Origin of the sequence: Arthrobacter sp. S41 (assembly GCF_004320535.1) — a bacterium.
GTDB lineage: Bacteria > Actinomycetota > Actinomycetes > Actinomycetales > Micrococcaceae > Glutamicibacter.
This window is the reverse complement of the sequence record NZ_SIHY01000002.1, coordinates 517,707-575,377: the sequence shown is the minus strand read 5'-3', so window position 1 is coordinate 575,377 and position 57,671 is coordinate 517,707. Positions and strand designations below refer to the sequence as shown.

General features: G+C 55.4%; 55 protein-coding genes, 2 tRNA genes and 3 riboswitches. Of the genes, 33 read left to right on the top strand and 24 right to left on the bottom strand.

From position 1 onward, the window contains the following. Positions 1-28: 28 nt before the first annotated feature. Positions 29-223 carry a hypothetical protein gene (locus EYR88_RS13930; protein ID WP_131090349.1) on the bottom strand — a complete coding sequence of 65 codons (195 nt, stop codon included), beginning with the start codon at positions 221-223 and terminating at the stop codon, positions 29-31. A gap of 332 nt (positions 224-555) precedes the next feature. Here EYR88_RS13930 and EYR88_RS13925 point away from each other — a divergent pair, with 332 nt between their 5' ends. Continuing rightward, entirely contained in the window at positions 556-1,128 is a 573-nt protein-coding gene (locus tag EYR88_RS13925; RefSeq protein ID WP_165477380.1) for a S8 family serine peptidase, read from the top strand. A gap of 21 nt (positions 1,129-1,149) precedes the next feature. Here EYR88_RS13925 and EYR88_RS13920 read toward each other — a convergent pair whose 3' ends face one another. The 4 genes from EYR88_RS13920 to EYR88_RS16075 form a co-directional block, all read right to left on the bottom strand. Further along, entirely contained in the window at positions 1,150-1,758 is a 609-nt protein-coding gene (locus tag EYR88_RS13920; protein WP_131090347.1) for a hypothetical protein, read from the bottom strand. Further along, positions 1,755-2,312, bottom strand: a complete 558-nt coding sequence (locus tag EYR88_RS13915; protein WP_131090346.1) for a hypothetical protein — start codon at positions 2,310-2,312, stop codon at positions 1,755-1,757. Before EYR88_RS13915 ends, EYR88_RS13920 begins: the two co-directional genes overlap by 4 nt. A gap of 73 nt (positions 2,313-2,385) precedes the next feature. Then, a complete protein-coding gene (locus EYR88_RS13910) occupies positions 2,386-3,288 on the bottom strand; it encodes a hypothetical protein (protein WP_131090345.1) in 903 nt (300 codons plus the stop codon). Between the two features lie 213 nt (positions 3,289-3,501). Beyond that, complete coding sequence (locus tag EYR88_RS16075; protein ID WP_165477379.1) at positions 3,502-3,957, bottom strand: CHAP domain-containing protein; 456 nt, start codon at positions 3,955-3,957, stop codon at positions 3,502-3,504. Positions 3,958-3,981: 24 nt separating this feature from the next. On the opposite strand from EYR88_RS16075, the gene EYR88_RS13905 reads away from it, so the two are divergent. The 4 genes from EYR88_RS13905 (at position 3,982) to EYR88_RS13890 (ending at position 8,537) form a co-directional block, all read left to right on the top strand. Then, entirely contained in the window at positions 3,982-4,545 is a 564-nt protein-coding gene (locus EYR88_RS13905; RefSeq protein WP_165477378.1) for a helicase associated domain-containing protein, read from the top strand. A gap of 399 nt (positions 4,546-4,944) precedes the next feature. Continuing rightward, positions 4,945-5,895, top strand: a complete 951-nt coding sequence (locus tag EYR88_RS13900; RefSeq protein ID WP_131090343.1) for a DUF808 domain-containing protein — start codon at positions 4,945-4,947, stop codon at positions 5,893-5,895. Positions 5,896-5,961: 66 nt separating this feature from the next. Further along, positions 5,962-7,608 carry an N-6 DNA methylase gene (locus tag EYR88_RS13895; RefSeq protein ID WP_131090388.1) on the top strand — a complete coding sequence of 549 codons (1,647 nt, stop codon included), beginning with the start codon at positions 5,962-5,964 and terminating at the stop codon, positions 7,606-7,608. A gap of 2 nt (positions 7,609-7,610) precedes the next feature. Further along, positions 7,611-8,537: a hypothetical protein gene (locus tag EYR88_RS13890; protein WP_242632592.1), complete on the top strand. Its 927-nt coding sequence runs from the start codon at positions 7,611-7,613 to the stop codon at positions 8,535-8,537. On the opposite strand, the gene EYR88_RS13885 is transcribed toward EYR88_RS13890, so the two are convergent. Further along, positions 8,431-9,057 (bottom strand): GNAT family N-acetyltransferase, encoded by a 627-nt coding sequence (locus EYR88_RS13885; RefSeq protein WP_165477377.1) that lies wholly within the window; start codon positions 9,055-9,057, stop codon positions 8,431-8,433. The genes EYR88_RS13890 and EYR88_RS13885 overlap by 107 nt on opposite strands. Positions 9,058-9,411: 354 nt before the next feature. On the opposite strand from EYR88_RS13885, the gene EYR88_RS13880 reads away from it, so the two are divergent. Next, positions 9,412-9,485 (top strand) — tRNA-Val (locus EYR88_RS13880). A gap of 64 nt (positions 9,486-9,549) precedes the next feature. Here EYR88_RS13880 and EYR88_RS13875 read toward each other — a convergent pair. After that, positions 9,550-10,596 carry an LLM class flavin-dependent oxidoreductase gene (locus tag EYR88_RS13875; RefSeq protein ID WP_131090340.1) on the bottom strand — a complete coding sequence of 349 codons (1,047 nt, stop codon included), beginning with the start codon at positions 10,594-10,596 and terminating at the stop codon, positions 9,550-9,552. Positions 10,597-10,797: 201 nt separating this feature from the next. On the opposite strand from EYR88_RS13875, the gene EYR88_RS13870 reads away from it, so the two are divergent. Then, positions 10,798-12,468 carry a threonine/serine exporter family protein gene (locus EYR88_RS13870; protein WP_131090339.1) on the top strand — a complete coding sequence of 557 codons (1,671 nt, stop codon included), beginning with the start codon at positions 10,798-10,800 and terminating at the stop codon, positions 12,466-12,468. Here the strand turns inward: EYR88_RS13870 and EYR88_RS13865 are convergent. Continuing rightward, positions 12,465-13,238 carry a uracil-DNA glycosylase gene (locus EYR88_RS13865; protein WP_242632591.1) on the bottom strand — a complete coding sequence of 258 codons (774 nt, stop codon included), beginning with the start codon at positions 13,236-13,238 and terminating at the stop codon, positions 12,465-12,467. The genes EYR88_RS13870 and EYR88_RS13865 overlap by 4 nt on opposite strands. A 156-nt stretch (positions 13,239-13,394) precedes the next feature. Here EYR88_RS13865 and EYR88_RS13860 point away from each other — a divergent pair, with 156 nt between their 5' ends. The 3 genes from EYR88_RS13860 (at position 13,395) to groL (ending at position 16,260) form a co-directional block, all read left to right on the top strand. After that, the gene (locus EYR88_RS13860; RefSeq protein WP_131090338.1) at positions 13,395-13,685 is read left to right on the top strand and encodes a DUF3263 domain-containing protein; all 291 of its coding nucleotides are present in this window, start codon (positions 13,395-13,397) and stop codon (positions 13,683-13,685) included. Positions 13,686-13,727: 42 nt separating this feature from the next. Then, positions 13,728-14,327: a LytR C-terminal domain-containing protein gene (locus EYR88_RS13855; protein WP_131090337.1), complete on the top strand. Its 600-nt coding sequence runs from the start codon at positions 13,728-13,730 to the stop codon at positions 14,325-14,327. A 295-nt stretch (positions 14,328-14,622) separates the two neighbouring features. After that, positions 14,623-16,260, top strand: a complete 1,638-nt coding sequence (gene groL, locus EYR88_RS13850; protein WP_131090336.1) for a chaperonin GroEL — start codon at positions 14,623-14,625, stop codon at positions 16,258-16,260. Positions 16,261-16,358: 98 nt separating this feature from the next. Here groL and EYR88_RS13845 read toward each other — a convergent pair whose 3' ends face one another. The 5 genes from EYR88_RS13845 to EYR88_RS13825 all read right to left on the bottom strand — a co-directional run bounded on the left by EYR88_RS13845 (position 16,359) and on the right by EYR88_RS13825 (position 20,263). Beyond that, positions 16,359-17,249 carry a DUF4031 domain-containing protein gene (locus EYR88_RS13845; RefSeq protein ID WP_131090335.1) on the bottom strand — a complete coding sequence of 297 codons (891 nt, stop codon included), beginning with the start codon at positions 17,247-17,249 and terminating at the stop codon, positions 16,359-16,361. Positions 17,250-17,292: 43 nt separating this feature from the next. Continuing rightward, on the bottom strand, positions 17,293-17,583 hold the full coding sequence (locus tag EYR88_RS13840; RefSeq protein WP_131090334.1) for a WXG100 family type VII secretion target: 291 nt from the start codon (positions 17,581-17,583) through the stop codon (positions 17,293-17,295). A gap of 116 nt (positions 17,584-17,699) precedes the next feature. Next, a complete protein-coding gene (locus EYR88_RS13835) occupies positions 17,700-19,202 on the bottom strand; it encodes a HAMP domain-containing sensor histidine kinase (protein ID WP_242632590.1) in 1,503 nt (500 codons plus the stop codon). A 76-nt stretch (positions 19,203-19,278) separates the two neighbouring features. Continuing rightward, on the bottom strand, positions 19,279-19,986 hold the full coding sequence (locus EYR88_RS13830) for a response regulator transcription factor (protein ID WP_131090332.1): 708 nt from the start codon (positions 19,984-19,986) through the stop codon (positions 19,279-19,281). 58 nt (positions 19,987-20,044) lie between these two features. Then, entirely contained in the window at positions 20,045-20,263 is a 219-nt protein-coding gene (locus EYR88_RS13825) for a hypothetical protein (RefSeq protein ID WP_131090331.1), read from the bottom strand. Between the two features lie 251 nt (positions 20,264-20,514). On the opposite strand from EYR88_RS13825, the gene EYR88_RS13820 reads away from it, so the two are divergent. Both EYR88_RS13820 and EYR88_RS13815 read left to right on the top strand, forming a co-directional pair. Beyond that, positions 20,515-20,898, top strand: coding sequence for a cold shock domain-containing protein (locus EYR88_RS13820; protein WP_131090330.1), 384 nt, complete (start codon positions 20,515-20,517; stop codon positions 20,896-20,898). Between the two features lie 3 nt (positions 20,899-20,901). Then, positions 20,902-21,507, top strand: coding sequence for a DUF3027 domain-containing protein (locus tag EYR88_RS13815; RefSeq protein WP_131090329.1), 606 nt, complete (start codon positions 20,902-20,904; stop codon positions 21,505-21,507). Between the two features lie 78 nt (positions 21,508-21,585). On the opposite strand, the gene serC is transcribed toward EYR88_RS13815, so the two are convergent. After that, on the bottom strand, positions 21,586-22,707 hold the full coding sequence (serC, locus tag EYR88_RS13810; RefSeq protein WP_131090328.1) for a phosphoserine transaminase: 1,122 nt from the start codon (positions 22,705-22,707) through the stop codon (positions 21,586-21,588). Between the two features lie 260 nt (positions 22,708-22,967). Here serC and EYR88_RS13805 point away from each other — a divergent pair, with 260 nt between their 5' ends. The 4 genes from EYR88_RS13805 to EYR88_RS13790 all read left to right on the top strand — a co-directional run bounded on the left by EYR88_RS13805 (position 22,968) and on the right by EYR88_RS13790 (position 26,916). Beyond that, positions 22,968-23,663, top strand: a complete 696-nt coding sequence (locus tag EYR88_RS13805) for a metal-dependent transcriptional regulator (RefSeq protein ID WP_131090327.1) — start codon at positions 22,968-22,970, stop codon at positions 23,661-23,663. Positions 23,664-23,770: 107 nt separating this feature from the next. Beyond that, a riboswitch (cyclic di-AMP (ydaO/yuaA leader) is annotated at positions 23,771-23,924 on the top strand. A 4-nt stretch (positions 23,925-23,928) separates the two neighbouring features. Then, complete coding sequence (locus EYR88_RS16295; protein ID WP_242632589.1) at positions 23,929-24,975, top strand: M23 family metallopeptidase; 1,047 nt, start codon at positions 23,929-23,931, stop codon at positions 24,973-24,975. Between the two features lie 124 nt (positions 24,976-25,099). Further along, positions 25,100-25,269: riboswitch (cyclic di-AMP (ydaO/yuaA leader) on the top strand. Between the two features lie 3 nt (positions 25,270-25,272). After that, entirely contained in the window at positions 25,273-26,193 is a 921-nt protein-coding gene (locus EYR88_RS13795) for a C40 family peptidase (RefSeq protein WP_131090326.1), read from the top strand. 228 nt (positions 26,194-26,421) lie between these two features. Continuing rightward, positions 26,422-26,916 carry an HNH endonuclease gene (locus EYR88_RS13790; protein WP_131090325.1) on the top strand — a complete coding sequence of 165 codons (495 nt, stop codon included), beginning with the start codon at positions 26,422-26,424 and terminating at the stop codon, positions 26,914-26,916. A gap of 43 nt (positions 26,917-26,959) precedes the next feature. Here EYR88_RS13790 and EYR88_RS13785 read toward each other — a convergent pair whose 3' ends face one another. Further along, positions 26,960-27,370, bottom strand: a complete 411-nt coding sequence (locus EYR88_RS13785) for an NUDIX domain-containing protein (protein ID WP_131090324.1) — start codon at positions 27,368-27,370, stop codon at positions 26,960-26,962. Positions 27,371-27,556: 186 nt separating this feature from the next. On the opposite strand from EYR88_RS13785, the gene EYR88_RS13780 reads away from it, so the two are divergent. Further along, positions 27,557-28,786: an ROK family transcriptional regulator gene (locus tag EYR88_RS13780; RefSeq protein ID WP_131090323.1), complete on the top strand. Its 1,230-nt coding sequence runs from the start codon at positions 27,557-27,559 to the stop codon at positions 28,784-28,786. A gap of 118 nt (positions 28,787-28,904) precedes the next feature. Here EYR88_RS13780 and EYR88_RS13775 read toward each other — a convergent pair. Continuing rightward, positions 28,905-28,978: transfer RNA gene (locus tag EYR88_RS13775), tRNA-Arg, on the bottom strand. Between the two features lie 65 nt (positions 28,979-29,043). Beyond that, a complete protein-coding gene (locus EYR88_RS13770; RefSeq protein WP_131090322.1) occupies positions 29,044-29,706 on the bottom strand; it encodes a hypothetical protein in 663 nt (220 codons plus the stop codon). A gap of 84 nt (positions 29,707-29,790) precedes the next feature. On the opposite strand from EYR88_RS13770, the gene pcrA reads away from it, so the two are divergent. The 3 genes from pcrA to sucD all read left to right on the top strand — a co-directional run bounded on the left by pcrA (position 29,791) and on the right by sucD (position 34,499). After that, positions 29,791-32,166 carry a DNA helicase PcrA gene (gene pcrA, locus EYR88_RS13765; RefSeq protein WP_131090321.1) on the top strand — a complete coding sequence of 792 codons (2,376 nt, stop codon included), beginning with the start codon at positions 29,791-29,793 and terminating at the stop codon, positions 32,164-32,166. A 241-nt stretch (positions 32,167-32,407) separates the two neighbouring features. Further along, on the top strand, positions 32,408-33,580 hold the full coding sequence (gene sucC / locus EYR88_RS13760) for an ADP-forming succinate--CoA ligase subunit beta (RefSeq protein WP_131090320.1): 1,173 nt from the start codon (positions 32,408-32,410) through the stop codon (positions 33,578-33,580). Between the two features lie 16 nt (positions 33,581-33,596). Continuing rightward, on the top strand, positions 33,597-34,499 hold the full coding sequence (gene sucD, locus EYR88_RS13755) for a succinate--CoA ligase subunit alpha (RefSeq protein WP_131090319.1): 903 nt from the start codon (positions 33,597-33,599) through the stop codon (positions 34,497-34,499). A gap of 192 nt (positions 34,500-34,691) precedes the next feature. On the opposite strand, the gene EYR88_RS13750 is transcribed toward sucD, so the two are convergent. The 3 genes from EYR88_RS13750 to EYR88_RS13740 form a co-directional block, all read right to left on the bottom strand. Beyond that, complete coding sequence (locus tag EYR88_RS13750) at positions 34,692-36,242, bottom strand: MFS transporter (RefSeq protein WP_131090318.1); 1,551 nt, start codon at positions 36,240-36,242, stop codon at positions 34,692-34,694. 540 nt (positions 36,243-36,782) lie between these two features. Beyond that, on the bottom strand, positions 36,783-37,073 hold the full coding sequence (locus tag EYR88_RS13745; protein WP_131090317.1) for a hypothetical protein: 291 nt from the start codon (positions 37,071-37,073) through the stop codon (positions 36,783-36,785). A gap of 162 nt (positions 37,074-37,235) precedes the next feature. Beyond that, the gene (locus tag EYR88_RS13740; protein ID WP_131090316.1) at positions 37,236-40,583 is read right to left on the bottom strand and encodes a DEAD/DEAH box helicase; all 3,348 of its coding nucleotides are present in this window, start codon (positions 40,581-40,583) and stop codon (positions 37,236-37,238) included. A gap of 86 nt (positions 40,584-40,669) precedes the next feature. Between EYR88_RS13740 and EYR88_RS13735 the strand changes: the two genes are divergently transcribed. Then, positions 40,670-41,848, top strand: a complete 1,179-nt coding sequence (locus tag EYR88_RS13735) for an LOG family protein (protein ID WP_131090315.1) — start codon at positions 40,670-40,672, stop codon at positions 41,846-41,848. 19 nt (positions 41,849-41,867) lie between these two features. On the opposite strand, the gene EYR88_RS13730 is transcribed toward EYR88_RS13735, so the two are convergent. The 3 genes from EYR88_RS13730 to EYR88_RS13720 all read right to left on the bottom strand — a co-directional run bounded on the left by EYR88_RS13730 (position 41,868) and on the right by EYR88_RS13720 (position 44,055). Continuing rightward, positions 41,868-42,971, bottom strand: a complete 1,104-nt coding sequence (locus EYR88_RS13730) for a VIT1/CCC1 transporter family protein (protein WP_131090314.1) — start codon at positions 42,969-42,971, stop codon at positions 41,868-41,870. A 31-nt stretch (positions 42,972-43,002) separates the two neighbouring features. Further along, the gene (locus EYR88_RS13725; RefSeq protein ID WP_131090313.1) at positions 43,003-43,269 is read right to left on the bottom strand and encodes a hypothetical protein; all 267 of its coding nucleotides are present in this window, start codon (positions 43,267-43,269) and stop codon (positions 43,003-43,005) included. Positions 43,270-43,282: 13 nt separating this feature from the next. Beyond that, positions 43,283-43,396, bottom strand: a riboswitch (SAM riboswitch). A 44-nt stretch (positions 43,397-43,440) separates the two neighbouring features. Further along, positions 43,441-44,055 (bottom strand): DinB family protein, encoded by a 615-nt coding sequence (locus EYR88_RS13720; protein WP_131090312.1) that lies wholly within the window; start codon positions 44,053-44,055, stop codon positions 43,441-43,443. A 173-nt stretch (positions 44,056-44,228) separates the two neighbouring features. On the opposite strand from EYR88_RS13720, the gene EYR88_RS13715 reads away from it, so the two are divergent. The 4 genes from EYR88_RS13715 to EYR88_RS13700 all read left to right on the top strand — a co-directional run bounded on the left by EYR88_RS13715 (position 44,229) and on the right by EYR88_RS13700 (position 48,160). Then, complete coding sequence (locus EYR88_RS13715) at positions 44,229-44,792, top strand: helix-turn-helix domain-containing protein (protein WP_131090311.1); 564 nt, start codon at positions 44,229-44,231, stop codon at positions 44,790-44,792. Positions 44,793-44,886: 94 nt separating this feature from the next. Then, positions 44,887-45,303 (top strand): hypothetical protein, encoded by a 417-nt coding sequence (locus tag EYR88_RS13710; RefSeq protein WP_131090310.1) that lies wholly within the window; start codon positions 44,887-44,889, stop codon positions 45,301-45,303. A gap of 227 nt (positions 45,304-45,530) precedes the next feature. After that, a complete protein-coding gene (speB, locus tag EYR88_RS13705; protein ID WP_131090309.1) occupies positions 45,531-46,517 on the top strand; it encodes an agmatinase in 987 nt (328 codons plus the stop codon). Beyond that, on the top strand, positions 46,517-48,160 hold the full coding sequence (locus EYR88_RS13700) for a thiamine pyrophosphate-binding protein (protein WP_131090308.1): 1,644 nt from the start codon (positions 46,517-46,519) through the stop codon (positions 48,158-48,160). The genes speB and EYR88_RS13700 overlap by 1 nt, the downstream gene beginning before the upstream one ends. Positions 48,161-48,279: 119 nt before the next feature. Here the strand turns inward: EYR88_RS13700 and EYR88_RS13695 are convergent, their stop codons facing one another. Continuing rightward, positions 48,280-49,146, bottom strand: coding sequence for an inositol monophosphatase family protein (locus tag EYR88_RS13695; protein WP_131090307.1), 867 nt, complete (start codon positions 49,144-49,146; stop codon positions 48,280-48,282). 80 nt (positions 49,147-49,226) lie between these two features. Here EYR88_RS13695 and EYR88_RS13690 point away from each other — a divergent pair, with 80 nt between their 5' ends. From EYR88_RS13690 to EYR88_RS13655, 8 genes are all read left to right on the top strand, one after another. Further along, entirely contained in the window at positions 49,227-49,946 is a 720-nt protein-coding gene (locus EYR88_RS13690; protein ID WP_165477376.1) for a GntR family transcriptional regulator, read from the top strand. Between the two features lie 108 nt (positions 49,947-50,054). Next, entirely contained in the window at positions 50,055-51,200 is a 1,146-nt protein-coding gene (locus EYR88_RS13685; protein WP_242632587.1) for a CoA transferase, read from the top strand. A gap of 15 nt (positions 51,201-51,215) precedes the next feature. Beyond that, the gene (locus tag EYR88_RS13680) at positions 51,216-52,394 is read left to right on the top strand and encodes an acyl-CoA dehydrogenase family protein (protein ID WP_131090304.1); all 1,179 of its coding nucleotides are present in this window, start codon (positions 51,216-51,218) and stop codon (positions 52,392-52,394) included. A gap of 36 nt (positions 52,395-52,430) precedes the next feature. Continuing rightward, positions 52,431-53,888: an aldehyde dehydrogenase family protein gene (locus EYR88_RS13675; RefSeq protein ID WP_131090303.1), complete on the top strand. Its 1,458-nt coding sequence runs from the start codon at positions 52,431-52,433 to the stop codon at positions 53,886-53,888. A 35-nt stretch (positions 53,889-53,923) separates the two neighbouring features. Beyond that, the gene (locus tag EYR88_RS13670; RefSeq protein WP_131090302.1) at positions 53,924-54,781 is read left to right on the top strand and encodes a 3-hydroxyacyl-CoA dehydrogenase family protein; all 858 of its coding nucleotides are present in this window, start codon (positions 53,924-53,926) and stop codon (positions 54,779-54,781) included. A gap of 116 nt (positions 54,782-54,897) precedes the next feature. Then, entirely contained in the window at positions 54,898-55,971 is a 1,074-nt protein-coding gene (locus EYR88_RS13665) for a phosphatase domain-containing protein (protein ID WP_131090301.1), read from the top strand. 15 nt (positions 55,972-55,986) lie between these two features. Continuing rightward, on the top strand, positions 55,987-56,454 hold the full coding sequence (locus tag EYR88_RS13660) for an acyl-CoA thioesterase (RefSeq protein ID WP_131090300.1): 468 nt from the start codon (positions 55,987-55,989) through the stop codon (positions 56,452-56,454). 63 nt (positions 56,455-56,517) lie between these two features. After that, positions 56,518-57,372: a siderophore-interacting protein gene (locus EYR88_RS13655; protein WP_131090299.1), complete on the top strand. Its 855-nt coding sequence runs from the start codon at positions 56,518-56,520 to the stop codon at positions 57,370-57,372. The last annotated feature ends 299 nt before the right edge of the window (positions 57,373-57,671 follow it).

The window sequence follows — 57,671 nt, the reverse complement described above, 5'->3', positions numbered from 1 at the left end:
TCTTGCAACCTAGAAGGAAGCTGCAAGGCTATAGGTGTTCCAGCGCCTCATCAAGCGAATCGTGGATGGAGGATATATCGCCAGTTAGGTCAATTAGTCTCACGCGGATCGGATACTCACCAAGGGTGAAGTTGAGATTTCTACCCAGCCCGTCCTCGGTGTGAACGGCAAGCAGAACACCTTTCGGTGCCCAGCTCAGGTTCTTTCGCAGCTGAGCTGTCACACAGTACGAATACAACTGGTCCGGGTTTCGTTTCAGCACCCACCCAATCGCGTGCATTAGAGTTCTAACAGTGCCACTTTCACCGACACACCTTGTAAAAACGGTGAACTTGAAACACACGACCAACCGACTCTGACCAGACGTTACACGATGGTTGCACCCGAACAGGTAGATTATTGCATTCGATGATGAAGAAAAACGCTGCCATATCAGTTGCGCTGCTGAGTGCCAGCTTCATGCTTACAGGATGCCAGCGGCCTCCCGCGCACATAGACATTGCGCTGATTGACAGCGGACAAACTGCACTCGCGCAATTTTCCAAGTATGACATCGTGAACCACGGAGCAAACACACCCTCCGAGCACGGCACCATGATGATGTCCTCCATCTTGGGTGTAAATTCAGACTCCCAACTGGACCCTGCGTCCCTAACGATGCACTCATATGACATTGGCGACGCTCCAAGCGCCTCAGACATAGCCAATGCTATTGAAGCCGCCGTTGCGGACAACGCGCGAATCATCAACATCAGCCTTGGTGTCAGGCGTCCACACGCTGAAATTGAGAAAGCCCTGAAATCGGCCAAGGATGCCGGAGCATTCGTTGTCGCCGCAACTGGCAACGTGAGATCTCTGGCCCCCGATTACCCGGCACGCTATGACACAGCGCTTTCAGTTGCAGCAACTGACGCCAACGGCGAATGCTGGACGGAAAACCCCTGCGACAAAGCTGACCTCACAGAGGCAGGAGTGGACATTCCAGTGTCCAAATCCAACGGCAAGGTAGTTGAAGAATCAGGATCTTCCATTGCAGCTTCTGAAACGACCAGAAAGATAGTTGAAGGAATACTTTCTGGACGCATTAAGGATGCAAGCAAATTCGAGTCCAGCCAGCTGGACGGCTAAGCCGCAACACATGGGAGCGGGCTACCGCTGAAGAAAAACTTGTAGCCCGCTTCCTCGTGTGAACCCCAGCTTTTCGTATCGCGCCGCCATGGTTTCATCCGCAGCTACAGAGGCCACTACGGATTTAGCCGGCAAGCCCAATAGAGCTGAGCGAAGATCTGCTAGCACCCCTGAGCTTGAACCTGGCATTTGAGCAAGAGAAGAAAGAATGTAGAGGTCACCTTCGGGTAGTCCGCGGATGTCCAGAGCGACTTCTCCCTGTCGTGCCACAATTGCCATGCCGGCAGCCAACCAGATCATCAGCAAGGCGCTGATGCCGAATCCGGCAATTTGAACCCAGGCACTCCCAATGTGCAGGTAGCGGACGGCTAGAGCCAGTAAAGCTGGAACGCACAACGCTACAAGGAACAAGCACAAGCGCAGCAGAGTCTGCACCGGCCTGTTACGAAGCAGCACGAAAACACCCAAACGGTTGCCAGTTAGGTGCACGTGACGGGCTCCCGCGGAAACCACTGAGAGCAGTTGCGCAAGGAAAATAACTGCGGCACCAGCCGTGCCCTTGCCGAAGGCACGACTGGTGATGCAAGCAGCTTGGAAAGTGTCTCGGATTGACCCGACAATACTCGTCAATCGATTGGGTCTGGTTCGCAACCTGGCCGTCCCTGCATCGCAAAAGCCTTCTCATACAGAGTGGCGCTCTCATCCGGCCAGCCTGGATCTCGCGGAACGACACCGGTAGCAGCCCAGAGCGTCTCCCTTAGCCACTGTGCGAATCCAGCTACACGGAAGTTGCCTACAGCGCCTGCATCCCCTTCAGCATGCTCAAGCAAGACAATTGCTCGCCTCATCCCACCGAGCTCGTCCTGAATGACGTTCCACAACTCTTCATCCTTAGTGAACACAACGTCGTAGCTGTCTTCATCTTCTTCGGGAGGCCATTCCATCATTTCGCGTTCAACCGGCAATGACCGGGAAGCAAGGAGCTCTGGGTCGGAAATATCGTAGGCTGCAACTACACGTGCCGAGTCTACGTATTCATCGATGAGGTTGCCGGCGAACCTGGAGTAGTCGAAGGTCTTGCCACCTAACGAGGTGAGAAGTGCTGCAGCTTCCGACACGCGTGGAGCAGCGCCAACCCCGTAGTGTGCACGAGCAGCCTGCAAGAGTTCTTGGTAGTCAGTCATAGTTCCATAATTCAAACACGATTGGTGCCGCCAACAGTAGCTAGCGACACCAATACCTCGTGCAGATTATTTCTTAGGTCATGCTTCCGTAGAAGAGGTGAACGCTAGGTGTCCGATTGTTGGGATGGTAGTGCCACATGTATCCCTTCTTGCCTCCACCACTGATTTCAGGGCCAACAGCCGATTTGCCGTTCTTAATAGAGACAGCTAAGGATTTCGCCTTGCTCTTGGACAAAGCCCAAACGTCATTTCCCTTACCCTTCTTGCCACGAGTTACAGCCTGGGCCTTTGTAAGCCCCTTCGCGCTGATGAACACTTTATTGCTCTTAAGCGTCGCTGGGTAGTAATCGCGCTTCTTCGACTTACTCTTCCTGCTGTTCTCCTTGATGATCTTGGAAATAGCCTTCCCTGCTTCAAGAGCAAGGGCTCCGCCAATCACAATCGCGGCACCGACAGCAAGGTAGTAAAGTGCAGTGCTGATGGAGATTGCGCCAAAAGCAAGAGGTATCACGAAAGCAACTGAAGAAGATGCTTCAGCTGAGTCGTGCTCGTAGATTTCGCCAGTCTTCGGGTTCGTTAGGGTGAAAACTGTGCGCTCAACAGTAGACTCCTGAATGTCGATGTCGTAGGTTTCGGTGACGATTTCACCGTCAATCTTGTCGGTGAAGGTTACTTCGCCACTGGCTTTTCCAGCGTCGAGTTCAAGGGCGAACTCGAATGGATCGTTGGCAGCAGCTGCTTCTGCCTCAATTTCGATTCCCGCGGTGCTGACGTCAACTTGTTCAAGCTCTAAGCCTTCTTCGGCCAGACCTTCTTCGACGATTTCTTCAGAGCTGTATCCAGCATATTGCGCCTGGAGCTCTTGGGTGGTGGAAGCTGTCGGGGCGGCTGCCTCAGTTGCGGGTTCTGGCGGGGATTGTACAGATCCGAGCGAAAGTGCGGATGCAACCGCTATAGCGGTAACTATTTTGATCATGGTCTTCTTTCGAAGTCGGTGCGGATGTGACCATAACCAATGAACCATATCTGAGCAGACACTAAATCATCCTTAAGAGTTATTTAGACTCGATTCACCCTCCGCCTGCGTTACTCTGCACGTATCCAGCTTGCGCGTAAATGAAGAAGCCGAATAAGTGGGAACAAGAAAGAACCCGATGTTACGAACATCGGGTTCTTGTCTCAGAGAGAACTACTTGCGCCAGTATCCCAGGAAACCGCGAGCATCGAACCCGTTGAGAGTCACATAGCGTTGATCCCACCAATTCTGCTGCATGGTTTTTCCGTTGTATCGCACGCCCACATGACCGTAGCTAGACACGATATTTTTGTACGGACCCCAAACTAGGATGTCTCCATCCCTGAAATCCCTGTCCGTGTGCCACTCAAATCCTGCGGCCTTGAGCTTGTTTCCAGCTGTGCCACCTGACTTGTAAGCGATTGCATGTCCCCAATGGTTGGTTCTTAGGCCACGCACTTGCAGCAAGTACTGGGAAACCAGGCTGACGCATTCCCCTCTGCCTGTTCCGTCAGCGTTCACAAGCGAAGTTCCGGCAACCTTGTTGTAGAACTTTGCAATCGATGTTGCTGCCTTTGGTGCGCTGCCGCACTTTTTGGCTACAACTGGATTGTTGCTGCCTGCCGCCATGTCCACATCGGCCGAGTAGGTTCCGTGCGTGGTTTTGTACCAAAGGCTGTCCCAGTCGCCTCTGATTCCAGGGATGCCCTGGGGTATGCTCGGGCACGGCGAACTGCCGAAGAAGCTGGCACAAATGTACGATTTGCCGGTCGAGGCCCGGACCGTCCGTCCACAAGATGGAGGTCAAGGCTCGCTGAGGTCAAGCAGTTTGTAGCCGACTACGGCAAGCTGCCTGAATCTAATGGCGACAAAACCGAGGCGTCCTTGCATGGGTGGCTTCTGGAGCAGCGGCGTTCCTATAGGCGACAGCAGATGTCCTACCCGAAGATCGTTCTGCTGGAAGAACTGACCGGATGGAACTGCGACAGGCACCAAGAAAGCCTTGATCGGCAGTGGGAAGACAAGCTCGCCCAGCTGGAAACCTACGTCAACCAGCATGGCGGGATGCCCCGGTATAGGACTTTCGCGTCCGAAGACGAGCGAGCGCTTGGCGTCTGGTTGCATAAGCAACACCAGCGTCGTGCAGAGGGGAAGATCGCCGGGTGGCGGCACGTCGCGCTAGATGGAGTAGTGCCTGGCTGGCGTAGCCGAGCTTAGGCGCCCCGGATCTCTACACCCCTCGGACAGGGTGACTTTTACTTGCCCTTTTCAAAAGGCGGCTGCGGGAAAAACCGGGAATCTAGGGGAAGTATTAGTCACCCAACAAGACTCCTTACTCCCCAGTAGCGCCCATGTACACGCGAAATTATCAGTGTTTTGCGAAAGTGCCTTGTAAACTGAAGGTCACCGGTTCGAATCCGGTAGGGGGCTCCACTAGATCCTCGGATTGGCGGCAGATTTGCTGGTGATTCCGAGGATTTTCTGTATCGGGCTATCACTGCTCCTCGCGTCGAGCCTGCAGAAGGCAAATCGCTGTCGCCGGTAGAATTATTGCAAGACCACAATCCATGAGCCGGGGCCAACGGGCCAAGTGCTCAGCTTTTGAAGGAGCCAAAAATGGCCGGAGGCCTTGTAGCACTGTTGGACGACGTAGCTGCGTTGGTGAAAGTCACTGCGGCGTCCATGGATGACATCGCGCTCGGCGCCGCAAAAGCCAGCACCAAGGCCATGGGTGTGGTGGTTGATGACGCGGCGGTCACCCCACAGTATGTGGAAGGCCTGTCTCCCAAACGCGAGCTACCCATCATCTGGAAAATTGCGGTGGGTTCCATCCGCAACAAGTTGCTGTTCATTCTGCCTGTCGCACTTTTGCTTTCGTACTTTGCACCGTGGGCATTGACCCCCATCCTGATGCTCGGCGGCACCTACCTCGTATTCGAAGGTGCAGAGAAACTTCTTGAAGCCCTTGGCTGGATCAAGCACCACGGTTCAGGCGAAGAAGGCAAAGAACGCGATGAAAAAAGCATTATCAGTTCGGCAGTACGCACCGACCTGGTGCTCTCCGCCGAAATCTTGGTGATCTCGCTGAACGAAGTAGCTCACGAGCCAATCCTCACCCGAGCACTGATCCTGATCACCGTGGCCGTGCTGATGACCGTGGTGGTCTACGGAGCGGTCGGGCTCATTGTGAAGATGGATGACATCGGCCTGCATATGGCTGCTAAGTCTCGCAAGCTCACCCAGAAAATCGGCCGCAGCCTGGTCAAGGGGATGCCTATTGTCATGTCCGTGCTGGGCAAGGTCGGCGTGGTCGCGATGCTTTGGGTCGGTGGACACCTGATTCTTGTTGGCATGGATGAGCTTGGCTTGCATGCGCCCTACGGCTTTGTGCACCACCTCGAAGAGCAGGTGCATCATGCAACCGGTGCTGCCGGTGCGGTGCTTGGCTGGTGCGTTAATACTGCGCTGTGCTGCGTGGCTGGCTTTATTTTGGGCAGCATCGTCACGGTTATCGTTCTGGGATTCGGAAAGCTTAAAAACAAGGGTAAGACCGAAGCCGCCCACTAGGGCTAGAAATCTCGGTCATTTGCGTCCAGCCAAACTGTCTGGCCGCCATGGAAAGATCAATGCGTGTTGAGTAAAGAAGCAAAAGAACAGGCCACCGCCCGCCATGCGCGCGGTGCCTACTTCACCCCGGAACCTTTGGCTGCATTTATGGCGCACTGGGCGCTAGAGGGCCACGGGACCAGAATTCTGGAGCCCTCCTGCGGCGAGGCGCAATTCCTTGAAACGGCCCACAAAGAACTGGCCGGTACCGGGGCATCGGCGCAGCTCGTAGGTTATGAACTGCACGAACCAACCGTTAAACAGGCTCGGGTACGTCTTGGGGCGCAGGGGATCAATGCCCAGATCGCACAGGCGAACTTTTTTGAGCTAGCTGGCACCAGCGACTTTGACGTGGTGATCGGCAACCCGCCGTACGTCAGATACCAACTGCACCGCGGAGTAGACCGCCAGCGTTCCAGAGCTGCGGCCAAAGAAGCCGGAGTGGAACTGAACGAACTGGCCAGCATCTGGGCGGCCTTTGTGGTTCATGCAACCAGCTTCTTGGCTCAGGGTGGCCGGATGGCGTTTGTGTTGCCTGCTGAGCTGATGTTTGTGAACTATGCCGGGTCGGTGCGCCAGATGTTGCTCGAACGTTTTGCCAACGTACATTTGGTGGTTTTTGAGCAGCGCCTTTTTGCTGACGCGCAAGAAGAAGTAGTGCTGCTGCTGGCCGAGGGGTATCAGCAAGGACCCACAGCTCACTTCAACCTGCATCAATTCCGCAACGCTGAAGACCTGGCGCAGTTGGGCGCCGGAACCCAGCATGCCCCGGTACAAAAAGCGGAGCGCTGGACCGGCTCATTGGTGGGCATCGAAGCCCAATCAATCCTTTCCTCCGCTTTGGCCCACGGGCATTTGTCCACGCTCAAGGCGTGGGGCGAAACCTCACTGGGAGCGGTAACCGGCAATAACAAATGGTTTACCCTGAGCCGTGAACGAGTCCAAGAACTAGGTTTGGCTGAGCAGGATTTGATTCGTATCTCCCCACCAGGTTCCAGGCACTTACGTGGCCTAGAACTTGACGAGGCGATGTGGCAGCGCTTGGGCGAACACGGTTCGGCAACCTATCTCTTTAGGCCGGCAGCTAACCCGAGCACCGCTGGTGAAAGCTTTATCGCCAGTGGTGAATTGGAGGCGGTGGACCAAGCTTACAAATGCCGGGTGCGCTCGCCGTGGTGGCGGGTTCCAGTGCTTTCGGTTCCTGACCTGTTCATGACGTACATGAATGCTGATACACCACGGCTGACAACCAACCAAGCCGGAGTGCACCACATCAACTCAATCCACGGCGTATACCTCGGCGCCGATGTGCGTGAGTTGGGCCGTGAGCTCTTGCCGTTGGCATCGCTAAATACACTGACCATGTTGGGTGCAGAAATCATCGGGCGTTCCTACGGTGGTGGCATTTTGAAGGTTGAACCGCGAGAAGCCGACGTGCTTCCGGTTCCTTCAATCACCATGGTGCAGGCCCACACACACGAATTGCGATCCATCAAAGATACGGTTCGCCAGCTGCTGGCCCAAGGCCACAAACAAGAAGCAACAGACCTGGTTGACCAGATCGTGCTAGGAAGCATGCTTGAGCTGGATAAGGACGCAGTTCAAGCGCTGCGTGCCGCAAGGCAGCACATGCTGGAGCGACGCAAGGCAAGAAGCAAAGCGGTGAAGGGATAAACGTGGCTAATCCGACGGTCGAAAAGACCCTGGCATTTGCGGAGTTTGATACAACGCTGATGTCGGCGGCAAAAGATTCACCGTGGTTGAATAACGGGGCAGTCACCGAAGAATTCAACCCGTCCTACGCCGTACTTGAAAAGCTTTTGAGCATTCCGGTACGGACCAAAGCGGTAACCCGTTCGGGCCGCTTCGCCCAAGGCGTTGACGCCTGGTTGGCGCATGAATTACGTCGCGCCGGATTTGACGCGGACCTCGTCTGGCCGCGGCCCGAAGCACCACGAGTCCTCTCCAGCGATATCTTGGACCTACTTCGCAAGCTGCCTGAACGCCTAGCCGATGAAGTCCACGAATCGATCATGAACGGCAAAGCCGGAAGTACCGACGCGAGAATTTTAGGTCGCGCCTATATGAAGCAGACCGACGTGGTGATGACCCATTGGTCCACCGGACCGGAACTGCTGCTGAGCACCAAGGCCATGACCTCCTCCTTCGGCAAGAACCTATCTAACCGGTATGAGGAAGCCTATGGTGACGCTGCGAATCTACGGGCCCGTTATCCGTTGGCGGCTGTAGGGTTCTTCTTTGTGCAACGGGCAACCATCCTCGAAAGTGAACCGGCAGCCTTCCGTCGAACCGTGGATATGATTCGAAAGCTGCGCGACTTTGGCGACGGCTTTGGGTACACCGCCACCGGCTTGTTGCTGGTGGACTGGGACGATGAGGCACAAGACCCCGAAGTTCGTTGTGTGCACCCGGCGGTGCCCCAAGACATTGCAGCACCACAGTTCCTGAACGCCATGGTGGACGCGGTACTCAAAGTTACACCCATCGACCTGCATGAAGCAGCTCGCGCTCGCCGAGCGGGTGAAGTGGCTCCGCTACCAGGGCACGAATGGGTGGATGAGCAACAAGACGCACTGTTCTAGGCCTCGGGGTGTAGCTGAGAATACGTGCCTCACGCTCGGCGGCCTGAGGCAAAGAGTCCACCCACCCGCGCGCAGCTTGCGGTGCCCGGTAGATGAATTTCAGTCGGCCGTCTTGCTCAAAACTACGCTCGCGTTCCCATAAGTCGGAACGCTCATAAAAGGCCCACGAAGCCGGGTTCTGCGCATCGATGACACTGATGGGCGTTTTCCCAGAACGCACCGCAAATTCAAGACGCAGGTTGGTGACATGCTGGCGAATTCCTCTGCGACGGTATTCGGGCCGCACTGCCATACAGCCGAGCTCTACCGCGTCCATGACCTCGGTGGGAGCCAGGATGGAGTCGTGAACTAACCCTGCAGCGATCAAGGTGCCTTGATCGCGCACGGTAACCAGTAGTTCCAGACGATCAAATTTCTGTTGCCAGCGCTGGTCAATGACCGGGTACAGCAGTGCCAGCTCGGCGAGTTGCGCCGAATCGAGGCGCAACGGTGACAAAGAGAAGTTCAGATTTTCAAACACTGGGTGTGGTCCTAGAAGAAAAGAACGAACGAAAAGAAGGCTTTGGCTCAGCGGTCAGTAACCGCTGTGCCGATTCGTTGGCCTTGATAGGACCGACGCCGGTGGCTTCCGGCAACTTCCCTGTGGGGTCCAGTTTGCGCTCGATGAGCTAGGAAAATTATGCGGTCTGAACTGTGCCGTTCACAAGTGCTTTTTGGTACTTTTTTGGTGAAGAGAAAAGAAACGATCTGATGAGTGTTTTTGCTGTGCTTCGTAGCTTGTGATTGGCGCCCGGTGTTGGTGCGCGATTTGGTGCAGGGGTATGAAAAGGCTAAGATCGTTGAGGTGCTTGACCCCGTGGTCAGAGCGCAATATGGATCTTTAGCTCAGTTGGTTAGAGCGTTCGCCTCACACGCGAAAGGTCGCTGGTTCGAGTCCAGTAAGATCCACGAAAAAAGCCACCGGTGACGGTGGCTTTTTTGCTGTTCTAGCAGTTGGTGGCGAGGCCCGGGATTAGGCGCTCAGTAATTCATGAACCCGTGGTTTTACTTCTTGGCCCAGGAGCTTGATGCTGTGCATCATCGTTTCATGCGGCAAGGTGCCGGCGGAGTACTTAATGTCTGCGCGCGAGAGTCCCAGAAGTTTTGTTGCCGAGGCGATCTTTGCGGCCACGGTTTCTCCGCTTCCGGCCATCATGGCACCACGTGGGCCCATCGCTGCCTGGAGGGTCATCTTGCTTGCCGGTGGCCATCCGCGCTCGGAGCCCAAGCGGTTCATGGTGCGCTGGTAATGCGGCCAGAGTGTTTCAAGTGCTTCTTCATCACTGTCGGCAACAAGTCCGTGGAAATGTGCCGCCACTGGTTGCTCGCTATGGCCGTATTCCTTTAGCGCACGATGGTACAGATCAACCAGCCCGGTAAATGCCGCAGGCTGTCCACCGATGATTGCCAAGAATAGCGGTAGGCCATGGCGTGCGGCTCGAACCACCGATTGTGGAGAGCCACCCACACCAACCCAGGTAGTCAGAGGCTTATCTTCCAACAGTGGGTAGACCTGAGTATTGCGCAGAGCGGCGCGATGTTGGCCATGCCAAACCACTGGGTTGCCGTGGCGCAATTTGGCCATGAGATCCAGCTTCTCTTCGAAGAGCTTCTCGTAGTCGTCGAGGTTCAGCCCAAACAGTGGGAAGGATTCAACAAAGGAACCGCGTCCGGCAATGAGCTCGCTGCGTGAATTGGAAATGGCATCAAGGGTGGCAAAACGTTCATAAACTCTGACCGGGTCATCGCTGGAAAGTACGGTCACCGCGGTTCCTAGCTTGATCCGTTCGGTGGTGCTGGCCAGTGCGGCCAGGACGATTTCTGGTGAGGAAACCGCGTAGTCGTCACGGTGGTGTTCGCCAACGCCGAAGAAGTCTAGGTTGGCGGCCTCAGCTGCTTGTCCTTCAGCAATGACATTGCGGATGACCTGTGCGTGGCTGAGCAGGTTGCCTTCGGCGTCCTGAGTAATGTCACCAAAAGTTTCGACGCCGATCTCCGGCAAGAGCAGGTTGTCGCTCATGAGTACCTTTCAAATTGCATGCAAACACATCTAAGTTCATTGTCTCTCAACCACCGCGCGACCGGGGATATTCCGCAGCTAAAAAACAGTGCAAAATGTGTTCGGCGCTACCTAGTGATTTATGCCCGTTCGGCACAACTTATTGCCCATCGGTTGTATCGTAAATTGCATGGGAAATCTTAGGCTGAGGGGGCAAGATTAGTGGCGCATCGATCTGACGAAGAGCACGGCGTACCGTCAGGGCAGATGGGTGATGATCCAGCGCCATCGGCGACTGCGTTGCCACGGATATCCACCAGTGAAATCAACCTGGGATTCCACCCGGATGAGCCTATCGAAGAACAGCCCACCGCTTCTGAACTACCGCTAAATACGGCGGTTAGTGCCAGCGTTTCGGCAGCTGCCGCTTCAGATATTGAGTGGCGCACCGGTCAGGTGCACACTACCGACGACGGCATTACCTTGATGCCTACCCGTGCCAACCCTGTGGCACGTCGGTTGCTGGCTAAAATGTGGATTTCGGACACACCTCCAACTCAGGCGCTGAACATTGTTGAACGCCTGCAGGGTACGCCCTATGCCAATCCAAAGGTCAACGACCAGCAGGATGCCTCTTCTCGGCGCACCATGGAGTTTGCACTGGACCTCGGGGAGACCCTGATTCGTTATGGTGCCGGTGCCTTGGAAGTGGAGACCAGCATCATCGCGGTCACCGCTGCCCTGGGCCTGAGCCACCTAGACGTTGACATCACCAACCAGTCGCTGCATCTGAACTACAGCCCACCAGACGCCGAAAGTTACTCGGTGCTGCGCGTAGTACGTTCATATACGTCCAATTATGCAGGCTTGGTCTTGGTCCACGAGCTGGTCTCGGACATCATTGCTGGCGGCGTATCGCGTAGTGCCTCGGCCAAAAGGCTGAAGGAAATTACCCGTCGCCCAAAACCGTTCCCACGCTGGATCGTGGCTGGCGGACGCGCGCTGTTCGCGGCAGCATTTGTGCTTTTTATCGGCGGCTCGTGGGCTGGCGCGTTGGTGGCTATCGTGTCATCGAGTGTGGTCACCCAGATCGGTCGTTATGGCTCGCGTTGGCGGGTTCCGGAGTTCTTCACCATCGCAACCTCAACCATGGTGATTACCGGAATCGCGTTGATCGGGTATCAGCTTCATGCGCCGTTGGACCCCGCGCTCGTGGTCTCAGGAGGCATCCTGCTCTTGCTTCCTTCCGGACGGTTTGTCTCGGCACTGCAAGATGCCATCAATGGGTTCCCGGTGACCGCTGTAGGGCGATTGTTCTCAGCAAGTTTGACCTACGGCGCGATTCTTAGCGGAATTGCTGCGGCGTTGGTTGTTTCGGATCTGCTCGGCGGCGAAGAGGTTGACGTACACCAAATTGTCACCACCGAGTATCCGGCCTGGTTATTGCTGCTGCTCGTTGCGGTGGCCATTGTGGCCGGTGCAATTTCTGAACAGAGCGCTGTGCGTTTGCTTTTGCCGACTGCCGGTATTGCTATCGGCGGTTATCTGGTCCAGATGTTGGCTGAGAGCATGGGGCTTGGAGATCGTGCGGTTCCAGCACTCGTGGCCACGGTGGTCGGCTTTGCTGCACGTTTTGCCGCGGACAAGCTGCGTACTCCGCAGCTAGTTCTTGCGGCCCCAGCGGTAATGTTCCTGCTTCCAGGTCTGATGATTTTCCGTGCCATGTACGGCATCGTGATCAACGTTGATGACATGTCCACCGGCCTGGTTGAAATGTTCAACGCCATGGCCATCATGCTTTCCATCGCCGGAGGCGTCGTCTTTGGCGAAACGCTATGTCGCCCACTGACTTCGAACGCTCGTCGTGAGCGTCGGCGAATCCGTCGACGCTAAGCTACCGGCAACGACCAATTAATCGGCTTCTGTCCCTGAAGGGATAGGAGCCGATTGGTTTCTGAAAACGGTTTTGAGCCAAAGAATCCTCGCGAGGCGGACAACGGTGAGGGATGGGCGCTACGCAGTTGGGGAACGTTGGATAGCGACGGGGAGAGCTTCTGCGCGTGGTTGCCCCACAGAATTGCCACCGGAGGATTCGCTCGTTCGTTCAGGGCTGCCAAGATCGCCTCAATAACCGGAGCCCAACCGAGTTTCTGGTGCGCCCCAGCCTGGCCTGCGGACACTGACAGGACCTGATTTAGCAGCAGTACGCCCTGGGACTGCCAGGCGCTTAGGTCCGGATGAGCGACCGGAGCGATACCAAGATCAGCCTGAAGTTCCTTATAGATGTTGCCCAGCGAACGGGGCAATGGGCGGACCGGCTTATTGGCTGCGAAGGCCAGACCATTGGGGTGCCCCGGTGTGGGGTACGGATCTTGGCCAATAATCAGGACTTTGACTTCGGCCAATGGCAATGCCAGTGCGCGAAACATCACCTTAGGCTCGGGCAGGATCACTTCGCCCTGAGCGGAGCGTTCGGCCAATTTGATGGCTAGATCACGAAGAATATTGTCCGTAGCCGATAGCGGTACTACCCAATCAGTGGCGATGAAACCCTGATCTGACATGGATTGAGCTCCGTGGAAAAAGGGGAAATCACCCGGGGCATACACCGCAGCCTGCGGGGGCCGTGGAGCGTCAAAAAGGGCTTGTTGCATTTCATCCATAGGTGCAATTGTGCCGTTTTTCTGGCGTGCCTGTGCCCGGCCACACGGCGATAGGCATGCTGATTGGTTAGAATATCGGTGGTATGTCTACCAACGGTGGAGTACAAGCATGGCCGAGACACATAAAAACTGAGCTGAGGACCGAGGTGAGAACGCATGGCAGAGAACGAGTTATTGGCAGATTTTGTAATGAATCCAGACTCGGAACTTGATGAGCGTTCACAACAGATCCTGAGCTTGGAAAAGTTGTGGTGGAAGTATGCGGGAGCCAAGGAACAAGCGATCACCAAGCAGTTTTCTATGTCTCCAACCAACTACTATCAGCTGCTGAACCAGCTGATAGAAACGGATGCGGCCATGGCCTACGACCCGATGCTGGTAAAGCGACTACGCAGAACACGTTCAACAAAACGTCGTGTGGGCGGTAAGGTCGGCTCGGGGAGATAACCCAGCCTGCCGTGACCAGTTAGACCTCGAGCAAGGACAAGAATGACCAACTACCCGCGTGACGAATTTGATCGCGTACCGGAGTTCAACACCCGTGTGGGTTCACACCACGCACACGGATGGGCGCAGTCTGCTACCTCAAAGTCGACCGGTGGCAAGTTGCTGTGGGTAGTGTTGGCTGCCGTGATCGTGCTGATCATCGGTGCTGCGTCCTTTGTCTTTGCTCCGCAACTCAAGGACAGCATCGCCGGAGCCGGTGGAAGCGAAAGCACTTCGCCCACCGATGAAAATGAATCGCAGGAGCCAAGCGCCAGCGAATCCGCTTCTGAGTCCAGCACCATTGATGACGCAGATGTCCTGTTTGATCAACGCATCGGTGTTTACAACGCCGCCAGTGTTGCTGGGGTAGCCAGTGCTGGCAAAGAAGCCGTGACTGAAGCCGGCTTCACCAACATCGTGACCGACAACTGGAACAAGCCTGCCGAGACTTCGACGGTTTATTACATGTCAGAGGCCGAACGGATCACCGCAGAAAAAGCGGCCGAAGCCCTAAATATTGACGATGTTTTGCAGACCGAGAACGTCCCTAATCGAGTCACTGTGGTCATCGGATCCGATGACCCGCTGGAACTGAACAAATAATTCAGTAACAATTCAATTCGCTCAGAGCCGATCGGCTTGCACTCGCCATGCGAGAGTGCCAATATTTGTATTAGCACTCTTGCGTTGCGACTGCTAACGCCGGTCGGCTTTTGCGTTCCTATTGGAATTTTGAAGCCGCGGTCTAGCCAAGTACGGGCAGGGTGCTGAGAATACCTCAGATAGCGAGAGCTGAAACGGTCGCTGGCCAGATGCCGCACCGGAGAACTCGTCCGTCGCGGGCGCTGTCTGTCGGTTGCATTTTCGCAAAATCGTCCCGAAAGGACCGAAAGCCACTATGGCCAAGATGATTGCATTTGACGAGGAAGCACGCCGCGGACTCGAGCGCGGACTGAACACCCTCGCTGACGCGGTAAAGGTAACCCTCGGCCCACGCGGCCGCAACGTCGTATTGGAAAAGAAGTGGGGCGCCCCTACTATCACCAACGACGGTGTGTCCATCGCTAAGGAAATCGATCTCGAAGATCCTTACGAGAAGATCGGCGCAGAGCTGGTCAAGGAAGTTGCCAAGAAGACTGACGATGTTGCCGGTGACGGTACCACCACCGCAACCGTACTTGCTCAGGCACTGGTCAAGGAAGGTCTGCGCAACGTTGCTGCAGGCGCTGACCCAATCGCACTGCGCCGCGGTATCGACAAGGCTGTAGAAGCCGTCACCGCTGAGCTGTTTGCTGCTGCTAAGAAGATCGAGTCCAAGGAGCAGATCGCTGCTACCGCTTCGATCTCCGCAGGCGACACCGAAATCGGTGGCCTGATCGCTGAAGCTCTCGACAAGGTCGGCGAGCAGGGCGTTATCACCGTTGAAGAATCCAACACCTTCGGCCTGGAGCTGGAGTTGGCAGAGGGTATGCGCTTTGACAAGGGCTACATCTCGGCTTACTTCGTCACCGACACCGAGCGCCAGGAGACCGTTCTTGAGGATCCATACATCCTCATCGTGAACTCCAAGATCTCCTCGGTTAAGGACATGGTGACCCTGCTGGAGAAGGTCATGCAGTCGAACAAGTCGCTGCTGATCATCGCCGAAGACGTTGAAGGCGAAGCGCTGGCTACCCTGATCTTGAACAAGATCCGTGGCCTGTTCAAGTCTGTTGCTGTTAAGGCTCCAGGCTTCGGTGACCGCCGCAAGGCAATGCTCACCGACATCGCACTGCTTACCGGTGGCCAGGTTGTTTCCGAAGAAATCGGCCTGTCCCTAGATAACGTAGGCCTCGAAGTTCTAGGTACCGCCCGCAAGGTCGTTATCACCAAGGACGAGACCACCATTGTTGAAGGTGGCGGCGAAGCCGACGCAATCGAAGGCCGCAAGGCTCAGATCGCAGCCGAGATCAAGAACACCGACTCGGACTACGACCGCGAGAAGCTGCAGGAGCGCCACGCAAAGCTCTCCGGCGGTGTTGCTGTGCTGAAGGCCGGCGCTGCAACCGAGGTTGAGCTCAAGGAGCGCAAGCACCGCATCGAAGACGCCGTGCGTAACGCAAAGGCAGCCGTTGAAGAAGGCATCGTCGCCGGTGGTGGCGTTGCATTGATTCAGGCTGGTGCTGCTGCATTCGCCAAGCTTGAGCTGGAAGGCGACGAAGCAACCGGCGCGAACATCGTTCGTGTTGGCATCGAAGCTCCACTGAAGCAGATTGCACTGAACGCTGGCATGGAGCCAGGCGTTGTCGCCGACAAGGTCAAGGGCCTGCCTGCTGGCCACGGCCTGAACGCTGCAACCGGTCAGTACGTGAACCTGCTTGAAGCTGGCGTCAACGACCCAGTGAAGGTAACCCGTTCGGCACTGCAGAACGCTGCTTCTATCGCTGGCCTGTTCCTCACCACCGAAGCTGTTGTTGCAGAGAAGCCAGCACCTGCTGGCTCTGCCCCAGCTGGTGGCGATGACATGGGTGGCATGGGCGGAATGGGCGGCTTCTAATAAGCCCCCTGCTGCAGATGTAGCGCATTAACTAAGCTGATGGCCTGGTACCCACAAGGTACCAGGCCATCAGTTTCTTAACCAGCGCAAAACAAGTGCTAGAGCCAGGTGTGGAGCAAATTCAATTCCCGGTTCAGGTTGGCACGAGCAGCTAATTCCCAAAGTTCGCGTCCGTCTTGCGTACCGTAGATTGAAGCCTTGGACACCAGGGCCGAGAGAATCTTGATGCGCCCGGCAGCCAGCACGCTTTGTGGCAGGTGCGCATATTCTTGATAGATCGCCTGAGCATAGCGTTCATAGGCCGGCTGGGGCCGGGCCAAAACTTCTAGATCTGCGTCGCACAGAATCCGTCCCAGGACGTTAGACTCAGCAGGATCATGGCTAGCGGTGAGCATCACCAGTTCGCTGATTCGGGCAACCGAGGCGGATGAGAGTATGCCCTCCAAGAGTTCACGGGCGAGCACCGCAGACTTAAATTCATCTTCGCTTGTGCCGTCGTAGACCGCATCGTGGAACCACGCAGCCAACTGCAGTTGCATCAGTTCTTCACTGTGCACCTTGCCCTTAGCCAGCTGGTCAATGGCTTCGAGCACAGAGAGCAGATGAACGCGGTCGTGATAGTAGCGATGGGCTTGGGACCACATTTTCAGTAGTTCCTTACCCATGCGCGGTTCGGTGGGTAGGGTGTGAGCCCAGCGACGTAGCAAGATACCATCGAGTTTTTCTGGACGATACTTGGCTGGGATGCGTAATCCTGAAGAGACCAGGGTGCGCACTAGCTGGCCACCGCTGACCTCTTGTGCGCCTGCCTGAACCAACTGCGCGTAACGTTCCTGAGGAACGTCGTAGTGGTCCTTGTCGAACGCCCTAGAAGAGATTTCTTGGTCTTTGGCGAATTCGTGGAGCTCTTTGAGGGAGCGATCCGAAACCAAATGGGAAAAGAGCGTACCGTGCGCAGGCCAACGCGGCGGGTCGATCAGAATACTCATGGACTAAGCCTACTGATCAACCAGCCGCGTTGTTGCCACAGGGCTAGTAGCGGAACAGCGAGGTGTTGACCTGCTCCACTTCCTCGTACTGCATCGACGCATGATTCAGGGCCGCAGCAATACTGCTCAGCGCTTCTTCAATTTGCACATGGGTGGAACGCCATTCAACAACGATGGACTGGAATGATGCGGCAGCAGAACCCTGCCAAGTGCTCTGTAGTTGGTCTAGATTCATTTGCATCGTCGAAACTTCATGACGTAAACGATCAATGGTGTTCATGACCGCCTGCGATTTGACCTGCATCTCACCGGTATTGGTGGAGAACGTGCTCATGGAATTCATCCTTTCCTTGATGGCTGTGTCGGTTAGTCGATGCAACCAAACTAGAAAGGATCCTGCCTGCGCTGTGCGGTAGCGGTGCTGAATGTGGATAAACCTAGCCCTGAAGGTTATGAGCCGGTTGAGTTTTCGTCGTCGATCTCTGGTTCAGGGCGTTCAACTACGGGGACGTACGGCATCGAAATCGACATGGTCGCACCGCCACCAGGAGTATCGGAAAGTGCCACAGAGCCACCATGTTGCTGCACGATCGCGGCAACGATGGCTAGACCTAGTCCCGAGCCTCCAGTTTCTCGCTGGCGGGAGCTGTCGGCACGGTAGAAGCGCTCGAAGATACGCTTGGCATCATCGGGAGGAATGCCCGGCCCATGGTCGCGAACTTCAACCACCGCATCCATGGCACCAGCCACCAACGACCGGACGCCCACGGCAATCTCAATCGGCGTGCCCTCAGGGGTGTAGCGCAGTGCGTTGGTGATCAGGTTGGCGATGATCTGGCGGATTCGTGCGTCATCACCCAGCGTGCTAGCCGGGCTGGGGCGCTCGGTAGTTAGACCCACGAGCTTCACCGTTCGATCCGGTGCTCTCACCTTGGTGTCTTCCACCGCATCTTGGCCAAGAACCAGCAAGTCCACCGATTGCTTCTCCATGGGGCGCTGCTCATCAAGTCGGGCCAGCATCAACAGGTCTTCGACCAGTCGGGCCATGCGTTTGGATTCAGCTTCAATGCGGCCCATGGCCGAGTCCATCGCCTCAGGATCAGCCAAGCCACCGTAGCGGTAAAACTCGGAGTAGCCCTGAATGGTCACCAGCGGAGTGCGCAACTCATGAGAGGCGTCCTGAATAAATCGGCGCATCTTGCGTTCCGAGGCTTCGCGGTCCAGGAAGGCCTTTTCAATTTGCGCCAGCATCGCGTTCAGCGAGCGGGAGAGCCGGCCGACTTCGGTTTCTGACGGGTAGTCCTTCACACGCTGGGAGAGATCACCATCGGCAATCATCGAGGCGGTGCGCTCCACATTAATCAGCGGTCGCAGAGACCTGCCGGTGAGCCCGTAGGCGATCATGGACATCAAGAGGGCTGCAAGCATACCGGTTGAAAGCACCAATACGGCGGTTTGCCGCACCGTGGTGTTCACATGATCCAACGGAAGAGCCAAGAATAGGTTCAGATTGCTGCTCTGTAAGGGCACCATCATGGTGCGCCACCCTGCCGAGTTGCGATAGCTACCGGGCACGGTGGAGGGCACCAGAGGATGTTCTGCAAGCTTCTGGATCTCTTGTGGATCCAGTAGCGGTTGATCGGAGCCGTTGGTCGGTGCAACGCGCGATCGAGGCATCACGTACACCAGCGTGCCATCGGCATCGCGGATGTCGGCATATGAGCTATTCAGGCCCATCAAGGTTGGGTCAAAATCGGAGCTTGTACCGTCTTCGTTCAGCGAATGAACGTAGGCCTTGTTAAGCCCGTAGGCCATCGTGGGCCACGAAGCGTTGAGCTGAACGTCGATTTGCTTGGTCATCGAAATCCTCAGCGTGTGTGCTGAGCTCAGCGCGGTGGCAACGATGGCGAAGACCATCAGCCCGAGCATGACGATGACGAGCTTGGTCCTCATTGAGGTACGGCGCCAATGGGCCCGGATCGACTTCATATGCTGACCTTACAAGCCCTCTTTACTACTCGAAGAATTCCTAGCGACGATCTGGGGTGCGCATCAGGTAGCCCACGCCACGCTTGGTCTGAATCAGTGCAGGCCATTCAGGGCGGTCAACCTTGCGACGCAGGTAGGAAATGTAGGATTCAACGATTGATGCGTCTCCGTTGAAGTCGTACTCCCACACATGATCCAGGATCTGTGACTTGGAGAGCACGCGGTTAGGGTTCATCATCAGGTAGCGCAGCAGCTTGAACTCGGTAGGGGAGAGGTCAATAACCTCACCGGCGCGAGTTACCTCATGTGCGTCGTCATCCAGCTCAAGGTCGGCAACCACGATGGTGGCGCTTTCTTCTTCGCCGTTGGAAGTGCGGCGCAGTACCGCACGGATACGCGCGACCACCTCGTCCAGGCTAAATGGCTTGGTGACATAGTCATCGCCGCCAACGGTCAAGCCGGTGACCTTGTCGCTGGTGTCATCACGAGCGGTGAGGTAAAGAACAGGGAAGTGGCGGCCGGCGGCACGCAGCTTGCGGGTGATGGTGAAACCATCCATGTCTGGAAGCATGACATCAAGAACTGCAAGGTCTGGTTCGTCTGCTTCTACGGCAGCTAGTGCCTCGCGACCATTGGCAGCGGCAACAACCTCGAAACCAGCGAAGCGCAGCGAAGTGGAGAGAAGTTCGCGGATATTTGGTTCGTCGTCAACTACAAGAAGTTTTGCTTCAGTCGGTTTTGCACTCATGAACTCCAGTTTGCACAAGAAGTCTGGGAGCTAGCTGAGCGAGAGCTGATTCTGTTTTTTAGGTGTTGCGTCGTTTGACGATATTGCCTATGACAACAACGATGCCCAGGATAAAGGCCAGCGGAAGGCCCCATACGGCGAAAGCCATCACTAAAGCGGGGATAGCGATGTTCTGAAAATAAAGAACGAGCGTGCCAATCAATGCGAGAGCCGAAAGTACGGCGATGATGATCGCCAAACGTGAAATGACCGTCATAGTTTTGGATGTAGTGCTCACAACCTCTAGCTTAGCGTCGTTCAGGCACAGGCAACGCGTAAAGCAATCCCAAAGCGCACAAAGATGAATTGTGCGCGGTAGATGACATAATCTTAGATAAAGGACTTGAAGCGATTTCGTAGGTTGAGTACCCGGCAAGAAGCAAAGAAGAATCCCGGCTGTGACTCCGCGAAATCCTACGAATGAAAATGCATAACGTAGGGCAGAGCTCGGTTATGCAACTTAGCTAAGAACGAACGAGGTAAGTGATCATGCCTAGCGGCAAGGTTAAATGGTACGAAAAGGCCAAGGGCTTCGGTTTTATTACCGCAGAGGATGGCAAAGAGATTTACGTCAACGCGGCCGCGTTGCCTGAAGGCGTTCATGATCTGCGCCCCGGTACTCGTTTGGAGTTCGGTGTGGCTGACGGACGGCGTGGCCCGCAGGCACTGAGCTTGCGGTTGCTCGAACAGGCCCCTTCAGTGGCTCGCGCTAAGCGCAAAAAACCGGAAGCTGAAGCCGTCCTCATTGAGGATCTGATCAAGCTGCTCGACAACGTTTCCAATAGCTTGCACAAGGGGCGTTATCCTGAACAGGCATATGGCAAGAAGGTTGCTACCGTACTTCGTGCGGTAGCCGACGATCTGGACGCATAAATAATGGCCCGTAAACCTAAGTTGGACACCATCCTCGCCGACGCAGTAGAACCTGCTCGTGTCGCGCTGGCAGAGATTGCTAGCGCGTCCGAAATCGGCGAATACCTCGGGGTGACCGCCGAAGGCGAGCGACTTGTCACCCATCGATTTGTCTCCTATAAAAAGGGATATCAGGGATGGACTTGGTTCGCTACTGTCGCCCGGGTTCCACGGGCTAAGGCCAAGGACCTCACGGTATGCGAAGTTGGCATTATTGCCGGTGAGGGTTCTTTGTTAGCCCCAGCCTGGGTTCCATGGGCTGACCGCTTGGCTAAGGAAGAAATTGAAGCGGCCAAGGCAGCAGACGCTGCCGAAGCCGCCGGCGAGTCCGCTGAGCAAGTGCCGGCATCGGATTCCGAGGAGCCATCACAGCCGCAGGCGGACAGCGAATCAGCTGACCAGGAACGCGCTGATCAAGAACCAGCTGATGATGACGCGGAACAGGATGATGACGAGCTTCAGCCGCATAAGTCGCCGGCTCGACGTCAGGTTCGTCGTCGCAGGACCGCGCAACGCACCGCGGCACGCCGTCGCGCTGCCCAGCGTAATCGCACGCGCAAAGACAGCTAACACTTAATAAAAGAAGCGGGAGCTTCGAAGAATTGGTCTAAACCGATCCTTCGAAGCTCCCGCTTCTTTGTCTGCTTCTTAGAGCTGCTCGATGACGTAGTCAATGCACTTAAGCAATGCCGCCACGTCACTTGGCTCAATGGCAACAAAGGTTGCGATGCGCAGCTGGTTGCGACCGAGCTTTCGATAAGGCTCAACGTCAACCACACCGTTGGCGCGCAACGCCTTGGCGATAGCCGAAGCATCTACCGAGTCGTCAAAATCAACGGTGGAAATAACGTTCGAACGGTGTTCAGCCTTGGCCACGTAAAGCGAGGCGATCTCTGATGCCTCGGCCCAAGCCTGTATCAAGCCTGCGGATTCTGCGGTGCGCTGCGCGGCCCACTTCAGTCCACCATTGGAGTTGATCCACTTGATCTGTGCGTCAAGACCAACCAGCGTGGTTAGCGACGGGGTGTTGTACGTCTGGTTCTTCAGCGAGTTATCCAACGCGGTCTTCAGATCCAAGAAGTCTGGGATCCAACGATCGGTGGCTGCGATTTCCTCGATGCGGGCGATGGCCGCAGGGGAGACAAAAGCAAGCCACAGTCCGCCGTCTGAAGCGAAGTTCTTCTGTGGCGCGAAGTAGTAAACGTCGGTTTCGGCTAGGTCTACATCCAGGCCTCCCGCGGCGCTGGTGGCGTCAATGACAACCAATGCGTCCTCATTGGCTCCGGCCACGCGCTTGATCGGCGCTGCTGCACCGGTCGAAGTTTCGTTCTGTGGCCATGCGTAAACGTCAACGTCTGCTTCAGCTACTGGCTCAGGAACGGTGCCTGGCTCGCCAACGATGATTGAGGAAGCTGCCAAGAATGGAGCTTTGTCGGTGGCCTTGGCGAATTTGGAACCAAACTCACCGAAAGACAGGTGCTGTGCTTTGTTACGAACCAAGCTGAAGGTTGCGGCGTCCCAGAATGCGGTCGAACCACCTACGCCGAGAAGAACTTCATAGCCTTCAGGGGCACTAAACATCTCCTTGAGCCCGGTCTGAACCGAAGCTACAAGGTTCTTTACCGGTGCCTGGCGGTGGGAAGTTCCCAACAACTTGGACCCGGCGTCGACGATGGCCTGGACCTGTTCTGCGCGAACCTTGGAGGGTCCGGCACCGAATCGACCATCGGCGGGCAGAAGGTTTTGTGGAATTTGGATGTCCGTGCTCATCGCGCTCCTCTTGTAGCGATAGTTTGAAGTGCCTGATAGGCCACCATTACCCAGAATCGGAATATTGAAGGATGGCCTTGGCGTTTCAATAGATATCTTCGCAAATTGCGGGGGCTCGAGGGAAAAGCGAGACGGTCGGTTACGACATCTGCGCGGCGGGTTACATCCGCACACTGTCTGATAGACCAAGTAGAGTGGGCTATTGACGCCACGTAAAAATCGAGCGAACTTAACTGTTGTGACTTCCAGGAGCGGCTACTGTGTCTGATCTTATCGATACAACTGAGATGTATCTTCGCACCATTCTTGAACTTCAAGAAGAAGAGATCGTGGCTTTGCGTGCCCGAATTGCGGAGCGTCTTGGCCACTCAGGACCAACTGTGTCGCAGACTGTTGCCCGCATGGAGCGCGACGGTTTGGTAGTCGTCTCTACTGATCGTCACCTTGCGCTGACTGATAAAGGTCATGAATTAGCAACGGGCGTGATGCGCAAGCACCGCTTGGCTGAGCGTCTACTTTCGGACATGATCGGCTTGGACTGGGAATACGTCCATGACGAAGCTTGCCGCTGGGAACACGTGATGAGTGAACGTGTTGAACGTCGACTCTACGACCTATTGGGTAAGCCAACTGTCTCCCCGTATGGCAACCCAATTCCAGGTCTTGAAGTACTTGGTGGCCCTAGCGTGGCCGAAATCTCGCATGCCGTTCAGAATTTGGATGACGCATTGCTGGCCGGCAACATCGGCCCGATAGCTATCGAGCGTCTAGCTGAGCCGATCCAAACGGACCCAATTCTGCTCGGACAACTGAATGAAGGCGGAATTCGCCCCGGTGCCATTGTCACTTTGGAACGTGCCGACGACTACGTAGTGGTCCGCGTTCAGGGCATCGAAGGCGCACTCGAGCTTCCAGTTGAAGTCAGCGGACACGTGTTTGTTCGGTCTCAAATTTGATAACGAAATTGTAACTTTAGGCGATGCCCGGTAACGTTTATTAGTGGTGTCGTCGATCTGACGTGCATCATCCGCCTCTGTCGCGACCGCCGAGTGTTGCCCTGCGTCAGAAGAAGGTCACGAATATTTGAGGGCAACAACGGGGGACCCAATATTTTGACGTGCAAACGTCTTGGGGTGAAGTTCTGTAATTTACAGGCCGACGCATTTCTCCATAGTCGAACCCGACAGCTAACTTCGTAGGCGTAACAGTGAGAGGAATGTTTTGGTCGAAACCAAGACTGCGGGACGACGTCGCGCTGCGGATACCGAGATTGACGTGATTGCAGAGATCACCGCTTCGGCCACCGCGCGGCCCAATGGACGCCGCGCATCACGCGCTGCGACAGCAGCTCCCGCTATCAGCCCGGTTAAGCCGGTGCACGCAGACTTTGTGGGTCGTCGCTTCGACTCCAACCAGCGCTACGGTGTAGCACCCAACCAAAAAGACTTTGCTTCAAAGATCGCCGCGAGCAATGTTGTTTCATTGCCACAGCGCACTGAAACTCAGGCAACGAGCTCGGCTCCAGCTGATGCAGATAGCAACGTAGAGTTCATTGCCAGCGTCAAGACCAAGAGCCGTAAGCCAATTCGTGCCGGCTTCAGCCACAAAATCGCTGCAGTCGCTGCGGTTTCAGGTTTGGCTTTGGCAGTAGTTGCCCCACAGCTTTCGGGCAGCACAGGTGAAGAGGACAAGGCAGTTGCCGCCGAACAGCGCACCGCAACTTCAGCTGTAGTCGACGTCAAGGCTCCTGAGAGCACAACGGAGCTTTCCGTTGAACGCGCTGCACTGTCCTCCGAAGTAAATAAGAAGGTCGCCAGTGAAGAGAAGCTCACTGAGATCATGACTGCTTCGGGTGGCGATGTCACCACGCTCAAGGAAACCGCAGGGTTGCTTGATGCACCAGTAGATAGCCAGCGCATCACTTCGACCTTCGGGCACCGAAAGAATCCAACCGGCGCAGGCTTCATGATTCACAGCGGCACCGATTACGGTGTTGGCAGTGGAACCAAGGTTTACGCCGCAGCAGATGGTGTTGTTGAGGTTGCAGGTTGGGCCGGTCATTCAGGTAACCGAGTCACCCTGGATCACGGCAAGGGCTTGGAAACCGGCTACAGCCACAACAGCAAGGTTTTGGTCAAGGTTGGAGACAAGGTGAAGCGCGGCGATCTCATCGCATTGTCGGGCACTACCGGCAACTCAACCGGGCCTCACGTGCACTTCGAAGTGATCGTTGACGGTCAGTTCAAAGACCCTGCAGGTTGGTTATAACGACGTTCGTCACTATTTCGTGATCAAAACGTGACATTTCAAAAATCATCCTATAGGCTTATATCCGTGCCATGGGGAACCCATGGGCATCTTTGCGTGAGAACCGAGCACTGCCAACACGCAATGAGCAGTTATACACAACTCGTACGGCAGTGGCGGGGGAACCAACATCGGGTCATTAGCTTTGGCTAATAACCCTAGGGGTGAAGTGGAAGAGAAGGAAACTTCAAATCCACCGAGGTAACTCCACTTCGAACCCGACAGCTTACCTCGTAGGTATCAAGGAGAGGCAATATTTTGACCAAGAGTCATGCACATGGACGTCGCCGCGCCGACGTTTCACGCACCAATTCGCTACAGGCGATTTCCCAGGCCGTAGCGTCTAACGCAGGCTCGGTGGGTCGTCAGGCTGCCGTAGTTGCAGCAGCATCCGGTTTGATCGTAACCCTGGGTGTTCCAGGCCAGGCATCCGCACCACGCGACGTTTCGGCTTCGCCGGTTGACACTATCAACCCAGAGCGCGTTGCAGTCAAGTCGGTCAGCGTTGCTGCCGACAAGGACGCTTCAGTAAGCATTAAGCGTGCAAGCTTCACTTCAGAAGAGAAGCCAGAGCCAGTTGTTATCGCAGTTGCTGATGACATCGAGCCAACCACCCGCACCAACGAGTCGTCGACTGCTGCTAAGCCAGCAAAGACCACCGTTGCAAGCGCTTCCTCGGCTTCTTCCGATTCTTCGGATTCGTTCGCTCCAACGACTCGTCAGAGCCGTAGCACCGGAACCGCAAAGGCAGCAACCGCTGCTCCAAAGGCTGAGGCGAAGACCGAAGCTAAGGCAAAGACCGAAACCAAGGCTGAGACCTCGGTACAGTCTGCTGGCCTGTCCGGCATCGCTGGCACCGCAGCCAAGTACGCTGGCGTTCCATACGTCTGGGGCGGCAACACCCCAAGCGGTTGGGATTGCTCGGGCTTCGTAAAGTATGTTTACGCACAGAACGGCATCAACATCGCTCGCGGAACCTCGGCCATCCTTGGCTCGGGTCAGTTCAAGCGCACCAGCAGCCCTAAGCCTGGCGACTTGGTATTCCAGAACGGTGGCGGCCACGTAGGTATCTACCTCGGCGGTGGCAAGATGATCGGTGCACAGAACCCAAGTGTTGGTACTTTGGTTCACGATGTATCGCGCAACCCACTGTACGGTTATTACACCCTAGCTGGCTAAATTCAGCTTTACGACGGCCATCGGACGATTCAATCGTCCGGTGGCCTTTGTTAGTTTAAATAGAGTGAACGTAGAACATCAAAAAAGTGAAAAACGATTGATTTCTTCTTCAGATACTCCCAAATCGCCTAAATCTTCGCATAGGCTAGCCGTAGAGACACTCCGATAAGGGCGCGAGCTCCATCAATGCCAGATGGTAGCAATCGGTTCAAGAAGGAAGTACGACACATGCGAACACTGGTATTAAACGCAGGATACGAACCCTTAGCGGTCGTGACTTTTAGACGAGCCCTAGTAATGGTTATGGCTGACAAAGCCACCATTGTTCTCCAGGACGACGATTCTCCAGTTCGCAGTTCCCACGGACAGTTACCCAGACCCACGGTCATTGTTCTCAAACGCTATGTAAGACGCCCCTACCGCGACATGCTTCATGTCACGCGTAGGGGTGTTCTGCGTCGGGACGCCTTTACCTGCGCTTATTGCGGTAAGTCTGCGAACACTATCGATCACGTGATCCCCAGAAGTAGGGGAGGGAAGAATACTTGGGAGAATCTTGTGGCAGCTTGTCTGCTGTGCAATAGTCGCAAGGCCGACAAGATGCTTTCGCAACTTGGCTGGCAGCTTCGCACCACACCACACCGACCACGTATGGGAGGACACCTAGTCTCTGGGCTGCAACATATTGATGCAGCGTGGGATGAGTTCCTTCAAGCCAGCTAAACGGTCAGCTAAAGGCCCGTTTTGGGTTGCCGGGACGAATAGGTTATCCGGCGGCGTTGGCAATGGCGTGGGGCAATACGAATTCACGTAGCAGTGGAGCGATGTCCTCGCGAAGCAAAGCGTCTTTTGGTGCGATCCAGAGAAGTTCTTCAAGCTCTGCTAGGGGTACGAGCTTGCCGTCGTAGTGCGCTGAAAATAGCGAGGCGCGGATGGAAGTGTCGTCTTCATTGGCGGCCGCTCCAATCCATTCACCGTCGAACTTGAGTTCGTCGGGCATGAAGGAGATTCCAAGTTCCTCGCGGATTTCTCGAATGACAGTTTGTAACGGGGATTCCCCGATTTCAGGTTTTCCGCCCGGTTGCATGAACTTGGTAGTGCCACGTTTGCGCACGAGGAGAATTTCTCCTTGGTTGTTGATTAAACATGCCGCTGAGATCGTCAAATTTTTCTTCACTAAAACACAATATCGCGTGAATCCATACGTTAATGGTGGTAACGTGCTTAATTGGATCTCCAACGTTTTTAGTTGTAACTCATAGCGGTCAAATTACTCGCGGTATACAGACCACGTGCTATTTGTTACCGGGATCGCTGGAACAGAAAGATCGATCCATCTACTTTACAGAACAATGGAGTAAAAATGCGACGGGGTACAAATCTAGGCCGCCTGGGTGACTTTAACCAGGCTGTCATTCTCGAGTCGATTCGACGCGCACCTGATGGCATTAGCCGCGTGGAACTGGCAGGTTCAACTGGCCTTTCGCCACAGACCATTTCAAATGTCGTTCGTCGTTTGCTGGATGACGGAATTGTCCGAGAAGACCGCACGATTGTATCCGGCCCAGGTAAGCCTCGCACCGTTTTGGAGCTTGAAGGCAACCGCTTGGTTTCCATTGGTATCCACCTTGATCCTAGCGTTCTCAGCTTCGTTGCGATGAACCTTCGTGGTGAAGTATTGCGCGAGCGTCGCATCGAAGTTCCTAACTTGGAGGTCGCTAACGAGACGATCCAGCTGATGGCCACCACCGTCAAGGAACTTATCGCTGAAATTCGCATTCCAAAGAAGCACATCGTTGGCGTAGGCATCGCAGTTCCAGGTCCAGTCAACGTTGAAGAGGGTATCGTTCTGAACCCACCACTGCTTGATGGTTGGGCTGATGTTGAGCTGGTCAACCCGCTGCGTAAGCTCTTGCGCTTGCAGGTCATCATCGAAAAGGACACCATCGCCTCCGCCGTTGGCGAGCTATGGCAGTCCAAGGAAGAAAAGAACAACGACTTCGTATTTGTTTACTGCGGTCACGGCTTCGGTGCCGGCCTAGTGCTCAATAACGATGTTCACCACGGCGCAAGCAACAACGCTGGCGAAATCGGACACTACTCCACCGGGCACAAGTCGATCATTTGTGAAGAATGCGGTGCTGACGACTGCCTCGCAGCAGGTACCTCGTACGAGTACATTTCTGCCCAGGCCAAGGAACGTGGCCTGGAGCTTCCTACCTACGAAATCGTAGGCCCGGAACAGCGTGCAGAGGGTATGAACCGACTCTACGAACTGGCTCATGAAGGCAACAAGGTAGCCAAGGAATTGGTTACCGGATCCATGACCATGGTCGCTGAAGTTGCAGGTCAGCTAGCCAACTCGTTGGACGTTCGCGAAATCATCTTCGGCGGTCCACAGTGGGGCAGGGTTCGCGAGCTGGTAGAAAACGATGTTCGAGAATCAGTTGAACGCCGATTCGCTCTGCGCGGTGTTCACGAAATCGAAACTCGCACCTCCGAACTTGGCGCCAATGTAGGAGCCATCGGTGGCGCCTGCGTAGTCATGGATGCTTCGCTTTCGCCAAAGGCGACCGCACTCCTGCTTCGCTAGTCTCAAACTTTATTCTCAGCTAAGGGCACGTTCATCATGAACGTGCCCTTAGCTGTTGCCGTGATACGAAAAGAGCCTTGCTACCAGCAATATTGCGGTAGCAAAGCTCTTTATCTTGTGCCCCTGAGCGGAATTGAACCGCTGGCCTACCCTTTAGGAGAGGGTCGCTCTATCCAACTGAGCTACAGAGGCTTGGGCATGAAAACACCAATAACACTATCTTACTAGGATGCTGAGGGTAAATCTCACCCTTGTTCCTACTCAGTACCCTCTCGGATAGCCAAGATCTTACGCTTTAGTGCACGGTTGGCCCTCACCGCTCCGATGCCCAGTACGAGAGCTGCCGTGATGAAGAGTAGAGCCCACCTAACGGTGGTCAAGATGGAAGCTAGAGCCACTAAGCCAGGGCTGAGTTCACCGGTAAACAGGGCATCAATGGCGAAGTTTTCCCAGATATCTATCAGTGCAAAGCCCAATGGGGCAATCCACGCTAACCAACGGGTTTGGCGATTGGGAATCCAACGAATGAACAACAACATCGAGAAGATGGCCGTGAACATCGGGAACAAGAATCCTGCGGTCTTGTGCAGGTAGTTCAACTGTCCGATGGCGTCAGCATTCATCACAGAACGCAGAGCTTCAATATCTGCGACGGTATAGCCAAAGACTCGCTGATCTGGCATGGACAGCGAATCGCTCAAGTCTTTCATCTGCACCATGGTCAGCAGGTGGTAATAGACAAAAAGGGCCAAACAGACAACTAGACCAACGGATATCAGGAGCATCGGATTCGACTGGTTGTCCTGCGAACCGTTCCTTGCCACTCGTGCTGCAGCAGGGTTTGTAGCTCTCTGTTGATCATGAGCATTGAACTGACTCGGTTTGCGATACTCTTTAGTTTTCTTGACGTTCTTTGCCATACAGTCCATTATGCCCGTGCTCTAGCTTGCACTTTTCAACGGCCACCGAAAAGTGTCCTAATCGCCACGTAGACTGGCTACATCATGGATTTTCTTTTTGATGATTTCGCTACGGACACTGCACAACCGGACATGCCTACCGCAGAAGAGCTGTTGGTCGGCATGAATCCCCAGCAGGAGGAAGCCGTACGCTATGCCGGTGGCCCCTTGCTTATTGTGGCTGGTGCAGGTTCAGGTAAGACGCGCGTGCTTACGCACAGAATCGCGTACTTGCTGGCTACCGGCCGCGCGCGCCCTCATGAGATCTTGGCGATTACCTTCACCAACAAAGCAGCCGCCGAAATGCGTGAACGCGCAGCGGAATTGATTGGTCAAGACAAAGCGAAAAAGATGTGGATTTCCACGTTCCACTCCTCGTGCGTGCGTATCTTGCGTCGAGAAGCCGCGGCCATTGGGTTGAAGTCCAACTTCTCAATCTACGATTCAACCGATTCCTTACGGCTAATCACATTAGTGGCCAAGTCATTGGAAATCGATCCGAAGCGTTTCACTCCCAAGGCGATCGCTCATAAAATTTCATCGCTGAAAAATGAGCTCATCGACGATGAGGACTACGCCGCGACCATCAACACCAACGATCCGTTCTCGCGAGCTGTTTCCGAGGTTTACCGTGGATACACCCGCCGTATGCGTTCGGCTAATGCCTTGGACTTTGATGACTTGATTGGTCAAGTTGTCTACATGTTCCGAGCGTTCCCGCGACTAGCTGACAGCTACCGCCGCCGCTTCCGTCATGTACTGATTGATGAGTACCAGGACACCAACCACGCGCAGTACTCACTAATCCGTGAACTCACCGGAATCGAGGGGGAGACCACCCCCGGCGAGTTGACTGTTGTTGGCGACTCCGACCAGTCAATTTATGCTTTCCGTGGTGCTGATATTCGAAACATCATCGAATTTGAGAAGGACTATCCGAGCGCCGCAACGATCAAGTTGGAACAGAACTATCGTTCCACCCAGACGATCCTTTCTGCGGCCAACGAAGTTATCAAGCGCAACCCGGACCGCAACGACAAGCGACTGTGGACCGCCAGCGGCGACGGTGAACTGATCACCGGGTACGTCGGTGAATCTGAATCCGACGAGGCTCGCTGGATTGCCGAAGAAATCTTGCGACTTAACGATGAAAACGACGTGCGTCCCGGAGACGTAGCGATCTTCTATCGCACCAACGCGCAGTCTCGCGCCCTAGAAGAGCAACTGATGCGCTTGGACTTGAAGTACCGCGTAGTCGGCGGAACTCGGTTCTACGACCGCAAGGAAATCAAGGATGCGTTGGCCTACCTGCGTGCCTTGGTGAATCCTGATGATGACATCAACGTCCGTCGTATCCTCAACGAACCAAAGCGAGGCATCGGCGATCGTGCCGAAGGCGCAGTGGCCGCCTTGGCTGATCGAGAACGCATCTCCTTTATGGAAGCGCTGCGCCGTTCCGATGAAGCACCTGGTTTGGGCACCCGCGGAATCAAGATGACCGCAGCCTTTGTTTCCTTGATGGATGATTTGCAAACTGTGGCTGAAGGATCAGGACCAGCCGAAGCGCTTGAAGCAGTACTGGAACAAACCGGCTATCTCGAAATCTTGCGTCTATCTACAGATCCGCAAGATGAATCACGGGTGGAGAACCTGGCTGAACTAGTCGCTGTGGTTCGTGACTTCGTTAACGATGATCCTGAAGGTGGTTTGGCCGGATTCTTAGAACGTGTGGCATTAGTCGCCGACGCCGACCAGATTCCGGAAGCGCCCAGTGATGACGAAGGTGCTGCGATGGCTGCACAGGAAGGCATGGTCACCTTGATGACCCTGCACACTGCCAAGGGCTTGGAATTCCCAGTAGTCTTCCTGACCGGTATGGAACACGGCGTCTTCCCGCATCAGCGTTCAATGACCGACGAGAAGGAACTGGCAGAGGAGCGTCGTTTGGCCTACGTGGGGCTCACTCGTGCTCGTGAGCGCCTATATCTTTCGCGTGCTGAACAGCGAAGCCTTTGGGGGCAAGCTCAGTACAACCCAGCGAGCCAGTTCTTGGAAGAAATTCCAGAACAGCTCATCGACTGGAAACGCGAGGGTTCCGGTGGCATGGGCTTCGGCTTTGGTAATTCTGCGGTGAATTTCGCCACGAGCAGATATGACCGTGGAACCCATTGGGGTGCTGGCACTTCGTCATCTGCGCCGGCTCGCGGCATGAATGCTGCTCCAGTCTCCAAGCAACGTGTTGTGCAAAATAAGGACATCACCATTCCCAAGGTCGGGCAATCGGTCAAGCATTCCGCGTTTGGCTTGGGAACTGTTCTCGCTTTGGAAGGTGCTGGCGATAAGACGGTGGCAAAGGTGCAATTCCCAGATTCTGAAAAGAGACTGTTATTGCGTTATGCACCTCTTGAAATAGTCGAATAGCCAACCGAGTAATTTAGTTACGTTCGTCACATTAATTTGGTTCTCGGCGGAATTCCCTAGTTTCTCTACGTGTTGTAAAAGTGGGAACTTTGAGAAAGTCGGGATAGTCTGAGAGGTGCGCACGGGCTACGGCGCCTTATGACGTCCGTTTGTTGCGGTGCGCTCTCTTAGGTATGGCATGGATTTCGGTCCGTGGCCATGCCGCGAGTCAGCATGAACTTCGAACGAAGGACACAAACCCGTGGACCTGTATGAGTACCAGGCGCGCGATCTATTTGAGGCACACGGTGTTCCCGTGCTTGCCGGTATCGTCGCTTACACCCCGGAAGAAGCCAAGGCCGCAGCTGAGAAGATCGGCGGCGTAGTTGTAGTAAAGGCACAGGTCAAGGTCGGTGGCCGCGGTAAGGCTGGCGGCGTTAAGGTCGCTAAGACTGCCGATGAAGCTTTCGAGCACGCATCGGCCATTCTCGGTATGGACATCAAGGGCCACACCGTGAACAAGGTCATGATCGCTCAGGGCGCCGACATCGCTGAGGAGTTCTACTTCTCGGTACTGTTGGACCGCTCGAACCGTAACTACCTGGCCATGTGCTCGGTAGAAGGTGGCATGGAGATCGAGGTGCTCGCAGTTGAGCGCCCAGATGCTTTGGCCAAGGTTGCCGTTGACCCAATCGTTGGCATTGACGCCGCGAAGGCTGCCGAGATCGTGGCAGAAGCAAACTTCCCTGAAGAGTTGCGTGCCAAGGTTGCAGAAACCATCCAGAAGCTCTGGGTTGTTTTCAAGGAAGAAGACGCAACCCTCGTTGAGGTTAACCCACTGGTGAAGACCGGCGCCGGCGACATCGTCGCACTTGACGGCAAGGTCTCCCTGGATGACAACGCCTCTGAGGTTCGTCACCCAGCTCACGAAGAGCTGGAAGACAAGGGCGCAGCGGATCCGCTGGAAGCCAAGGCTAAGGCTTCGGGCCTGAACTACGTCAAGCTGGACGGCGAAGTAGGCATCATCGGTAACGGTGCTGGCCTAGTTATGTCGACCCTGGACGTTGTTGCCTACGCTGGCGAGAACCACGGTTCGGTCAAGCCTGCAAACTTCCTTGATATCGGTGGTGGAGCTTCGGCGGAGGTTATGGCTAACGGTCTTGACGTCATCCTGAACGACCCACAGGTCAAGTCGGTCTTCGTCAACGTCTTCGGTGGCATCACCGCATGTGACGCTGTAGCAAACGGCATCGTTGGCGCGCTGAACACCCTGGGTGATGCAGCGAACAAGCCACTGGTTGTCCGCCTGGACGGCAACAACGTTGAAGAGGGTCGTGCCATCTTGGCCAAGGCTAACCACCCGTTGGTCACCCTGGCAGCAACCATGGATGAGGGCGCCGATAAGGCTGCCGAGCTCGCCAACGCAGCGAAGTAAGAGGGATAAGCGAACAATGAGCATTTACCTGAACAAGGACTCCAAGGTCATCGTCCAGGGCATCACCGGCGGCGAAGGCACCAAGCACACCGCCCTGATGCTCAAGGCTGGCACCAACATTGTTGGCGGCGTGAACGCCCGCAAGGCTGGTACCACCGTGACCCATGGTGACCAGGACATCAAGGTTTACGGCACCGTGGCTGAGGCCAAGGCCGAGACCGGCGCTGACGTATCAATCGTCTTCGTGCCACCTAAGTTCACCAAGGACGCAGTCGTTGAAGCTATCGAGGCCGAGGTTGGCCTTGTTGTAGTTATCACCGAAGGTGTTCCAGTACAGGACTCCGCTGAGTTCTGGGCTCTGGCACAGTCGAAGGTTGACGCCGACGGCAACCAGATCACCCGCATCATCGGCCCTAACTGCCCAGGCATCATCACCCCAGGTGAAGCACTGGTTGGTATCACCCCGAACAACATCACTGGCAAGGGCCCAATCGGCTTGGTTTCCAAGTCGGGTACCTTGACCTACCAGATGATGTACGAACTGCGCGATCTGGGCTTCTCCACCGCAATCGGCATCGGCGGCGACCCAGTCATCGGTACCACCCACATTGATGCTCTGGCTGCTTTTGAAGCTGACCCAGAGACCAAGGCCATCGTTATGATCGGTGAGATCGGTGGCGACGCTGAAGAGCGCGCAGCTGATTACATCAAGGCCAACGTCACCAAGCCAGTTGTTGGCTACGTGGCTGGCTTCACCGCTCCTGAAGGCAAGACCATGGGCCACGCAGGCGCCATCGTTTCCGGCTCGGCCGGCACCGCCCAGGCCAAGAAGGAAGCACTGGAAGCTGCTGGCGTAAAGGTTGGCAAGACTCCTTCGGAGACCGCTGTATTGCTGCGCGAAGTTTTCGCAGCTCTCTAAGCTAACGTTTCCAAGACTAATGCCCCGGATCCTCACGGATCCGGGGCATTAGTTTTTTGAGGCCAAGATCGGCCAAATCCAAGAGATGCGTTGAAGCAAAGAGGAGAAGGCTGCGAATGATTTCGCAGCCTTCTCCTCTTTGCTATTCAGTTATTGATCTGGCTACTGCCCCTGGCTGCAGCCAGGGGCAAGCTATGGCTGTGGAGTCATGTCCTTGCCGGACGGATTACCATCGGCGATTTCCTGCTGGTAGCTTTCCTCCAAGGCTGGAACCTGCTCGAAGAGTTCCTCAACATCAAGGTCAGGGTTTTCTTCCTGAGTCTTGACCAGCTCGATAGCTTCCTCTTCGGTCGCAACCGAAGGAAGCGAGCCAGGCAGTGGCTTACGTGCTGATTCCTTCAGGAAGCAGACGGCGATAAAGCCAGCTACCGACGTACCCATCACCCAGAACGCTGGTGCCAGCGATGACTGGGTCATGGTGACCAGTGCCTGCATGATAAATGGTGCGAAGCCACCGAAGATCGCTACCGCAAAGTTGTAGGAGATACCCATGCCACCGTAACGCGAGGCAGTAGGGAACAATGCTGGCAAGGACGAAGCCAAGTTGGCGACGTAGAAGGTCACTGGGAAGGCCAACAGGGCCAAGCCCACCAAGGTCGACCAGACAGCGCCGTGCATCATGAACAAGAACGCAGGAATGGCCAGAAGAATTGCGGACACCGAACCGATGAACAGCACCTTACGACGACCAATGGTGTCTGAGAGCTTGCCACCCAGCGGGATGCACAAAGACATACCAACAAGGATCGGCAGGGTCAGCAGGTTACCGTGGACCGGGTCATAGTGCAGGGTCTCGGTCAGGTAGGTCGGCATGTAGCTGGTCAGCGCGTAACCAGCAGTGTTAGCGGCGGACACGAGGACGAACCCAGTGAGCAGTTCACGCCAGTAGCTCTTGACCAGGTCAATAACACCCTTAGGCGCGTCCGCCGAGTTCTTAGCGTCCTCGCTCGCGCGGTTGGCAGCCTCCTGGGCTTCTTGGAACGCTGGAGTATCTTCAATTTTTGAACGGAACCACAAAGCGATCACACCCAGTGGCAGCGCCACCAGGAATGGAATACGCCAAGCGAAACCTTCCATGACATCTTCAGTCAGGGTCAGCTGGAGGATCGAAACAAAGGCAGCACCAATGGCGAAGCCCATGTAGGAACCGAGGTCCAGCAATGAGGCGTAGAAGCCACGGCGCTTATCTGGTGCGTACTCGGTAATGAACGTAGTAGCACCTGCATACTCGCCACCGGTGGAGAAGCCCTGGATGAGCTTCAAAACAACCAGCAGGATTGGTGCTGCTACACCCCATACCGTGTAATCCGGGAGGATACCGATGCCGAAGGTGGCTAGTGCCATCATCAGTAGGGTGAAGACAAGAATCTTCTGGCGACCAACGCGGTCACCCATCTGCCCCAGAATTACACCGCCCAGCGGGCGGGCCACGAATGTCACGGCGAAGACGCCGAGGCTGAACAAAGTCTGAATTGCTGGGTCGACGGTGTCCGGCATGAACAACTTGCCGATGATCACGGCCAGGTAGCCGTAGACACCAACGTCGTACCATTCCATGAGGTTACCGACGACGGTACCGCCGATGGCCTTCTTAAGCATTGAGTCGTCAACAACGTTGACATCTTCTACTTTTAGACGACGTTTTCTAAAAAACCGTTGCTTGCGTGGATTAGCGGCTTCCATAGCTTCACTCCTCGTATCTTTCTTGATCTTGTCGTTCAGCCGGCGTCTGGGACACTTCGTCAGTGAGTAAAAAATTACTCCGTGCAGTCACAAACAGACACCGGGCGACTCATCGAAATCGATAGATTTCTACTCGAAAAACCGACTAATCCGGGGCTTCGAGTGATGAAACGCTTTAGCGGATAGTTATCTACACTACCAAGTAACCTAATATTTCCCCGAATCGGAGCGTGTCCCACGTCTCATCGACTGAGCCTAATGCGGGACTTTGCACAGCTGACAGACAGGCGAAAACCGTTGAAGGTAATAGGCATGTACGCGAATTGGGCCGGGACGCACACTGCGGTCTCTTTGCGCCGAAAGTGTGGTGAAGGCCTCTAGATGACACGCCGCGAAAAATCGGCGAAGATTGCTTGATTTGGCTTGTGGCAGCACCTTTTGAGGGCGACCCGGACAGTCCGGGACAGCGATGTGTTTCTGTGGATACAAGAATGCCCCAAGTGCACCGATTGGGTGTCTTGGGGCAGACAGTGACGATTCTTAGCCTCGTAGGCCAACAGTCGCTTGAGCGTCAGCATCGATTCGTAGGAACGAGGAACCGACAACCGCGAACGCTCCAGGAATCAATAGCATCCTGTGCTTAGGGTTGTAAAAAATCTCTTCGAGCGGAGAAGCTAAAACCTGATGGACTTTTTCCAACAGGCGATCGTTTTCCAAGGACAAACGTTCCTGTCCTGCCTCGATAACCACACGATCTTTTTCAGTACTGACTGATGCGCGCATCCAGTCATCATCGGGGGTACTGATCGTCTCCGATTTAATCAGGGACACGGTTATTACCGCCTTCATCGTTCGTTTCGCCTGAACGAGGAGCCGCTCAGGCCAGTAACCGCTGGGTGCACTATGTGTGGAATAACGCACATCAACCGTCATAACGAATATATCGTGTCTGGCTAGCAGTCGGCCCCTATTCCGAGAGATTTAATCAACCTGTTACTCGAGCAGCCCTCTAATGTCCTGAGCGGTCAGTGCTTTAGAGAACCCATCGGCTTCATCCATCACTGTTGAGATGAGCTTGCGCTTGCTTTCCTGCAGAGCGACAACCTTCTCTTCGATGGTGCCTTGGGAAATCATCCGGTAGACCATCACTTGGCGGGTTTGGCCAATACGGTGAGTACGGTCAATCGCCTGAGCTTCAACCGCAGGATTCCACCATGGGTCAAGCAAGAAGCAGTAGTCAGCCTCGGTGAGGTTCAAACCGAAACCACCGGCCTTGAGCGAAATCAAGAACAGTGGCGCTTCGCCTTCCTTGAACTGATCAATGACCTTGGAGCGATTGCGCGTATTTCCATCGAGATACACAAAGTTCACGCCACGCTCAGTGAGCTTGTCGGCCAACACCTTCAGGTAGGAAGTGAACTGGCTGAAGACCAAGGCGCGGTGTCCTTCGCCGAGTACATCGTCAAGCTGATCAAAGAGTGCCTCCAGCTTGGATCCGGGGACATCGGCAAGCTCGGGATCAACCAGCGATGGTTCAAGTGCCAACATACGAAGATGGGTCAACGACTGGAAAATGGTGAACCGGTTGCGATCCAGATCCTCAACCAGGTGCAGAATCTTCTGACGCTCACGGTTTAAGTGGGTGTCGTAAACGTGCTGGTGCTCGTCGGAGAGACGAACCAACAGCTGCTGCTCCTGTTTAGGAGGCAGATCCAGAACCACAGATTCCTTGGTGCGGCGCAACATGAACGGCTTGATACGACGCTGTAGCAGCACCAAGGTGTCTTTATCGCCCAGGACCTCGATTGGACGGGCAAACTGACGGTTAAACCGACTGGTGTTCAAGAACAGCGCCGGAGCTACCAAAGACAACAACGCGCCAAGCTCAGAGAGGTTGTTTTCCATCGGTGTACCGGTGACAGCTAACTTAAAATTAGTCTGGAGGTTGACCGCGGTGCGGTGAGCCTTGGTGGAGCGGTTTTTTACGAACTGGGCCTCATCAAGAATCAACCCGGCGAAGCGCTGGCCCTCGTAGATCTCATCGTTGAGGCGCAGCAACGTGTAGGTCGTGAGAATGACGTCGTAGTTTTGAGCCAAGTCGCGCAGCTGATGCGGTGAGCTCATAGTTCCTTCGATGCTCACCACACGCAAGCTCGGAGCGAACCTGTTGATTTCGGTTTCCCAGTTAGAGACCACCGAGCTCGGAGCAACAACCAAGAACGGTGCACGCTCGCGCTGCGCTGCCGGCAACTGGGCGCACGCTTGCTCATCGTCCCACAAACCGTGCGCGTGCAAGATCAGGGCGATGGTCTGAAGGGTTTTACCCAAACCCATGTCATCGGCCAGGATCCCGCCGAAACCGCCTTCATACAGGCGACTGAGCCAGCGGAAGCCTTCAACCTGATAAGGGCGCAGCTGCGCATTAAGCGACTGAGGGACCTCAGCTTGATCTCCCTCGGCAACCCTGAGCAGGGATCGCATGCGCGCAATGAACATGTCTGCGCCATCGATACCTTCGGCGAGCTCATCAAGTTCTTCAAAGATGGAGATCTGGAAGACAGTAAGCTTCAGGTCGCCTTCTTTTGGCTTGTCGTTCAGGGCCTGCGCCTCATCGACTAATGCCTTGAGCTTAGCGAAGAGCGGTTGGTCCAAGGAGAACCACGTGTTATCGGGCAGCTTGATCTTCATCTGGCCATTGCTCATCGCTTCGACGATCTGCGAGAAAGGAACTGCGTGGTCACCAACGGTGATCAGCAGGCCTAAATCCAGCCAGTCGGTGCGCTCATGATTTACCGCATTGATTTTCAGCTGGGGGAGTTCACGCAGCTGACGGAAGACTGGGCGTGTTCCCTTCTCAAGCAGCTTGAGCATTGGAAGCTGTTCGATGGCAGGCAGAATTTCGGAGACAAAGGTAATGACCGATTCACCCGAGTAGAACTTGGGTGCAAGATCAGGATTGCCGTTTCCTGTATGCTCCTGGAAGACTTCATCCACGGCTGCTCGAAGTTCTTCTTCGGCTTCAAAATCATAAACTTCGTGATGATCCGGTACACCCGGGTAGCGGACCTGGAAATCCAGGGTCGCCGAATCATTTGGCTCACCCTTCTCATTCAGATCGTGTTTGTAGGTGACGGTGGCCTGAACAAAAGGTGGCTTCAACGCAGGAAGTTGCAACTCTTCACTGGCGCTGCGTAGGTCAAAACGACGTGCCAAACGAGGGTAGGCCGATTCGAAGAAGTCATTAATCTCTGCGACTGGAACAGCAACCTGCCGGCGGTCTGCGTACCAGCGGCGGTGAGCCTCGGCGATGGGTTCAGTACTTGGGGCCAGCCAAATTTCATCTGGCTGCCCAAGCTGAGCGTAAAAACCGTGATCAGCAATGACGCCACTAGGGGAGTCGGCATCCAGAAGTAGATCCTGACCGTCGATGTGCAGGACACCACCGAGCTGCAACTGTTTTTCGTCCAGTGAGGCTCGCATGCTAAATGCGGCAGGGTCGACGATGCGAATGCGCTGTTCGTTGCGTGTTGAGATCAAAGGGATGCCAAGTTCTTGTGCTTGGTCAAGCAAAGGCCACAACAGGTCGGAGGCGTATTCGTCCATGAATAGCCAATCTTCATCAACCTTAAACTGCAGCTGGGTGTCGCTGCGGGCCATGGAAGCAAAACGAGTGAACCAGTGATGCTGTGAGCGCAAGAGATTCCAGCCGTAGGTTTTGAAACCTAGGGTGGTCCAGCGCAACTGGCCGCGAACCCAGCGGCCTTCGGTATTGCGCACCATGGGGCGTACACCCAAACGGAAACGCTTGTTGCGCGTGGGATGCGGAATGGTTCCAGTAGGCATCCACTGCTGTTGCTGGGTGGTGTTCTTCGAGTCAAAGAGCATGAACTGAAGACCCATGGCCACTACTGGATCATGTTGAGAACCGAGCAATCCGTCAGCTGGACCGGGCTCTGACTCTTCAAACCAAGACCCGATTTGCTGAGACCAAGCAGCCGAGCTTTTTTCTTCGGCAACAGGAACCAGGCGTGGCATGGAAGCAATCTTGTTCGACACAATCGCTAGCGCTGCGATGTGTGCACAGATGCCTGGCTTGTCACAGGAGCATTCGCACAGTTCGATCTTCCATTCATCATCGACCTGCTGCACTTGGATCATCGGCGAGAACTCTTCATCGGCGGCTCGTACGGTGCCCTCGATCTGTCCAGTCGTCTCGTCGAATTCCACGTCAACCACGGAATTTTCTTCAGCGGCTAAGTTCTTTCCGTAAAAGAAAGGAACATCGCCCAAGAAGGCCAACAAGTGGCGGGCGTCTATGGTTGGTGGAACAGAGTTACTCATCCTCTCATCGTTTCACGTTCCGGCCCGTGGTGAAAGTTGAAGCGCCCCTGTGTGAATAATCCCTATGTATGACGTAGCGTTGTCGCATGTCCCATATCTGGCCTTTTCTTCCGGCGCGCGCGGTGAACATCACTTCACTGATCGAATTTGACCGATTAGCTGCTGAAGCCTTGGCTAATCCCCATGCCCGAGGATACGGGTGGCGGGTGCATCGACTAGATCTGCGTGAGCGCGATTCCATACTGCGTTCGCTGGACCTGTCCGAGGCGATATTTATTGATTGCCAGTATTCACCCGCGGGACGTGAACTGGTTCAGGCCACCGGCGGACTGTGCATGTCTTCAGGCACGCAACTACCTTTTCAGACCAGTGAGCGGGACCTATATACGGCCGCCGAACTATACGCAGGCATTGATGACAAGCCCTATGAGCAAGTTCCGGACGCACTGATCTACGCCTACTCTCAGCAACACAGCACACCTGAAGTCACCGATAACGACAGTGCCATGGCGACCACCTTCCATGATTACCAGATCTCTCAAGCTCTGGTATCCGAAGTTTACGATGGGGCCTTTAAAGACTCACCGCTGATTGGTGTGATGGGTGGGCACGCGATGACCCGCGGATCTGAGCACTACGCGCAGACCGTGGAACTGGGCCAACTGATTACTCGGGCAGGATGTGCCGTTGCTACCGGCGGGGGACCGGGGGCGATGGAAGCGGCCAACCTCGGTGCTTGGTTGGCTGATTATGATCCACAAGATGTCGACGCTGCGTTGCAGATGCTCGCCACGGCTCCAGATGCGATTCACCAGCGCACACAGTGGGCTCGCACTGCGCTCGCCGTTCGTGATCGATTCCCGAGCACCCACCAGTCATTAGGTGTGCCGACGTGGTTCTATGGCCATGAGCCACCGAATTTGTTTGCAACAAAGATCGCAAAATTTTTCACCAACTCTATTCGCGAAGCGATTTTGTTGGAGCAGGCTAACGGGGGACTAATTGTTCTGCCGGGTGCTGCAGGTACGGTGCAGGAAATCTTCCAAGACGCCTGCGAAAACTACTACGCCACCGGCGCGCGTGTGGTGCCCATGGTCTTGCTAGGACGCGAGTACTGGACTGAAACTATGCCAGCTTGGCCTTTGCTCAAGGCGTTGGCCGCAGGCCGGGTCATGGAAGAGAAAATTGCGCTGGTAGATACTGCCGAAGAAGCGATGGAATTTATTGGTTCTATGAGCACGCTACGCCGGCGTACCCGCTGGTGACACAAATAATTCCTTGGCTCTAGCCCAGCTGTACGTCGAAGATGAGTCCCAAGCAGTAGGTCACTGCCGCAGCTCCCCAGCCGATGGCTAGTTGGCGCAGCCCACGCTTCATCGGGGACGCTCCGGAGAGTAGACCTACGATAGCGCCGGTGAGCATCAAAGCAATTCCGACTAGGGCCACCGAGAGGATCACGGCAGGCAGGCCGCTCATGCCGAAGATATACGGCAGGATCGGGATGACCGCACCGGAAGCGAACAGCAGGAACGAGGTGCCGGCGGCGCCGGTGGCCGAGCCGAGCTCCTCATGTTCATTTTCCAGCTCTTCGGACCGTTCTTCCGGGTTCAGTGAGAAGGCTGGGTTGCAATCACAGGTGAAGAGGCCCATGCGTTCGGCAGCGCGATGCTCAGCATCTTCATCGTTCATTCCGCGAGCCTTGTAAATCAGTACCAACTCGTTGGCATCCAGATTCAGATCGGGGGCCGCGGTGAGCGTGACCTGGGTAGGCCGGGATGCGGTGAGTAACTCTCGTTGAGAACGCACGGAAACAAATTCGCCAGCGGCCATCGATAATGCTCCGGCCAGCAGCCCGGCAATGCCGGAGAACAAGACAAAAGTGGAAGAGACGCCGGTGGCGCCAATACCCATGATGAGCGCCAAGTTGGAGACTAGACCGTCATTGGCGCCAAATACGGCGGCGCGGAAGTTGCCCGAAAGCTGAGCGCGACCGGCGGTGGCCAAAGCACGCACTACCTCTTCGTGGACCTCTTCGTCGGCGGCCATTTGCGCGGTCGCGTCCTGATCATCGCGGTAGGGGGAGCTGCTCTCAGAGCGCTGTGCCATAGCCAAAACGAACACCGAACCGAAGCTAAGCGCCAAAAAACGCAAGATGGTGCGCCTCAAGGAGGGGCGGACCGTCTTGGCGTGGACACCTAGTTTTTGTCGCCAGTGTTCCTCATGGCGTGCTTCGGCCGCGGCCAGACCTAGAAGGATTTGCTTCTCTTGCCCAGTTTTCTTTTGGGCTAGGGTCCGATAGATGGCACCTTCAGCGACCTCGTCGGCCAGATACTTGCGCCAACGTTGGATTTGGGCGCGGGTAGGTTCGGTTGCTGACTGGTTCGGCATCACGAATACAGCTCTCTTGGCAGATAACGGATCAGCTACCCAGTTTAGACAGCGGTCTCAGACTTGGGAATTTGGCAAGACTAAAAGCGATGCTCTGCCCCTCGGGCTGACCGGAGCTAGCAATGGAAAGTACTAGCTGCGAGGTCGCCGGTTCAAAGATCGGGCGGCGCGCGGATCGGACGATGAGCAATTCTAAGCGAGCTGGATCGCACACGTATCGAATGTGCCATTGGCCCTGGACCTTGAACTGAACTTGTCCGGTTTGGCGGTCGATGATGGGCAGGACGGAATATGCCATGGGATGCGCTCTCACTGAGTTCTTGCCCGGCCACAAAATTGTGAACGGACCGCTTCGTCATCCGAACCACCCATGAATCTGGGGTTGGTGCACGGCAAGTCGGAGCTTTACGCCGTGTCTCGTGAAGCAACACTTGCGATGCTACTCCCGTGCAAGTAAGCCAGTGAAGTCCTAGCCTGAAATATTTCCTTCATCCGCGCTGGACCCAGCGTCTAGCGTCTGGGACAGCTGGTTGATCTTCGTGTACTGCTGTTCCCACTGGGTTGTGGAATACGGGGGAAGGTTGGGAGCTTCGGGGCGAAGACCGGTGAAGCCATCAAGCTGTTCGCGCACGATATCAAGGTGCCCGGCGTGCCGGGAGGTTTCAGCGATCATATGAATCATGAGCTGTTCCAAGGTGGTGTGCCGGCGGCGAATCCACCATGGCACTTCGGCCGGTGCATCCAATGGCAGGGACGCGATGCTCTGTTCGCAGAATGCGACCGCCTGTTGATAAAAATCAATGATGTCGCCGGCGGTGAAGTGTGCTGGCGGTAAAAAGTCGGCTTGCGGATCGTCGGAGTCCATGAGTTCTTGCACATAAGGGTTGTTGATCTCTCGGCCCAGGCACTGGCCGAAGTATCCGTATTCGGTGATGGCCAAGTGATGCACTACGCCAAGAACATGCGTGCCGGTGGGCGTCAGTGGCTTGCGGGCCAAGTGATCGCTCAGTCCCTGAGCTTTATAGATCACCGCGTTGCGGGCGTCGTTGAGGTATTCACGCAAAAGCTCTTTGCTGTTCTTCATATGCCGAGTGTAATCAGCCGGCTGCTCAGCGAACAGCAGTTGTTGTGGTGTGCGACATATTTGACGCACCCCAGCTAGGGTCTGTTTACTATTGGTAAACCTGCCTGCTGACTTAGGCAAATGGCAGGAAGACGCCTAGTGCGTCGGAACAACAGAGGCGATGGAGCAAAAATATGAAGACCCTGCCCGTGGAATCAACCGGTGCTGCAATCAATATTGGTTCACGGCTACGCGGGGTGCGCCAAAGGCAGCGGATGACCATCGACCAGGTTGCTGAACTGTCCGGATTGACCAAGGGCTTTCTCTCGCGTGTTGAGCGAGATCTGACCAGCCCTTCGGTTTCAACGCTGCTGAAACTATGCGAAGTGCTCGGCATTGAAGTGGGAACGCTATTTGAAGTGCCTGAAACGATGTTGGTGCGATTGGCCGAAGCGCCACGGGTGTCCCTAGGCGGAGAAGGAATCACTGAGCAATTGGTGACACCGCGTAGCGAAAGGCGGGTTCAGATGATTCGCGCTGAAATCGCGCCCAAGGGTGTTGGTGAAGCCGAACTGTATTCGGTGGACTGTGAACTGGAAGTTTTGCATGTGATCTCGGGGAGGTTCACTTTAGTGTTGCCGGATCAACGCGTTGAACTCCAAGCCGGAGACACTATGACCTTCCCAGGGCGCGAGCCGCATAGCTGGGAAAATGAAGCCGATGAAGTGGCCTTGGTGACGTGGACCTTGATCCTCTAACCGGGGAGCCTTACTCGTGCCGATGCGTTCAAGCGCGTATTCTAAAAAGGTGTGTTCACCGTACGCACATGGTGCGGCGAGCGATAGGAGTGGCGTGAGTACTAGCGAAACAACTGGCACTCAGAACCAGCTACGCTCTATCGGCTGGTGGGCTTCGGTGTTCCTTGGTTTACTCGCGGGGACCACCTTGACGTGGATTCGTACCCAGCGCAACTTCTTTTTCATCGGCGCGGTCATCATCGCTGTGGTGATTGTGATAATCGGAATGCGCACCATCCGGCGGCGTGCACGCTTCCCTCAAATGGCTCAAGCCCATACTTCTTGGCCATATGCCGTCTGGACGATGGTTCTTCTCGTTCTTGTGGGTCCAATTCAGCTGGTTTACGTGGCCGATGATCCCGGTGAACTTATGCTCAAATCTCTCATTCTTTCCACCGGCTTTTGCGTGGCAATCCACGAGCTGGATCGAGCAATGATCAAAGCCACCAGGAAGTACCTTCGCCAAGAATAGAATTTTTAGACGTTCTGCCTTCAGTGCTCAGGATCGTCAAATGCTGCCGTAGCCCTTTGTAGGGCTACGGCTTTTGTTGTCTTTTGCCCCGGAATTCGCGTCATAGTCACTATTTTGGTGCTCTGAGTCTTGACGTGACCTCGCCAACAAAATAGCATAATGGGAAACGTAAGTTTCATATTAGGCAACTATGGCAGTTGCCGAATAAGTGCCAGGAGGGCAAGAGCATGAAAGAAGTTCGCATCGAGGAAAACGGCAAGCTGGGGCCAATCAATGCAGCGATGATCCCTCGCTACGCCGGCGCCGGTACCTACGCCCGTCTGCCGCGTCTGGACCAGGTCCAGAGCGCTGACATCAAGATCATTGGTGTGCCTTTTGATACCGGTGTTTCCTACCGTCCAGGTGCACGCTTTGGTGCCAACCACGTCCGTGAATCCTCGCGCCTGATCCGCCCTTACAACCCAGCCACCGACACCTCGCCTTTTGCTCAGAGCCAGGTAGTTGACGCCGGTGACCTCGCGGTGAACCCGTTCAACATCAATGAAGCTATCGAAACGATTCAGGAAGAAGCCTTGGAGCTAACTTCTGACGGTTCAACCCTGGTCACCATCGGTGGCGACCACACCATCGCACTGCCACTGCTGCGCGCTGCATCCGAGCGTGCCGGTGCACCGGTGGCCATGTTGCACTTCGACGCTCACCTGGATACCTGGGACACCTACTTTGGTGCCGAGTACACCCACGGCACCCCATTCCGCCGTGCGGTAGAAGAAGGCATTCTGGATACCGAAGCCATCTGCCACGTGGGTACTCGCGGCCCGCTGTACGGCAAGAAGGACCTAGAGGATGACAAGCGCTTCGGCTTTGGCATCGTGACCAGCTCGGACGTGTACTACCAGGGTGTGCGTGAAATCGTTGACAAGCTGCGTGCGCGCATCGGCAACCGCCCGCTGTACATCTCGGTGGACATCGACGTACTTGACCCAGCCCACGCACCAGGCACCGGAACCCCGGAAGCCGGCGGCATCACCAGCCGTGAGCTACTGGAAATCCTGCGCGGGTTGCGCGGACTGAAGATCGTCGGCGCCGACATTGTTGAGGTCGCCCCAGCTTACGACCACGCCGAACTGACCGGTGTGGCCGCCAGCCACGTCACCTACGACCTAATCAGCCTGATCAGCGACTTCCGCGCCAACCAGGGATTGAACAAGTAATGACAACACAGCCCCAACGTAACGGCGGCGACCTGGTCATTGAGACCCTCACCGCGCTGGGAGCTAAAACCGTGTTCGGCATCCCCGGACAGCACGCCTTGGGGCTGTTCGACGCGCTCTCCCGCTCAAACCTGGAATTTGTCTCCTCGCGAGTGGAGAACAACTCGGCCTTTGCCGCCGACGGCTATTCGCGCGCTACCGGTGAGGTGGGCGTACTGTTCCTCTCCACCGGCCCCGGCGCGCTAACCTCGCTGGCTGGACTGCAGGAAGCCTATGCCACCGGTGTGCCGATGGTTGTTGTGGCCAGCCAGATCCCACTGGATGGACTGGGTGCACGACGCAAGGGCATGCTGCACCAGCTCGATGACCAGAAAGCTTCGGCGGCCAACGTCACCAAGTTCCAGCAGACCGTACATCACGCCTCTGGCATCCCTTCGGCCATTCAGGATGCTTGGGCGCGTGCGATCACTGTGCCCATGGGGCCGGTGTGGGTTGAAGTTCCCCAGGACGTGCTGCTCGCTGAAGTGATGGTGCCACCGGTGCAGGATGCTTTGGCTGAAGCCTATGAGCACCCACCGCGTGAAGAGTTGATCCGCGAAGCAATTAACTGGCTCTCCGATGCACAACGTCCGGCCATTATCGCCGGTGGTGGTGTGCGCCGTGCCGGTGCGCAGGCCGAACTGTTGGCCGTGGCGCAAGCCTTGCAGGCGCCGGTGCTTTCCAGCCCGGGCGGTAACGGGGCTTTCCCGTGGAATCATGAACTGTCCTTGCAGTCATGGGTTGAAGACCGTCACGCCACCGAGGTTATGGAAGACGCCGACGTATTGTTGGTCATCGGCTCGGCCCTAGGCGAAGTGACCAGTAATTACTTCACCCTTGAACCGCGCGGCAAGATGATTCAGATTGACGCTGAACCACGAGTTCTGGAGTCCAATACTCCTGCGCTTGGTATTCGCGCCGACGCCCGCGAAGCGCTGAAGTTCCTGGACCGGGGATTGAAGGATGCCGGGTACACCTCGCGCGCTTCATGGCATGGACAGCGACCACAGCAGGTGGTCGCGCAGACCCTAGAAAAAATCCAGGCACGCCTGGATGCTCAGGATCTGGGCAAAGAACAAAAATTCATGGAAGACATCCGTGCCGCAGTTCCGGCATCGATGCAGACCTTCTGGGATATGACCATTGCAGCCTACTGGGGCTGGAGCTGCTGGGATGCCAAGGATGGCCAGTTCCATTCGGCACAGGGTGCCGGCGGTCTGGGCTTCGGTTTCCCTTCGGCCATTGGTGGCGCGATTGGTACCGGGCAACGAGTACTGGCTGTCAGCGGTGACGGTTCCTCGATGTACTCCATCGCTGAGCTAGCAACCGCCAAACAACACCAGGCCCCAGTGACCTGGTTGATTGTTGATGACGGTGGCTACGGCATCTTGCGTGAGTACATGGAAGGCGCTTTTGGTAAGGCTACGGCCACCGAGCTGGTCCGGCCCGACTTTGTCGCACTGGCTCAGTCCTTCGGTGTTCCGGCGCGTGAGGTCGAAGTTGATCAGATCGGTGACGCGCTCAAGCAGGCGCTTACCGAAGAGGGACCAAACGTCATCGTGGTCAAAACTCTGCTGAAGATGTTCGCCCCGACTCACCTCTAAACAGCATCGGCCAGGGAGTAGTACTGGCAATCAAGTGGTGGCCTAGAACCCGTAGCAAAAGCTATCGGTTCTAGGCCACCACTTTTGTTTTGTGCACAGTTTGTCGCCGCTGAAAATTTTTAGCGCACCGTGCGGGTGCGCAACTGATGGATCTGCTGTGCTGCCGAATTTAGCGAAGGGTAGTTGGCGCCCGGTCCTTGGGCGATAAAACCGGGACACTCGTGATCGGCTAACCCGGTTTCACCGTAGGCCAACCCACGGAAAGTTCCGTGTGTCATGCGCACCAAGTGTGCTCCGGCGGCGACGTCCCAAACTTTGGTATCAAAGCCGATGGTCGCATCAGACCAGCCGGCGGCAACGTGAGCCAAGGCTAGAGCGGCGCTGACCTTTCGGCGCACGGTGGCAAAATCTTGAATCCACTGACCAAACAGTTGCAAGGCGATATCGCCATCCTTAGTCAGTGACTCTGCCCCGGGATAGTCGGTCATCAGATTGGCGCGAGATTGTTCCGGACGGGTGCCCGGACGTAGCGGAACGTCGTTGAGCATCGCAGCATCCGAGTTCGCGCTGAACTCGTCGCCGGTGACTGGATCGATGATCACCGCGGCCACCAGCTGGCCGTCAATGGCAGCTGCGATGGAAATGCAGAAGAACGCTACGCCGTGAACAAAATTGCTGGTCCCATCGATGGGATCCACGATCCACTGCACCTTGCCTGCGGCTTTATGGCCGGAGGTGGTAGTTAGTTTCTCTTCGCCAAGCACCCACGAATCGGGTACCGCAGTTAACAATGAATCGGTGATGAGCTGTTGGCTTCGGCGGTCAATGTCGGTGACCAGATCATGGGTGCTGGTTTTGTGCTCAACATTTACTGCGGTGCGAAAGGAAGAAGACAGTAGGGGAGCTGCGCTACGTGCTGCATCCAGCGCAGCCAGGCGCAGGTCTTCGGCCAAAAAATTCTCAGGGATCGATTGTTGCTCACTCACTGTGTCAGCTTATCGTGCCCGTGGAAACGTTCAGATGGTAGATGGTCAGGATCAAGACGAATCAAGATAAGCTTCTGCTCATGAGTAGCATGCAACCGATTGCCCCTAAAGCCTCGCTGACCGAACAGGTCACCACAATGATCCGGGCGGCCATCGTTGCAGGGGAGATGGCCCCTGATCAGCACTATTCGGCCATTGGCATTTCCGAGAAGCTCGGGGTCTCACGCACTCCGGTGCGTGAAGCTTTGCAGCTCTTGGAAAAAGAAGGCATTGTGACTGTGGCGAAAAACCGCGGGGTGCGGGTCAACCAGATCTCCTTGGAAGATATCGTTGAGGTCTTCCAATTGCGGTTGGCCATTGAACCGGCAGCTGCCGCACGCGGTGTGCTCAACGCTACTGACGCTGACCGTGCCCGACTCACCGAACTGCACGAGCAGATGATCAAGGTTGGGCAGAGCGGTGACGGGAGGGCCACCCTAGAGGCCGACAAAGAATTCCACCTGTACCTGCTTGGATTAGCCAGCAACAAAAAACTGGACAGTGTGGTGGGGCAGTTGCGCAACTTAGTGCTTGCTCATGGGCAAACTACCGTGCCCTATGCCCGCAGCAGTCAGGAGTTAGCGGGGGATCGTGAGCAGGTTATGGCTGCGATCCTTGCTAAGGATGCCCCGGCCGCTGCCGAAGAAGTGCGTAGACACATCATGCGTACCGCGCAAATGCTGATCCGTTCGATTTGTTCGCGGACTCCGGGTCTTGAAGCTCAGCCATTTTTGGACCGTCTTGAAGATCTAATTTCCTAGCTGCACCTAGCAAAGTTCCATTAAGTCTTGCCATGAGTGAGCTACGCAACATAGAGTAGCATGCAACATGTAACAACCATCAACTTAGCGGAACCGGAGGTGAAAGTGGTGAGTCAACCGCTTGAGGGAGTCAAGGTCATTGACCTCTCGCGCATTCTTGCCGGGCCATTGTGCACGATGACATTAGGTGACTTCGGCGCCGACGTCCTCAAGGTTGAAAGCATCGCGGGCGACGAAACCCGGGGATGGATTCCACCGGTCAATGCCCAAGGCATCAGCACCTACTACTGGTCGGTGAATCGCAACAAACAAGCAGTCATTGTCGACTTTGCCAACACCGCTGCGCTAGATCGACTGCTGGCACTCATCGCGGAAGCCGATGTCCTAGTGGAGAACTTCCGCCCCGGAGTACTGGCCAAATTCGGCCTGGACTACGACAGGCTCAAAGCACTGAACCCGTCACTGATTTACTGCTCAATTTCTGGATTCGGTGAAAAACAAGGTGCCACACTGCCCGGATTTGATCTTCTGGTCCAAGCCGTCGGTGGGCTGATGAGTATCACCGGAGAACCAGATGCCACGCCTAGCAAGGTAGGAGTAGCGCTGGTAGACGTGCTGGCAGCACAGAACGCTGTCACCGGAATACTGCTGGCCTTACGCGAACGTGAGAGTAGTGGACAAGGGCAGCGAGTAAGCATCAACTTGCTCTCATCATTGCTCGCCGGACTGACCAACCAGTCAAGCAGCACACTGGCCACCGGCCAAGCGCCAGCACGTATGGGTAACGCGCACCCCAGCATTGCACCCTATGAAACCTTCAACACCAGTGATGGGGTAGTAGCCATAGCGGTGGGTAATGACCGGCAATTTGCTGCACTGTGTCAACAACTCGGAGATCCGGCGCTCGCCGAGGATCCACGGTTCTTCACCAACTCAGCCAGGGTGGCCAATCGTGGGGTGCTCAAAACCCTCATAGAAGAAGTCACCAGTACAAGAAACGCAGCAAGCTGGGCCGCCAGCCTGATGAATGCCGGGGTACCAGCAGGAAAGGTCAACTCCGTTGCTGAAGCCATTGACTTCGCTAAAGAGCTGGGCCTAGATCCGGTGGCAGTCATCAAGGATGAAGTCACCGGAGAAGGGACTACTCAGATATCCAGCCCCATCGGTCTCTCGCGCTCCGCAGCCCAATACCGCAGACTTCCGCCAACCCACGGCCAACACCAAGAACTCTTTGACCAACCTACTCATGCTTAGCTCCGAGGAGAGAAAATGACCACCACAGAACATATCCTTGATCCGTCAGATTTGATCAACTTTGATTCCTTGCTCTCCACTGAAGAGCTGGCCCTTCGAGATACGGTGCGCGGCTTCGTCAAAGAGCACATCAAACCTAATATTGCCCAGTGGTACAACGACGCGGTCTTCCCAGTGGAAATCATTCCAGAAATGGCCAAACTGGGACTGCTTGGAATGCATCTACAAGGTTATGGCTGCGCCGGCCGGTCAGCGGTGGAGTATGGCATCGCCGGGGCAGAACTGGAAGCAGGTGACTCGGGACTGCGCACCTTTGTTTCGGTTCAGGGTTCGCTAGCGATGAGTGCCATCTACAAGCATGGATCGGAAGAGCAGAAGCAAGAGTGGCTGCCAGCGATGGCTGCCGGTGAAGCCATCGGTTGCTTCGGGTTGACTGAACCGACCGCTGGATCAGACCCTTCAAACATGCAAACTTTTGCGCGCCGCGATGGAGACGACTGGGTGATCAACGGGTCCAAGCGGTGGATTGGTCTGGCGAATATAGCCCACGTCGCGGTGATCTGGGCACAGACCGAGGAAGGGATCCGAGGCTTTGTGGTTCCTACCAACACCCCAGGCTTCACTGCGACACCTATTGAACAAAAACTCTCCATGCGTGCTTCGATCCAGTGCGAAATCGACCTTGTTGATGTGCGTTTGCCCAGCTCTGCAGTGTTGCCAAACGTCAAAGGATTAAAGGGCCCGTTCTCCTGCCTGAACGAGGCACGCTATGGCATTCTTTGGGGATCCATGGGCGCTGCACGCGACGCATTTGAAGACGCTTTGGCATACTCACAACAGCGAATGCAGTTTGACAAACCGCTAGCGGGATACCAAATGACCCAGCAGAAGCTGGTGGATATGGCTTTGGAAATAAACAAGGGCTTCTTGCTGGCTCTTCACATTGGACGACTCAAAGACGCAGGAAACTTGGATCTTCATATGATCTCGGTGGGCAAATTGAACAACTGTCGCGAAGCCATCAAGATCTGTCGCGAAGCTCGCACCATTCTTGGCGGGAACGGCATCACCTTGGACTACTCGCCGTTGCGTCATGCCAACAATTTGGAATCGGTACGTACCTACGAAGGTACCGATGAGGTTCACACGCTGATCTTGGGCAACAAACTCACCGGCGTTCCGGCTTTCCGCTAAACCGAGCTCTGAAAAAGAATCTAGAGGAATGTGACTATGGAATTAACTTCCACCCCGGTGTCCTTGTACCAGTATCTCAATGGCACTTGGGTTGAGGGCAAGGGGCGAGAAATTGTTTCGTCCGCTGCTGCTGATAACTCGCAGGTACTCGCCAAAGGCAGTGCAGCCAGTGAAGAACAAGTTGATGAAGCTTTTACAGCCGCTCACCAAGCGAAGAAAAGCTGGGCACGAACCCCGATGGCTACGCGTGCGGCCTTCCTCACCACGGCTGCGCGCTACCTCAAGGAGCATGCCGAGCAATTCGGCGAGGAACTGGTCAGCGAAGAAGGCAAAACTCGGGCCGAAGGTATCGGCGAAGTACTGCGCGCAGCCCAAATTTTCACCTATTACTCGGGTGAGGCCGAACGCGTTGCCGGGACTGTTTTCCAATCGCCGCGCACAGGGGAACAGATCTTGGTGACCAACAAGCCGCTGGGCGTGGTGGGCATTATTACCCCATTCAACTTTCCTATCGGTATTCCAGCTTGGAAAATCGCGCCTGCACTCGTCTTTGGCAATACGGTTGTGTTTAAACCTGCCAGCCTTGTGCCGATTTTGGCGTTGCGCCTGGCCCAAGCTTTGGATTATGCAGGGCTGCCAGCAGGAGTACTGAACCTGCTCATTGGTCCCGGTGCGTTGGGGGACCGAATTATTGCCAACGAGCACCTCAATGGTTTGTCCTTCACCGGATCAACTGCTGTAGGTCGCCGGCTCTGTGCCGCCGGCGCCTCGCGCGGCATCCCGGTTCAGGCCGAGATGGGAGGCAAGAATGCCTCGGTGGTACTTGCCGATGCTGATCTTGATCTAGCCTGCGAAGAAGTGCTCTTCGGGGCTTTCCGCTCTACAGGACAGAAATGCACTGCGACCAGTCGCCTCATTCTGGATGAAGCTATTGCCGAATCATTCATGTCAAAGCTCACCACTCGCTTGGAACAGTGGAATACCGGTGACCCTATGGACCCTAATGTTCATATGGGGCCACTGGTTGATGCCAAGGCTGCGAGTTCGGCGCGTGAGGGGATCCACCGCGCTCTGAGCCAAGGCGCGATCCTGCGGTTCCAAGGCAAAGCGCCAAAAACTGGTAATTATCTGGCACCTACCATCTTGGAGCTACCGGACGGTGAAGCAGGCCGGACGAACTGTAGTTGGCGCGAGGAATTTTTTGCCCCGGTTCTCGCAGTGCGCAAGGTCAGCGGCGCAGAGCAGGCATTCGAAGCGGCCGAGGATTCAGAATTTGGGCTGAGCTTGGCGCTGTTCACAAGTAATCTTGCGTTGGCCCTGACTGCTCAACAGACACTGGATGTTGGTATATTGCATGTAAATTCGGAGTCAGCAGGCGCAGATCCCCACGTTCCATTTGGTGGAGCCAAGTCATCAGGATACGGACCGAAAGAACAAGGAACGGCAGCTCGCGAATTTTACACGCACACGACCACCACATATCTGCGGGGCTGACAGTCGCCGCTGAAGTGCCGAAGAAAGTAGCATCAATGACGATTGAACGAATTTTGGTTATCGGCGCCGGAACCATGGGCCGGCAAATCGCAATGAGTTGTGCCTTGAGCGGCTACCAGACAATCCTTCAAGACATCTCTGCTGACGCCTTGTCTGCTGCACGCAAGGAACTGGAATCTTGGGCCGATTCGCGAGTTTCCAAGGGGAAGCTAGAACAAGCAGATGCTCAGGCCGCTTTGGAACGCCTGAGCGAAAGTACGGATTTAGTGCACAGCGCGGGCACTGCGGATCTAGTCATTGAGGCTGCCGTAGAGCGACTAGATATCAAGGAGCAGATTTTCGCCACGCTGGGTGAACACACCCCAGCCCACGCGATCCTTGCAACCAATTCCTCAACTCTGCCTTCGTCGCGTGTAGCTCAGGCCAGCGGACGACCTGCGCAGGTATGCAATATGCATTTCTTCAACCCGGCGCTGGTCATGAAGTGTGTTGAAGTAGTTCGCAATGAACAAACTAGCGACGAAACGGTGTCAGCGGTGACGGATGTTGCTACCCGTCTGGGCAAGCAACCGGTACTAGTAAACAAGGAAATCCCGGGATTCATTGCCAACCGCATGATGGGTGCTATCAATGCTGAAGCGTTGAACCTGGCCCAGCAGGGTATCGCCAGTATCGAAGACATCGATACCACCGCGAAGACAGCTCTTGGGCACCCGATGGGTCCTTTTGAACTCATGGACATGGTGGGTTTGGACGTCATCGATGTTATTGCCCAAGCTACCTACGCCGAGACAGGCGAGGATGCGGACAAGCCGCACCCGCTGATCACGGAGAAAGTTCAGGCTGGATTATTGGGACGTAAGAGTGGAGAAGGGTTCTACCCTTATTCCTGATGGAGCACTCCGCAAAACAGATCAGCAAGCGGAAAGGGTGCCTTGAGGCCGTGAATTACGGCGATTCAAGGCTTGTCTTTTTACTTGCTTGGCCGGTGACATGAAAGACTGTGAGCATGAGTCACATTTCGACTGATCAGCGAACTCGTCACGTAGCCTCACGCTTGGAAGACCAATTTCACGGTTGGCGTGCAAAGCGTGCACAGGCCAAAGGTCAGGGTGCCGTCATCCTTCCCTACACGGGATATGGTTCTTCCGGTCCTGAGGACGGCTGGATTCGTGTTTTGGCCCGCGTGGTCTTGGCAGGACCGGGCGCCTTTGAATTTGGGCAGCAGCAGGCTCAGGTGATTGCTGACGGGATCCGCGGATTCCGCAATTTCATTTCACCCATTCTTCCTTTTGGGAAGGTAAGCATTGATGTCGGGGACCAACGTTTTGAGGTCCAGGCAGACCGAGGCGGAGTCATTGACGTCAAGCTAGCAGTAGACCTACCTGCAGGCTGGCATGAAATTCACCTCCACGCGCATGGTGGCGACCAGGCGACCGCTCGAATCATGGTGATTGATCAGGCCCAGAAATTTGGTGTCATTAGCGACGTTGATGACACCGTGGTTGTCACTGCGCTTCCGCGTCCTTTGCTGGCGGCTTGGAACTCGTTTGTCCTCTCCGAGCATGCCCGCGTGGCCACTCCGGGCATGGCTGTGATGCTTCAAAAAGTTCAGCAGGATCACCCAGGCGGGCCAACGATCTATCTGTCCACTGGCGCATGGAATGTCGCGCAAACGTTGCAACGCTTCATGTCTCGCAACCTGTATCCAGAAGGCCCACTGCTACTTACGGACTGGGGACCTACCGAACGTTCATGGTTCCGTAGCGGTATGCAACACAAGGTTGATCAGCTACGCCGTCTGGCTCAAGAATTTCCTCAAATTTCGTGGATTCTGGTGGGTGATGATGGCCAGCATGACCCGGCGATTTATGCCGAATTTGCACGCCGTTATCCTGAACTTGTCAGGGCGATAGTGATCCGTCAGCTCACCCCTTCGGAAGCGGTGCTCGCAGGCGGACGTTCCAATGAACTACGCCGAACCACACCAGGTGTGCGGTGGATCTATGAGCCTGACGGCGCACGTATTCTTGATCAGCTGGTAAAACTTGGGCTCGTCAATGACGACGCCAAGAATATGTAGAAGGAAGTTTAAGTCGTGGCTGAGTCTGCACTTCGCGTACAAGTCCCCATGCGGTGGGGCGACATGGATGCTTATGGGCACGTTAATAACGTCAACCTGATCAGGCTGATGGAAGAAGCGCGCATTGCAGGCTTTGGTGTGCCGGGCGGCACTGGTGCCCCTGGGGTAGAGCCGAAGGCTGATATTTTTTCGGCGGTGCCAGCAGGGATCCAAATTCTGGTTGTGGAGCACCGTGTGCGGTACTCCAAGCCATTGGAGTACCGCAACGTCCCGGTGAATGTGGATCTGTGGGTCGCCAACATCAAACCAGCGAGCTTTGATATCTGCTACGAATTCCGTGATCCGATTGAGGACTACCTTTGTGTTAAAGCCTCGACTACTTTGGCCTACTTTGACCCGATTACTTCACGAGTTCAGCGGCTAAGCCTTGAGGAACGTGAGGGTCTGAGCGCTTTCGAAGGTGCAACGACTTTCCCCAAATAAGCTCTGAGGCTCCCGTCAATTAGGATTGAAGTATCTTTTCTTATTCGGACAGGGAGTGTTGACATGACTCAGCCAGCTGGTGGACGCACGCAAAACGAATCTCGTACTTCACGACCTCAAGTTGTATTGCAAGTACTCAAGCGCGAACACATCGGACCTCATCTGGTGCGATTGACGCTTGGTGGCCCGGGGTTTGCGCAATTCGTGGATAAGCCTGTCACGGACCGCTACGTTAAATTCTTGTTTGCAAAGCCAGAACTTGAATTGCCGTTGCCGTACAACTTGGATGAGCTGCGCACTAAGCTGGCTCCCGAGGATATGCCGGTTCGCCGTACGTACACAGTGCGCCGCAGCGATCATGAAGCTGGAACCATCGAAGTTGACTTCGTCGTTCACGGGGACGAGGGCTTGGCCGGCAAATGGGCACGAGATACTGAAATCGGATCGTCAATCTGCTTTGGCGGTCCAGCAGGGCAGTTCGTGCCCCGCGAAGAATTCGACTTCCACTTCTTCGCTGGTGATGAAACGTCGATTCCGGCTATCAGTGTCGCCTTAGAAGCTATGTCTGACCAAATGCGGGGCGTGACCATTATCGAGGTGGCTGACGAGGCTGATGAGCTGGACTTAGTCCACCCCGAAGGTGTTGAAGTTCGTTGGGTGCATCGCAACGCCCCATTCGCGCCTACGAACACCGTTTTGGAAAACACGGTGCGTGACTACCCTTGGCCAGGTGGCCGGGTGCAGGTGTTTGCTCATGGAGAGCGCGAAGTTATGAAAAAACTACGACTCTATTTCTATGATGAGCGCGGCGTGGACCGACGGGACATGTCCCTGTCGGCCTATTGGGCCTATGGTCGTGCCGAAGATACTTTCCAAGCTGAGAAGCGAACTGACGTAGGAAAAATCTTCGCAGACTAAACCAGCGGTTGCCCCTGTCTGCCCTCCTCCTACCTGTCTTCGGTGACGTCAAATTCTTAGTTATGCTTACCTAAGAAAATTATTAAGATATTAGGTGACTAGCTCTTGACGTTATTAGGGTGCGACGGGTTATGCTTATTTCAGAGCTTCTCCCGTGTGTGGTCGGGAGAAGCGATCAACTTGACCGAGTTCTATCGGCCAGTTCACTACGGCCTGAGGTTGCTCGCCTCAGCCTAGTTGTCGGCTTAGCCGGCTCGAATAAGGGGAAAGTGAATCGGGTAGCCTGCTCAGCTATCCGG

Bases quoted from the DNA above. Each gene is read 5' to 3' on its own strand.
- EYR88_RS13740 (WP_131090316.1), bottom strand. From the start codon at position 40,583: ATGAGTAACTCTGTTCCACCAACCATAGACGCCCGCCACTTGTTGGCC.
- EYR88_RS13845 (WP_131090335.1), bottom strand. From the start codon at position 17,249: ATGAGTATTCTGATCGACCCGCCGCGTTGGCCTGCGCACGGTACGCTC.
- pcrA (WP_131090321.1), top strand. From the start codon at position 29,791: ATGGATTTTCTTTTTGATGATTTCGCTACGGACACTGCACAACCGGAC.
- EYR88_RS13670 (WP_131090302.1), top strand. From the start codon at position 53,924: ATGACGATTGAACGAATTTTGGTTATCGGCGCCGGAACCATGGGCCGG.
- EYR88_RS13690 (WP_165477376.1), top strand. From the start codon at position 49,227: ATGAGTAGCATGCAACCGATTGCCCCTAAAGCCTCGCTGACCGAACAG.
- EYR88_RS13780 (WP_131090323.1), top strand. From the start codon at position 27,557: ATGCGACGGGGTACAAATCTAGGCCGCCTGGGTGACTTTAACCAGGCT.
- serC (WP_131090328.1), bottom strand. From the start codon at position 22,707: ATGAGCACGGACATCCAAATTCCACAAAACCTTCTGCCCGCCGATGGT.
- EYR88_RS13770 (WP_131090322.1), bottom strand. From the start codon at position 29,706: ATGGCAAAGAACGTCAAGAAAACTAAAGAGTATCGCAAACCGAGTCAG.
- EYR88_RS13855 (WP_131090337.1), top strand. From the start codon at position 13,728: ATGACCAACTACCCGCGTGACGAATTTGATCGCGTACCGGAGTTCAAC.
- EYR88_RS13835 (WP_242632590.1), bottom strand. From the start codon at position 19,202: ATGAGGACCAAGCTCGTCATCGTCATGCTCGGGCTGATGGTCTTCGCC.
- EYR88_RS13875 (WP_131090340.1), bottom strand. From the start codon at position 10,596: ATGAGCGACAACCTGCTCTTGCCGGAGATCGGCGTCGAAACTTTTGGT.
- EYR88_RS13750 (WP_131090318.1), bottom strand. From the start codon at position 36,242: ATGGAAGCCGCTAATCCACGCAAGCAACGGTTTTTTAGAAAACGTCGT.
- speB (WP_131090309.1), top strand. From the start codon at position 45,531: ATGAAAGAAGTTCGCATCGAGGAAAACGGCAAGCTGGGGCCAATCAAT.
- EYR88_RS13910 (WP_131090345.1), bottom strand. From the start codon at position 3,288: ATGATCAAAATAGTTACCGCTATAGCGGTTGCATCCGCACTTTCGCTC.
- EYR88_RS13720 (WP_131090312.1), bottom strand. From the start codon at position 44,055: ATGAAGAACAGCAAAGAGCTTTTGCGTGAATACCTCAACGACGCCCGC.
- EYR88_RS13675 (WP_131090303.1), top strand. From the start codon at position 52,431: ATGGAATTAACTTCCACCCCGGTGTCCTTGTACCAGTATCTCAATGGC.
- sucD (WP_131090319.1), top strand. From the start codon at position 33,597: ATGAGCATTTACCTGAACAAGGACTCCAAGGTCATCGTCCAGGGCATC.
- EYR88_RS13700 (WP_131090308.1), top strand. From the start codon at position 46,517: ATGACAACACAGCCCCAACGTAACGGCGGCGACCTGGTCATTGAGACC.
- EYR88_RS13840 (WP_131090334.1), bottom strand. From the start codon at position 17,583: ATGAGCACGTTCTCCACCAATACCGGTGAGATGCAGGTCAAATCGCAG.
- EYR88_RS13860 (WP_131090338.1), top strand. From the start codon at position 13,395: ATGGCAGAGAACGAGTTATTGGCAGATTTTGTAATGAATCCAGACTCG.
- groL (WP_131090336.1), top strand. From the start codon at position 14,623: ATGGCCAAGATGATTGCATTTGACGAGGAAGCACGCCGCGGACTCGAG.
- EYR88_RS13735 (WP_131090315.1), top strand. From the start codon at position 40,670: ATGTCCCATATCTGGCCTTTTCTTCCGGCGCGCGCGGTGAACATCACT.
- EYR88_RS13915 (WP_131090346.1), bottom strand. From the start codon at position 2,312: ATGACTGACTACCAAGAACTCTTGCAGGCTGCTCGTGCACACTACGGG.
- EYR88_RS13900 (WP_131090343.1), top strand. From the start codon at position 4,945: ATGGCCGGAGGCCTTGTAGCACTGTTGGACGACGTAGCTGCGTTGGTG.
- EYR88_RS13665 (WP_131090301.1), top strand. From the start codon at position 54,898: ATGAGTCACATTTCGACTGATCAGCGAACTCGTCACGTAGCCTCACGC.
- EYR88_RS13680 (WP_131090304.1), top strand. From the start codon at position 51,216: ATGACCACCACAGAACATATCCTTGATCCGTCAGATTTGATCAACTTT.
- EYR88_RS13655 (WP_131090299.1), top strand. From the start codon at position 56,518: ATGACTCAGCCAGCTGGTGGACGCACGCAAAACGAATCTCGTACTTCA.
- EYR88_RS13830 (WP_131090332.1), bottom strand. From the start codon at position 19,986: ATGAGTGCAAAACCGACTGAAGCAAAACTTCTTGTAGTTGACGACGAA.
- EYR88_RS13715 (WP_131090311.1), top strand. From the start codon at position 44,229: ATGAAGACCCTGCCCGTGGAATCAACCGGTGCTGCAATCAATATTGGT.
- EYR88_RS16075 (WP_165477379.1), bottom strand. From the start codon at position 3,957: ATGGCGGCAGGCAGCAACAATCCAGTTGTAGCCAAAAAGTGCGGCAGC.
- EYR88_RS13730 (WP_131090314.1), bottom strand. From the start codon at position 42,971: ATGCCGAACCAGTCAGCAACCGAACCTACCCGCGCCCAAATCCAACGT.
- EYR88_RS13790 (WP_131090325.1), top strand. From the start codon at position 26,422: ATGCGAACACTGGTATTAAACGCAGGATACGAACCCTTAGCGGTCGTG.
- EYR88_RS13725 (WP_131090313.1), bottom strand. From the start codon at position 43,269: ATGGCATATTCCGTCCTGCCCATCATCGACCGCCAAACCGGACAAGTT.
- EYR88_RS13815 (WP_131090329.1), top strand. From the start codon at position 20,902: ATGGCCCGTAAACCTAAGTTGGACACCATCCTCGCCGACGCAGTAGAA.
- EYR88_RS13820 (WP_131090330.1), top strand. From the start codon at position 20,515: ATGCCTAGCGGCAAGGTTAAATGGTACGAAAAGGCCAAGGGCTTCGGT.
- EYR88_RS13865 (WP_242632591.1), bottom strand. From the start codon at position 13,238: ATGGATGAAATGCAACAAGCCCTTTTTGACGCTCCACGGCCCCCGCAG.